Source organism: Paenibacillus sp. E194 (assembly GCF_000935845.1).
GTDB lineage: Bacteria > Bacillota > Bacilli > Paenibacillales > Paenibacillaceae > Paenibacillus_B > Paenibacillus_B alvei_B.
In genome coordinates this window covers 1-42,231 of the sequence record NZ_JMDX01000020.1, presented here as the reverse complement: position 1 = coordinate 42,231, position 42,231 = coordinate 1, and the positions used below count along the sequence as shown (strand labels likewise).

Annotated in this window: 32 protein-coding genes; 10 read left to right on the top strand and 22 right to left on the bottom strand. The window is 47.5% G+C overall.

Features of this window, described 5'->3' with window-relative positions:
• Nucleotides 1–42: 42 nt before the first annotated feature.
• The 12 genes from AZ66_RS04695 to AZ66_RS04640 all read right to left on the bottom strand — a co-directional run bounded on the left by AZ66_RS04695 (nt 43) and on the right by AZ66_RS04640 (nt 13,091).
• The gene (locus tag AZ66_RS04695; protein ID WP_044353794.1) at nt 43–1,215 is read right to left on the bottom strand and encodes an ADP-ribosylglycohydrolase family protein; all 1,173 of its coding nucleotides are present in this window, start codon (nt 1,213–1,215) and stop codon (nt 43–45) included.
• A gap of 91 nt (nt 1,216–1,306) precedes the next feature.
• Nucleotides 1,307–2,761, bottom strand: coding sequence for an extracellular solute-binding protein (locus AZ66_RS04690; RefSeq protein WP_044353799.1), 1,455 nt, complete (start codon nt 2,759–2,761; stop codon nt 1,307–1,309).
• 112 nt (nt 2,762–2,873) lie between these two features.
• Nucleotides 2,874–3,755: a carbohydrate ABC transporter permease gene (locus AZ66_RS04685; protein ID WP_021255373.1), complete on the bottom strand. Its 882-nt coding sequence runs from the start codon at nt 3,753–3,755 to the stop codon at nt 2,874–2,876.
• Between the two features lie 13 nt (nt 3,756–3,768).
• Nucleotides 3,769–4,671 (bottom strand): ABC transporter permease, encoded by a 903-nt coding sequence (locus tag AZ66_RS04680; RefSeq protein ID WP_044353793.1) that lies wholly within the window; start codon nt 4,669–4,671, stop codon nt 3,769–3,771.
• Nucleotides 4,672–4,695: 24 nt separating this feature from the next.
• Entirely contained in the window at nt 4,696–5,004 is a 309-nt protein-coding gene (locus AZ66_RS04675; protein ID WP_044353792.1) for a DUF4387 domain-containing protein, read from the bottom strand.
• A 2-nt stretch (nt 5,005–5,006) separates the two neighbouring features.
• Nucleotides 5,007–6,374, bottom strand: a complete 1,368-nt coding sequence (locus AZ66_RS04670) for an acyclic terpene utilization AtuA family protein (protein WP_044353791.1) — start codon at nt 6,372–6,374, stop codon at nt 5,007–5,009.
• 158 nt (nt 6,375–6,532) lie between these two features.
• The gene (locus AZ66_RS04665) at nt 6,533–7,246 is read right to left on the bottom strand and encodes a FadR/GntR family transcriptional regulator (RefSeq protein WP_021261030.1); all 714 of its coding nucleotides are present in this window, start codon (nt 7,244–7,246) and stop codon (nt 6,533–6,535) included.
• Between the two features lie 226 nt (nt 7,247–7,472).
• Nucleotides 7,473–8,147, bottom strand: coding sequence for a carbohydrate porin (locus tag AZ66_RS04660; protein WP_044353790.1), 675 nt, complete (start codon nt 8,145–8,147; stop codon nt 7,473–7,475).
• A 156-nt stretch (nt 8,148–8,303) separates the two neighbouring features.
• On the bottom strand, nt 8,304–9,932 hold the full coding sequence (locus tag AZ66_RS04655; RefSeq protein ID WP_044353789.1) for an extracellular solute-binding protein: 1,629 nt from the start codon (nt 9,930–9,932) through the stop codon (nt 8,304–8,306).
• A 56-nt stretch (nt 9,933–9,988) separates the two neighbouring features.
• A complete protein-coding gene (locus AZ66_RS04650) occupies nt 9,989–10,873 on the bottom strand; it encodes a carbohydrate ABC transporter permease (protein WP_021261033.1) in 885 nt (294 codons plus the stop codon).
• A gap of 14 nt (nt 10,874–10,887) precedes the next feature.
• Nucleotides 10,888–11,793: an ABC transporter permease gene (locus AZ66_RS04645; protein ID WP_231586733.1), complete on the bottom strand. Its 906-nt coding sequence runs from the start codon at nt 11,791–11,793 to the stop codon at nt 10,888–10,890.
• Nucleotides 11,794–11,912: 119 nt separating this feature from the next.
• Entirely contained in the window at nt 11,913–13,091 is a 1,179-nt protein-coding gene (locus AZ66_RS04640) for a Gfo/Idh/MocA family protein (protein ID WP_044353788.1), read from the bottom strand.
• 730 nt (nt 13,092–13,821) lie between these two features.
• Here AZ66_RS04640 and AZ66_RS04635 point away from each other — a divergent pair.
• Nucleotides 13,822–14,217: a hypothetical protein gene (locus tag AZ66_RS04635; RefSeq protein WP_021261036.1), complete on the top strand. Its 396-nt coding sequence runs from the start codon at nt 13,822–13,824 to the stop codon at nt 14,215–14,217.
• Between the two features lie 368 nt (nt 14,218–14,585).
• Nucleotides 14,586–15,491, top strand: a complete 906-nt coding sequence (locus AZ66_RS04630; RefSeq protein ID WP_044353787.1) for an NAD-dependent epimerase/dehydratase family protein — start codon at nt 14,586–14,588, stop codon at nt 15,489–15,491.
• 192 nt (nt 15,492–15,683) lie between these two features.
• Here the strand turns inward: AZ66_RS04630 and AZ66_RS04625 are convergent, their stop codons facing one another.
• Nucleotides 15,684–16,715: a LacI family DNA-binding transcriptional regulator gene (locus AZ66_RS04625; protein WP_044353786.1), complete on the bottom strand. Its 1,032-nt coding sequence runs from the start codon at nt 16,713–16,715 to the stop codon at nt 15,684–15,686.
• A gap of 273 nt (nt 16,716–16,988) precedes the next feature.
• Here AZ66_RS04625 and AZ66_RS04615 point away from each other — a divergent pair, with 273 nt between their 5' ends.
• Nucleotides 16,989–17,681 carry a glycosyltransferase family 2 protein gene (locus AZ66_RS04615; protein ID WP_044353784.1) on the top strand — a complete coding sequence of 231 codons (693 nt, stop codon included), beginning with the start codon at nt 16,989–16,991 and terminating at the stop codon, nt 17,679–17,681.
• Nucleotides 17,682–17,751: 70 nt separating this feature from the next.
• A complete protein-coding gene (locus AZ66_RS04610; protein WP_021261040.1) occupies nt 17,752–18,570 on the top strand; it encodes a WcbI family polysaccharide biosynthesis putative acetyltransferase in 819 nt (272 codons plus the stop codon).
• A gap of 100 nt (nt 18,571–18,670) precedes the next feature.
• Here the strand turns inward: AZ66_RS04610 and AZ66_RS04605 are convergent, their stop codons facing one another.
• Complete coding sequence (locus AZ66_RS04605; protein WP_156159896.1) at nt 18,671–19,702, bottom strand: hypothetical protein; 1,032 nt, start codon at nt 19,700–19,702, stop codon at nt 18,671–18,673.
• Nucleotides 19,703–20,186: 484 nt separating this feature from the next.
• Here AZ66_RS04605 and AZ66_RS04600 point away from each other — a divergent pair, with 484 nt between their 5' ends.
• Together AZ66_RS04600 and AZ66_RS04595 are read left to right on the top strand one after the other, a co-directional pair.
• The gene (locus AZ66_RS04600; protein WP_044353782.1) at nt 20,187–20,756 is read left to right on the top strand and encodes a TetR/AcrR family transcriptional regulator; all 570 of its coding nucleotides are present in this window, start codon (nt 20,187–20,189) and stop codon (nt 20,754–20,756) included.
• On the top strand, nt 20,753–21,838 hold the full coding sequence (locus tag AZ66_RS04595) for a serine hydrolase domain-containing protein (protein ID WP_044353781.1): 1,086 nt from the start codon (nt 20,753–20,755) through the stop codon (nt 21,836–21,838). Before AZ66_RS04600 ends, AZ66_RS04595 begins: the two co-directional genes overlap by 4 nt.
• A 91-nt stretch (nt 21,839–21,929) precedes the next feature.
• On the opposite strand, the gene htpG is transcribed toward AZ66_RS04595, so the two are convergent.
• A complete protein-coding gene (htpG, locus tag AZ66_RS04590) occupies nt 21,930–23,807 on the bottom strand; it encodes a molecular chaperone HtpG (RefSeq protein ID WP_044353780.1) in 1,878 nt (625 codons plus the stop codon).
• A 414-nt stretch (nt 23,808–24,221) separates the two neighbouring features.
• On the opposite strand from htpG, the gene AZ66_RS04585 reads away from it, so the two are divergent.
• From AZ66_RS04585 to AZ66_RS04575, 3 genes are all read left to right on the top strand, one after another.
• Nucleotides 24,222–25,679, top strand: a complete 1,458-nt coding sequence (locus AZ66_RS04585; protein WP_044353779.1) for an esterase-like activity of phytase family protein — start codon at nt 24,222–24,224, stop codon at nt 25,677–25,679.
• 176 nt (nt 25,680–25,855) lie between these two features.
• The gene (locus AZ66_RS04580) at nt 25,856–28,204 is read left to right on the top strand and encodes a S9 family peptidase (RefSeq protein ID WP_052648392.1); all 2,349 of its coding nucleotides are present in this window, start codon (nt 25,856–25,858) and stop codon (nt 28,202–28,204) included.
• A gap of 187 nt (nt 28,205–28,391) precedes the next feature.
• Nucleotides 28,392–30,722, top strand: coding sequence for a S9 family peptidase (locus AZ66_RS04575; protein ID WP_044353778.1), 2,331 nt, complete (start codon nt 28,392–28,394; stop codon nt 30,720–30,722).
• A 242-nt stretch (nt 30,723–30,964) separates the two neighbouring features.
• Here AZ66_RS04575 and AZ66_RS04570 read toward each other — a convergent pair whose 3' ends face one another.
• The 7 genes from AZ66_RS04570 to AZ66_RS04540 all read right to left on the bottom strand — a co-directional run bounded on the left by AZ66_RS04570 (nt 30,965) and on the right by AZ66_RS04540 (nt 38,860).
• Nucleotides 30,965–31,915, bottom strand: a complete 951-nt coding sequence (locus AZ66_RS04570) for an AraC family transcriptional regulator (RefSeq protein ID WP_044353777.1) — start codon at nt 31,913–31,915, stop codon at nt 30,965–30,967.
• Nucleotides 31,916–32,119: 204 nt separating this feature from the next.
• Complete coding sequence (locus tag AZ66_RS04565) at nt 32,120–33,526, bottom strand: erythromycin esterase family protein (protein ID WP_044353776.1); 1,407 nt, start codon at nt 33,524–33,526, stop codon at nt 32,120–32,122.
• Nucleotides 33,527–33,633: 107 nt separating this feature from the next.
• The gene (locus AZ66_RS04560) at nt 33,634–35,121 is read right to left on the bottom strand and encodes an ArnT family glycosyltransferase (protein ID WP_231586732.1); all 1,488 of its coding nucleotides are present in this window, start codon (nt 35,119–35,121) and stop codon (nt 33,634–33,636) included.
• Nucleotides 35,122–35,202: 81 nt separating this feature from the next.
• Nucleotides 35,203–35,883, bottom strand: coding sequence for a hypothetical protein (locus AZ66_RS04555; protein WP_044353775.1), 681 nt, complete (start codon nt 35,881–35,883; stop codon nt 35,203–35,205).
• Between the two features lie 119 nt (nt 35,884–36,002).
• The gene (locus AZ66_RS04550) at nt 36,003–36,707 is read right to left on the bottom strand and encodes a hypothetical protein (protein ID WP_044353774.1); all 705 of its coding nucleotides are present in this window, start codon (nt 36,705–36,707) and stop codon (nt 36,003–36,005) included.
• A 95-nt stretch (nt 36,708–36,802) separates the two neighbouring features.
• Complete coding sequence (locus AZ66_RS04545) at nt 36,803–37,549, bottom strand: APC family permease (protein ID WP_044353773.1); 747 nt, start codon at nt 37,547–37,549, stop codon at nt 36,803–36,805.
• Between the two features lie 12 nt (nt 37,550–37,561).
• Nucleotides 37,562–38,860 (bottom strand): SPFH domain-containing protein, encoded by a 1,299-nt coding sequence (locus tag AZ66_RS04540; protein WP_044353772.1) that lies wholly within the window; start codon nt 38,858–38,860, stop codon nt 37,562–37,564.
• A gap of 771 nt (nt 38,861–39,631) precedes the next feature.
• Between AZ66_RS04540 and AZ66_RS04535 the strand changes: the two genes are divergently transcribed.
• A complete protein-coding gene (locus tag AZ66_RS04535) occupies nt 39,632–41,989 on the top strand; it encodes a glycosyl hydrolase family 18 protein (RefSeq protein WP_082061453.1) in 2,358 nt (785 codons plus the stop codon).
• Nucleotides 41,990–42,231 lie beyond the last annotated feature (242 nt).

The following is a 42,231-nucleotide window of genomic DNA, read 5'->3' as shown; positions in this document are numbered from 1 at the left end:
GCATGCTATGAAGTAAGAACGATTACCATTTTCGTTGGCTGCTCATAAATGAGTTAACATGAGCTGATCTATCATTTGCTCTCTCTTCCTATGTAACTGTGCATCCGTGCCAATGATCGCGGTTGCCGCTTCAATGAATGCTTCGCAGTGCTGATCGATCCGCTGCTGATTGATGTCTTCGAGTGTAGCTATCTCTTCCGCAGGTATGGCCTGCACACCTTGCATCGCGCCGAGAATCGCGCCGATCATGACGCCGATGGAATCCGTATCGCGCCCCGAGCTGACCCCATCCTTGACCGCTTCCAGCAGATTGCCCTCGTGCAGCACGATATAGGCCAGTGCAAGTGGCAGTTCCTCGATGGCGAACAATCGGCTTGGCGTGTAGTGATTAGATGGGATGCCGATCTTGTGTATGCTCCGATGCACATCGTCCCCCATTGGAGAATAGCGCGCGATCACTTCGTGGAAGGAACGAACGATTACCTCCCGTTCCTCCTTGCGGGATTGAAGAAGAAGAGCCGTTTCGCAAATGTCATGTATCGCCCGCTTCGTGCCGTCCTTCGCATACTGCAGCGCCGTATCCGCTATATCATGTACGGTCGCTCCCGGCTCCATTGCCTTCGCAACACAGCATGCCATAACGCCTGCCGCCTCGAGGCCATAGCTGAGCTGATGCCCGGATGCGAACAGAATCGCCTCATCATAGGCTCCCTTCGGATTGCAGGCATTCACGATGCCGATCGGGGAGATATACATGGCTGCCCCGCAGTTGACCATATTGCCGTACCCGCCTTCGCGCGGCTCACAATTCGCCAGCACATGCCGATTGAAAATATGCTTCTCGGGATAGAACAATCGATCCATAATGAGCGCTTCCCGGCCGAACTCCGGGATATACCGTGGCCGAAACGCAATCTCCTTCACGAATTCATTTGCCATATCATAGGCATCCAGATGACGGCGTTCCGTAACATATACATTCATTAATGCAAGCGTCATTAACGTATCGTCGGTAATAATGCCTTGGCCTCTCATTCTCCCCTGCCTCGCTGCCTCCAGCCAATCCGCCTTCCACCATTTCGTTTGCGTTGTTTCCACGCGCCCATACTTCTCTTTAATTTCACTGTACGTCATTTTCTCTACGACAGCCCCCATTGCATCCCCATAGGCTGTTCCATAGATTGCTCCTTGTACTCGCTGCGCAAAAGAAACCATTCCGCTTCTCACCCTCCTGCTTGAAGAGCGAGGCAGTCGCCTCGCTCCCCTTCTCGATATCCAGTCTTTTACGCTCTAGCTTTTGAGCTTTCTATTTGATCGTTTGATTTGCGTACTCCGTAATTTCCTTGCCGCCGGCATCATTCCACGACTGCACGAACTTGTCGAAGTCAGCTGCTGATTTGCTGCCCATCACGATGTTCGCAGCGAATTCCTTGTACAGCTCATTGCAGGCATCCCATTTGCCAGCAAGCTCGGCTGGTATAATGAAGGCATTATCCTTGCTTGACATAGAGTCAATCATCTCCAGTGACTTCATTGCTGGCTCAGACAGGTATGGTGTCGAAGGATCGAATTCATGTTCCGGCTTGAAGTTAATCGTTGAGCCAACGAATAGCGGGTACCATTCCCCGAATTTGTCCTTCAGCTTGATTTTGTTGTCAACGATCTCATACTCTTCACCTTCAATGCCGAGCTTGTCGAGCATTTGCCCCTTCGGACTAGCCAAATATTCGAGTACAGCAAAGGCCAGATCTTTATGCTTGGACACTTTGCTTATCGCAAAACCGCGGCTTTCCTTGCTGACATCGATCGGCAGGTAGCCTTGTGCCTTGCCTTTCGCTGGCGGTAGAGGCATCACCTTGGCCGACGCTCCATTCTGAGATGCCATTTTGTTATTGTACAGGTCGATCACCTTGCCCTGTGTCCCTGCGATAATGGCAGCTTGGCCATCATAAAAAGCTTTTTCCTTCGTATCCCATTTCTTTGTTAGAAACTCTGGATCAAGCAAACCTTCCTTATACAGCTTTGCATAGAACTCCAGTTTGTCCTTTTCAAATGATGTAGTTTTGCTGAATGCGTATTTCCCGTCAGCGCCCTTAATCCATGTCGAGGTCAAACCGAATGCTTGTGCGAACATCACATCAAGCTCATCAAGATTGCCTACTGACGTGTAGGCAAATTTGGCACCATTCTTTTCTTTCATTTCTTTGAAAAAATTATAATAGTTATCTATGGAAGGATCCGTGAGCAATTCCTTGCCTGTTGCAGACTTATCGAACCAGTCTTGGCGCATGACCGGAATTTGGCTGCTTGTTGGCGACAGCCATACTAAATACGGATAGTTTTTCGTGCGTTCCCGATTGAACACGTTCATGGAAGCTTTTACATGGGTGGATTGTTCAATGTAAGGGGTGAGATCTTCAAGGATTTGCTGCGTAACGGCAAATGCGTAATCGCCGCCTTGGAAGTACATAATGTCCGGAATCGTACCGCTTTGCAGCAGTAAGCCCAGCTTCTCCGAGTAAGTCCCGCTCTGTACTGGAACGACCTCCAGCTTAATGTTCTTTCCTTCTGCCTTCATGCCTTCCTCAATCCCTTTAATCACCCTTGCATCAGGCGGCAGATCCTTGCCGACGATTGAGATTGTGACTGCCTCTTGTTCGGATGATGATTGTGCATCTCCCGCATCCTTCGTTCCGCTGGAACCACACGCTGTAGTAAGCATCATCAGGCTGGCAAGCATAAGGAAAATCATTTTTTTCATTGCATTTCCTCCCCCATATTTATGATCCTTCGTGTTCATAGGCTGGTGTTCAGCACCAAGAAGGCTGTGCTGCTTTTCTTTGAACAAAATACAATTCGTGGAACAAAACCTCTTATTCTTTCACTCCACCTTCCATCACTCCGCTTGTATAATGTCTCAGAATGACAGGATAGAGGATAAGAAACGGGATAATGGCAATGACGATCGTCGCTGCTTTCAGAGATGAGAAATCCAGCTGTGCAACATTACTGTTCTTCAGCAGATCGGCTGTGCCGATTAGGGCTGTGCTGTCCCGTTCCACAACGAACTGCCGCAGCAGCACTTGCAATACGGTATTGTCGCGGCTCGATAGAAAAATGCTCGATTTGAAAAATTCATTCCATTTGGCTACCGCATAGAACATCCCGATTGTTAGCAGCGGTATGCGAGCCAGCGGCAGGACGATTTTGACGAACATTCGAATATGTCCGGCACCGTCGATTCTCGCCGCCTCGATCAAGGAGTCCGGGATCTCTTCAAGGAAACGCATCATAATGATTAGGTAGTACACATTGATCATCCGGTAGAAAACCATAGCCCATAAGCTGTCGAGCAGATGCAGATCCTTGATGACCATGTATTCCTGCACGATCCCCGGTTCGAAGATCATAATAATTATGAGGAAAATCATAATCGGCGTCTTGCCTACTAAATGTTTGCGGGTCAGCACATAGGCCGCGAGTGTGGTAAAGATAACGCTGATGCATGTACCCGTGATTGAAATAAACAAAGAGTTCAACAGCGCCTTGCTGACCAGTGCATTGTTGAGCACAACTTGAAAGTTAATAAGGGAGAAGCCCTGCGGCCAAATTTCATAGCCCCGCAGCATATGAACCTTGTCTGGATTCGACAGCGCTCTGGCAATCAAGTTCATGATCGGGATGAACATCGTTAAGACAAGTGCTGAGAGGATAAGGCCGATCAGCATTTTGGATACGGTTATTTTATTTCGCAAGATGCATCCCTCCTTACCAGGCGCCTTTGTTCGTAATTTTTTTCGATATAAAATGAGTCGACAGCACAAGGATGACCCCGATTAAGCTCTTGAATAAATTCGCTGCCGTTGCAAACGAATATTGGCCATTAATGAGACCAACCCGATACACGTAAGTATCAATGATATCGATCTTGCTGTTGACCGAATCGTTCGTAAAGTTCAATACTTGATCCAGCCCGGCATTCATGATGAAGCCGACATTGAGAATGAAGATTGTGACCATCGGAATATACAAATGCGGAAGCACGATCCGCGTTACAATATGCCAGCGGCTCGCCCCATCTACATATGCCGCTTCGTACAGGCTAGGACTGATTCCCATGATGGCCGCAAGATAAATAATCGAATCCCATCCGATACTGCGCCACGCCTCACTCGCCAGCAGAACCCAGCGAATGCTGCCCTTGTCAGTCAGAAAGTCATGCGCGGGGAAGCCGAACACTTGAATGAGTTCATTAACGGCACCTGTCGATGGAGATAAAAATTCGAACCATATTCCTGTAATGACGACCCACGATAAAAAGTGAGGCAAATAGGAGATAACCTGAACCGCTTTGCGAAAGCGCCCATTGCGGAATTCATTAAGCATTAATGCGAACAAAATGGGCAGTGGGAACAGCAATACCAGCTTCATCGCACTAATGATGAGCGTATTCGCCAGAACATTCATAAAGATGGGCGTACTGAATAATTCGCGGAAATATTTCAAACCCACGAACACATGGTTACCCAAAATGCGATAGTCAAAGAAGGCCAGTTTCATTCCGATAATGGGCCATATATGAAAAATGAGAAAATAGGCAATACAAGGAAGCAGCAGGAGATAGAGCACTTTGTCCGCCCACACCCGCTTTAATTTCGAAGCCGCTTTCATTTCCACTCACCTCCGGGCGGTTGCTTAGCTGATTTCCAATTCCATGAGCGGCGCATGCTGCTGCGCTCCATATACATCCCGATCGAATACAGTGCCTGAGGACACCTGTCTGGCGAACGTAATTTTGAAGCCGAGCGCTTGGTCGAAAAACACAAGCTGCGTAATATGTTCAATCGGTATTTGGTATAACTTGGATACCGTCTCTTTATTAATTTGACCAGACTGCTTCATTTTGTAATAGAGTTCCGGTTCTTTGAACAAGACGTCTATCGTAATCTCGAAGGGGCCGCTATTTTTGCTTCGAAATACGGCCGCAGCGTCATATAGCTTCATGACTACACCTCTGTATATTCGTTCTTGAACATCTCCAGCCCATCCGCAACCTCTATCAAGTGGTATACGGAAAATTCATAGACGCCGCCGAACGGCACGTCGCTCGGTGCAAATGGGAATGCCAGATTGCCAGCCGTCGACTTTCTTCCCTCATACCCGTAATGAAGGAAGGTGGAACGGGCCGAGCTGCAAATCGCATTCGCCAGTTCCTGCGTCTTGGCAGTTACCTCGATGACGACACCGAGCTCATGAGCAGGTGCCCGATTCGGCTCCAGCTCTCCCAACACGCCATTCAAGCCATAATTAATGAAATGAATGTGGTAGTCTTCCCTTGAAATTTCATCGTAGTACTCATACACCTGCTGCTTGACCAGTTCCTCTACCTCTTCAATCCGTGCAATAAGGAGCGGATCGCGTACACCGGCAATGACGAAGGTGCGGCAGGCCACCTTCATAGCGCCTTCCAGCTTGATTTTGTACACCGGAGTCTCCGATATTCGGCTGCCGCTTACTTCTACGCTGCCATCACCAAGCTCCGTGAAGATGCAATGCTCCAAATCCAGAGTCAGCCCTGGACCATGCAAAATGTACGGATGATCCTTCTCGTAAAACGTATGGGCGGCAACCGATACAGCTGTGCATTTGCGCGCCTCGCTAAGCGGCTTCACGATAAAAGAATCCGGCTGCAATATGCCCAGCATGCAATCCTTGGTTGTACCCGGTTCAGCAGACAGCGCGGCGCACTCTAATATTTTCCCAAGATGATAGGCAAGCGCGGTATCGAACCCATGAATCATGGCAACTGCCGCAAATGGAGACGGATCATAGGCCCGTCCGCAAATCACAATATCCGCTCCTGCTTGAAGCGCCTTTACAATTGGCTCATGCCCCATCTGCGCCACGATGTTCGTCGTTGCCGCCAAGCGCTCCTGAGTCAGCGGTGCAACCGTCAGGCCCAATGGCTCACACTGCCCGGCATCCAGCTTCGCAGCAACCACCTCGTGAGGAATGTCTGCCCAGATCGTGGCGATTTTGATGCCTTGGAAGCGATGCTCTTCAAGGATCTCCATGATGATGGCCTGCGTCCATTCCACATGTACCTTGGCGCCGCTGCCCCCAGCCGATCCGATGATGATCGGAATCTTCGCCTGGATTCCCGCTGTGATCATAATCTCCAAGTCCTTCTTGCAAGCCTGCTTGCTGACGATTGCAGTTCCCGCACCCAGCTTATGGGGGCCAGCATCCGTAGACCCAGCGTCTACGACAATGGCATCCGGATGATGCGCCATGCCGTTCATGAACGAGGCTCTTGGAAAACCATAGCCCAGCATCCCGCACGGGGCCAGGATTTTGAATTGTTCTTTTGTCATAGGTACCCTCCACCATCACAGTACGCAATGCGTGTTGTAATTTTTTGTTTGCAGCTTGCTATCCGGTGTTCCTTAGGGTCTAGGTGTGAGTTCTAGGGAGTATTGGAAATGTGGGTAATTGGATGATCCAATTTAATGATCAAAAGGAAGCGATGCGCTCACCCTTTTGAGCTTCCATTGTGGAGCAGAATGTTCTGCTTAACTTGTTGTAAGTGATAGAGCAATGCTTCCTTTGCTTTTTGAGGATTTTTCTCCTTAATGGCTTGTAAAATGCCGTAATGCTCCTTATATACATCGTCCTTGCGCCCCGGAATATGTTCCGTCTTCGCAAGTGTCTTCTGGAGCAGATCGATATGCAGATCGATCAGGTTGACGAGTACAACATTGTGTGTCGCTTTGGCAATGGAGAGATGGAACGCCTGATCGGGATTCGCTTGATCATCCGCATCATCCGAGTCACGGTCGATCTTACCCCATTTCTCAAATGCCTGCTCAATCTCCCGAATATCCTGTTCGGTCGCTCGTTCTGCTGCAAGCTCGACGATGCCCGTCTCGAATATCTCTCTTGCTTCGAGCAGCTCAATGATCGTGGCTCGTTCGATATTCTCCAGTATGCGCTTCTTGTCTTCGGCTTCGTTCAACCTCTTGCTCAAGAAACGTCCGCCTCCCGGGCGCGTCTCAATGAGTCCTTCCCGTTCGAGAATACGGAAGGCCTCCCGCAAGGTTCCACGGCTAATGCCGAATGCTTGGGCGAGCTCTCTTTCTGTTGGCAATACATCTCCAGGAGCCAGGTTGCCTTCGAGAATCAGATTCTCTATTTGTTCAATGACATCTTCATAGACACGGTGGTACTTAATTTTTTTAATCGTCATTGCTCATTACCTTTCATGCGTGTCATTCAAAATTGGGTGACCCAATTATCCGCAATTTCATAGTATGCGCATTTAGTTTAAGTGTCAATATAATTTTGATAGCGTTTTCTTAGGGGTGATTTTCTACTAATATTACATATAAAATCACTGTTCGTGGATGGTCATTATATAGATTCACATAAAAAATAAGCCTAGTTGTAAAAAAACTAGGCTCATAGTAGATATTTTAGCGGTATTTGTAGGTATACTCTTCTCCGTTACAAGTAATCAACACTTTTATCGGCTTTTTATCTTTCGCTATTTCGGCTGGCACCTCACTAATAAAATGAAGTGTTCCCGTTTTTAATGGCTCAATCTTCGTAATCATCGTATATGTAAAGTCACCACCACCCTTTTCCTCTATCGCCGAGAATGGAACATATTCATATTTATCATCGTAAACGACTTTTACCGATACGAATTCATCAGATCCTTTTCCGATAGTCAGCAGGCTTTTCACTTTGACAACTACATCAAAGTACGTGTTTGCTTGATCTTTTACCTCATAGTAGGTGTAAAATCTGTCTGGTTTTGGGGGTACGATTTTAGTTCCGAATTTAGCGCCTGTGACGGTAAACTCAGCAAAATCTCCTACTTTTATAGCTTTATTGGCTTCAATCGTTTTGTCATCTTTTGCAGCAGCAGTTGTTGTATTTTCAGACTCAGCTTCCTTTTCTTTTTCCTTATTTGCAGGAGCATCTGCATTTTTACTATCCTTCGCTTTAAGCTCTGCATTTTCTTTTTCCAATGCCGCTATTTTTTGCTCTAGCGCTTGCACATCTGCATTGCTGCCCGTACAACCCGTTAATGACGCTGCTAATAGTCCTGAAGCTATTGTTAGTGCTAAGGTTTTCTTTGTCATCCTTATTCCTCCTTTTTTCTATCGTTTAAATATACCACCAAATCAGACTACTTGACTATGAACCCCCCCTTATTATGTGACAAATGACCTATAAGCACAAAAATACCCGCAGTAGGTTACACTATTAAGTGCCCTCACTGCGGGTCATTTGATAGATTATTTTCCACCCTTATAACGCTCATAAGCAGCTTCGTAGATTTCCAAGTAACGCTTCACGTTCATTTGCTCCAGCTGCTTCACATACGCATCCCACTGATCGAAGCCTGCCGCTCCAGAGGCGAACTTGTCGCGCATCTCGTCGATATACGTCTGAATGTCCGTCTGGATCGTCGTCAATTCTTCCTGCTCCTCTGGCGTGAAGTTGAACGATGGCCACACATCCTCCATTTTCACGGAGAATGGCTCTGCATCCTGCGCATTCTTCACAGAAGAAGGATAGCCCTCCGCACCCTTGAAGAACTTCTGCTTCACGATGCCCGGATAGTAGCCGCCCGGCCACGTTAGGTATTGGCTGATGGCCTGATCCAGATTCAAACCATCCTTGTTATTCTTAATTGCATCCAGATATTCATAGTCACCCTTGTCGTTCACTTGGTAAGTAACGCCTTCAAAGCCCATAAAGAACATCTTAGCGCCTTCATCGCCATAGAAATGATCAATCCAGCGTATCGCGGCTTCTGGATTCTTCGCTTTGTCCGTCAGGACGAACATACCGAGGTTGCCAAGCGGTGAGCCAATATTTGTCAGCTGTTTCTCTCCGTTCACCCCTTGAATGACTGGCATTCCCACATAGCCGTCTTGATTGTACACGGCCTTCGGATCAACACCGTCCAAGAACCCATATAAGCCGGCGCTCGCTTTCGACGTAATGTCCGTATCCTTCATCGTGAAGGTTTCCTTGTCCAGCAGCCCATCCTTGTATAGCTTAGCGACATATTGCAGCAATTGCTTATATTCATCAGTTGACTGAACAAAGCGAAGCTTGCCCGTCGCCGGATCGAGATCCACATTCGGGTTGGCTATCCCATTCTTGCTCAAGCCGAATGGTCCGCGCAAAAAGTTGATCATAATGCTGACGCCCCTGGATCCCCACGGAATCTCATCCTGCTTGCCGTTCTTGTTCGGATCCTTTTCTTTAAACGCTTTCAACACCTGAACCAATTCATCCAGATTCGTCGGCGCCTTCATTCCCACGTTGTCCAGCCATTCCTGCTTCATCCAAGGCGTGCCGTAGAACAGCGATTTGAACTCTGGATCGAATATGGTTGGGAAGCCGTAAATGCTGCCATCCGGCATCGTAATTCCCTTTTTTACAATCGGGTACTGCTCCATAATCTTCTTGAAGTTCGGCGCATATTGATCGATGAGGTCGTTCAGCCTGAGAAATGTTCCTTGGCTTCCGTATTTGATCAAGTCCGTCTTCGGCAGTGCAGAGGCAAAAAACATCTCCGGATAATCGCCGCCAGCCAGCTTAATGTTGCGCTTCTCCTTCAGACTATCGACCTGCACCGTCTCCCACTCGATATGGATGTTGCTCATTTTCTCGTATTCTTGCCAGAGCATCAGCTTGCTCCAATCGGAAGAAGCGAAGAACTTGCCAGCGAAGGCCGTCATCGTCATTTTGTCCTTCGCGATCGGCATGCCTTCCTTGTTCATCAGCGCCACACGCTCATCACGATTGCCCTCGTTCGCTGCACCACCGCCGCCTCCGCCGCACGCTGTTACGAGCAATGAGAAGCTCAGCACCACACTAAGTGTCAATGTGAACCATTTCCTTGAACGCATCACATGTCCCCCTTGATTATTCAATATTGGAATACCGATACCGATGGCCGTGCAATCTAGCCCTTCAATGCGCCAATCATGATGCCCTTTACGAAGTACCGCTGCAAGAACGGATACAAAATCAACATTGGCAAATTCGCTACGACGAGTACAGCGTACTTTAACCCTTCCACGCTCATCTTCATCCGTACCGCTGATTCAGAAGTCAGCTTCACGAACTCGCCGGAATCGCTTTGAATCAAGATTTCGCGCAGGATAAGCTGCAACGGGAATTTCTCCTTCGTCGTCAAGTAAATCAAGGCATTGAAGTACGAGTTCCAATGACCTACTGCATAGAAAAGCACCATAACTGCAATAATCGGCATGGATAGCGGCAGTACGATACGGAGCAGCGTTTGAATGTGCGTGCATCCATCGATCATCGCAGATTCTTGAAGCTCACCGGGAATCGATTGCTGGAAGAATGTGCGCATAATGATGATATTCCAGACGGATACAGCATTCGGGATGATCATGACCCACAGCGTATCGAGCATGTTCAAGTTTTTAATCAATAAATAGGTAGGAATCAATCCGCCCCCGAAGAACATCGTGAATACGATAAGTCCGGTTACTAGTCCCCGCCCTGCCAGGTCACGGCGAGATAATGGATAGGCGGCACATATGGTCATCACGACATTAAGCGCTGTTCCGATGACCGTATACAGAATGGTGTTGCCATAGCCGAGCAGAATGTCCTTGTTTTGAAAAATTTTCGTATAGGCATCAAGGTTGAACCCCTTCGGAATGAGCCACATTTCACCGCGCAGCACATGTTCCGGATTGCTGATAGAAGCGCTCAATACGAATACGAGCGGGTACAGAACGATGAGCGTGAGCAAAGTAAGCAGCGTGTAATTGATTAGGTTAAATATGCGGTCGCCAAACGAACGGTCGATCATCTTCTGTCCCCCCCTTACCATAGGCTCGTCTCGTTGACACGCCGCGCAATGTAGTTCACAACAATCAAGAGCGCAAAATTGACAACGGAATTGAACAATCCAACGGCAGCCGAGAAGCTGTACTGCGCGTCCAAAATACCGGTGCGATACACATAGGTGGAGATGATGTCTGAACTGCTCATGTTGAGTGAATTTTGCATGAGGAATACTTTCTCGAAACCGACCGACATGACGCTGCCTAGATTCAAAATGAGCAGAATGATTATCGTCGGCGCTATCGTAGGCAGGTTAATATGCCAGATGCGCTGCACACGCGTTGCACCATCAATGGTCGCTGCTTCATGCAGCTGGTGATCGACACCAGAAAGGGCCGCCAAGTAGATAATGGAGCTCCAGCCCATCGTCTGCCATACATCGGACAACACATACAGCGTTTTGAACCAGCCCGGTGAGGTCATGAAGGTGATTGGCTCGCCGCCCATCGCCACGATCAGATGATTGATAATGCCTGTACTCGGATTCAGAAAAATAAACAGCATCCCCACAACAACGACGACCGACAAGAAGTGCGGGGCGTACGTAATGGTCTGTACGACCTTCTTGAACCGCTCGGCCTTCACTTCGTTCAGCATCAGCGCAAGCAGGATCGGGATTGGGAAGCTTAGCGCCAAGGAATACAGACTGATGAGCACCGTGTTCGTCAGCAGGCGTTCGAAGTAGAAGCTGTTGAAGAAGCGTTCGAAATGCTTGAAGCCAACCCACGGACTGTCCCATATCCCCTTATTCGCCATGAAGTCCTTGAAGGCAATCTGAATGCCATACATCGGCAAATAGTGAAAGATGATATAGTACAGCACGACCGGAAGCAGGAGCAGATACAGCTGCCAATTCTTCACCAGTCCCTTGCGGATCCGCTCCATTCGACTGTTGCGCCCAGGTTCAAGCTCACTGGAACGCTGCATTGCAAGTTCAGTTGCCTTCATCGCCTCTTCCTCCCTGATGCATCGTCTACGTACATGCTATCCGGCTGCTTCATGGATTAGCCCTCCGATAGTATAGCGGCAGCATCCAAATTCGGGATTGGCGAGACAGGAACAACGCCGCCGCCTTGGCGTATCGACTCGGTTGCCGCACAACCTACAGCCACGCTCATACGACCCGCAAGTGGAGTTGCTATCGGCTCCTTCCCATGCAGAATCATATCGACGAAGTCCTTGCAAATGTTCGGATCCGCTCCGCCATGCGATCCCTTCGCCTCCTTAATCTGATACACGCGATCTGCCAGCTCACGCTCTGTATTGGATTTGCGTGTCCATACGTATACTTTGTCTTCCATTTCGTTATTTTCCATCCGGCCTTCCGTGCCGATAAAGGTATAGTTCCGCTGATAATCCGGTGTGAAGTGGCATTGTAGATAGGAGGCCTTAATCCCGCCTTCCAGCTCCATAATGACCATATTGTTGTCCTCCACATTCACCTCTTCACGGAATGCACATTCGATTAGTCTCCCTGGGCTCGCTTCCGTACACGTAGTCCGCTCCTCACAGGTTGGACAGGTTAAGTCATTCGGCTTATCCCCGCCATAAAAGTCCAAGCTGCCGAATGCACTCACCTTCGTCGCATAGCGCCCTGTGATCCAATGAATGATATCGATATCATGCGATCCCTTCTGGAGCAGCAATCCTGTACTGTTCTTGGAGTTCGCATGCCAATCGTGGAAATAGAAATACCCGCCCCAGCCCACAAAATGTCTTACCCATACAGCCTTGATCTCGCCAATTACACCGGAATCCACAATTTCCTTCATTGTGCGGTACATGTTCATGTAGCGCATATTGAAGCCAACCATCAGATGCTTGCCGGATTCCTTCCATGCGTTCAAAATGTTGTCGCAGCCTTCCACCGTAATCGCCAGCGGCTTCTCGCAAAATACATGCTTGCCTGCCTTCAGCGCAGCTACGGCATGCTCCTCATGGCAAAAATCAGGCGAGGTCACCGCTATCGCATCGATATCTTCACGTGCAAGGAGTTCCCGGTAGTCTGTCGTGATGAACGCATCCGGGTTAACATCATCCTTGAATTCCTGAAGGCGCTCCGGATAAATATCAGCTGCTCCCACTACAATGGATTGTCCCTCCGGCTGATGCCAATACTTCGCGATTGTCCCTCTTCCTCGTGCACCAATCATGCCAATTCGAACTTGCTTCTCTGTCTTCATTTCCTCATTCTCCTCTCGATTATGCTTGCAAGCTTGTGCAAAACGGCCGCTTGCAGCAGCACATCGCCCTCTATAATAAAGCGCTTTCAATACGCGATGCCGAAACTCTCTCTTACATCTAAGACGGACTTGTAAAAGAGAAACAAAATGCAAGCAAATAAAGCACGAACCTAATCGTTAAGCTTTCTGTCAGATTGATCATGGATGTGGTGAATTTGTAAGACGGTATTCATGTCATACAGCAATAGTTGATGGGTGGGTGCTCTCTTGCTTAACCTTTTTAACCTGTTGTGGATTCTTGGTCTTGCGGAATGAGTAATGTAGGTTTGTCCAAGTTGTATTGGAAATTTGGGTGGTTGGTCACTTGCGCAAATAACAAAGATGTTTGGGGTAAAATTTGAAGATTGGATAGGAATCAAAAACCATATTTCAATTGGTAATTATTACACTTATAGACTTGACGTCATTATATTATGCGCAACTTTATACCGTCAATATGATTTTGGATAAAATTTCGAACAACCAAATTTAAATAAAAGTTGGGGCAATTCAACGTTGCCCAATCATGTAAGTTGACGCTCAATTATTTGGGTTCTTTCTCACTGCTGTTTACATTATAAAGTAAAATTACCACCTGAAACGGTCATAACCCTCCCCTAACACAAAGGTGGAAAATATCATAAGATTTGTTGTGGGAATACGAAGCACAATTTCGAGGAGGGAAAATGATTTGAAGAAGACATTGCTGGCTTTCTCTGTCATTGCCATGCTGAGCACATCATTCGTACTTACTTTCAACACACCAACGGTTGGGGCCATCCCGGCAAAAGAATGCAAAGCATCTAACTTCGGAAAGGATACTGAACCTCGCCGACTATATGCGGGTGACTGGGGTTCAACTATCTTCTATTGCGGCAGTAGCCGCCATCCTGACGATCAGATCAATCTGGAACGGGAGGATGGAGAAATCGAACATGATGAATACGACACCTCCGTAGTTGATGAGGTAAGCATTGACGGCTCTGTACTGGAATACAAAGCCGTCGGACCAGGCACAACAAAAATTAAAGTATGGTTGCCTAAGGCAAAGAGATATGCAATTGTAGAGGTAACAGTACGGGACTAATACCTTCTCAGCCATTGCGAGTTTCCTTACTCGAAGCAAAATAGTAGCTTACCCAACTCGTTTTACAACATTGTACTACCTATGAAACGTTAAAAAAGGTGGAGTTAAGGGGTTAATTTGAACCCGAACTCCACCTTTTTGCTTACATGTGCTCCAAATTATCAGCTTCCAAGTCCATTGGCAGATAAAGTTAATCCATGTTATATTGAATTGTACAAAGAAACCGTTCCTTTCGTATTGGTGGGTCGCACTTCCATTTTACTAGAGGACGGTTTTTTCCATATGACAAAAAAGGAAGTACTCCAAGTCATTCTAGACTTTGGAGCACACCTGTCACCTTATGAAACAATAAGGGAGGAGTAAATGACATGAGTAAAGTGCTAGTACTCGGGGGAACCCGCTTCTTCGGCAAGAAGCTTGTGAACCTGCTTATTCAAGAAGGCTCGGATGTAACCGTTGCAACACGAGGACAAACGGAGGATTCTTTCGGTGATCAAGTGACGCGTATCCATCTTGACCGAACAGTGCCTGAACAATTGCGGCAGGCTGTCGGCGACACGGAATGGGATGTCGTGTACGATAATATTGGCTATCACCCACAGGATGCGTTCCATGCTTGTGAGATATTTGCTGGCAAGGTGAAGCGGTACATCTTCACTTCAACCTTGTCTGTCTATCCCTTCGGGCAGATTAACTATTCCGAGGAGGCATTCTCCCCATATACATACGCCATTCCAGCAGATCTTCCGCAGGAAATCGCATATGGCGAAGGCAAGCGGCTTGCTGAAGCCGTCCTGTTCCAGCATGCTTCCTTCCCCGTTTGTGCCGTTCGATTTCCAATCGTGCTTGGCATGGATGACTATACGAAGCGGCTTCACTTCCACATCGAGCATGTACAACAGGGGCTTCCTATCGGACTTCCGAATCCACAAGCCGAGATGAGTTATATCACTTCGGATGAAGCAGCCCGCTTCCTATTCTGGCTGAAAAACCAGCACTTCGAGGGGCCTGTCAATGCCTGCTCGGACGGGGTACTGTCTATCCGCCAGATCATTCAGCTTATCGAAGAGGGAGTAGGCAAATCTGCACTTATCGTAGACACTTCCGATCCACAGCAGGCAGCAGCATTCGATACCGCTCACCTGTCTCCGTTCGGCGTGCCGGAACAATGGGGCCTGGATACAAGCAAGGCAGCACAGCACGGATTCAAGTTCGACTCGATTCAGGACTGGTATCCTCAACTCATTACATCAATCATCAGTTCCCGTTCGTAATAGAACAGGCTCGAAGTGAAACACACAAGGATCCGCTTCAAAAGTCCGTCTTACATTTTGACCCCTACATGGGAGTGAATATGCATGACAAAAGACGCCTTTCCCCCACTAAACTGTGGCTTTAAAGGCGTCTTCGTTTATCTTATAGGACTGATCTCCTGTTTAACAGCTATTGAGAACAGCCTCTTCCGCTCATGTAGATTTGCGTACAATCAGAGAAAAGGGGAGCAGCATTCGAAAAGGCGCTGGATATGGATCCGTCAACCCATCCAATAAAGCCTTCGCAGCAGCATACCCCATCTCGTACTTCGGAATATGAATAGACGACAATGGCGGAGAGCTGTACTTGGCGAACTCAATATCATCAATGCCTACGAAGGCAAGATCCCCGGGAATGGACAGTCCCTCTTCCGCTGCTGCCTGCATCGCAGCAATCGCCATCATATCGCTGGCACAGAACATCGCGGTAGGCCGATCTACTTGTTGTACTAGCTGCTTCATCTGTTCATAACTGCGATCCGCATCCCATTCAGCGTCAATGACCCAATTCGGGTTCCATACACAGCCCGCTTCCTCAAGAGCGATTCGGTATCCCCGATACCTCTTCTCCCGCTCCAGTTGTCCAAGCAGCCCTTTCCCTCCAATGAATCCAACCTTGCGGTGCCCATTCGTGATGAGATGACCAACCGCCACCCTTGCCGCATTCATCCGATCATAAGAAATGACCGGAATTGACGGATCTGCTACGTCGATCCCAACAATGTTCGGCACTCTCTCCTTCAGCCACTTATATTGAGCAGGATCCATTCCTTCTACACAAATGACTCCGCTAAGCTGATACGACTTCAATAGGGATTCGAACAAAGTGGTGCTTCTCAGTTCAGCTTGGGTATGTAAAAAAGCAAGTGAAGCTCCTGCCTCAAGCAGCTTGGCTTCTATTCCTTGAATAATCGGAGAAAAGTAAGGATGATTGTACTTGTTGTCAGGAAGTGATAGGATGCAGCCAATCGCATGAGTGGACATAGGAGATGTGTGATGCCTCGTTCGGGTACGCGCTTTGGGATTGGCTATAGGTGTTACCTGATAATTGAGTGTTTTGGCGGCCTGCCATATTTTCTGCTTCGTCTCTTCACTTACTCGCCTGCTGTCATCATGATTTATAACGCGTGAGACAGTCGATATCGAGACTCCGACCTTCTCTGCTATATCTTTCAGTCTGACCATGATCTCCTCCCCTGGCAGTATGACTTATTCTTCGAAGTCGGTAAGCAGTCTAGTTGTAAATCACAGCATACCACAGCGATCATGCACTTAAAAGCATGAAGTACAAGGCGGTGCTCACTTCCCCTAACTGTTTCGGGAAATTTGGCTTCAGCTGCTTTTTTTTTTGCAAATAGGGACATTTTGTCCCTGACCATTAGCCAATGCCGTGCATTATATATTAACAAAAGGTCAGTTCTATCCGCTTTGTGCAGGAACCTGTGGAGGGTCGCTAGGATGAAATACATGCTCGGCATCTTTTATGTGAATCGCCTTGATCTATTGTATCGGGCCATTGCCAGTATCCAGTCCTACTGGCCGCATACGGTTATCATCGATAATTCAGACAGCCATGACCTCCGTCATGAAGCAGCCTTATCCTCTATCGTTTCGATTTACGAGCCTCCTGTTCCCTTCTCACATAGTCAATCGCAAAATATGCTGCATCGATGGGGCGCTGAGCGGCAATGTAACGCAGTTCTCTATATGCATTCCGACGCAGAAGCTCATGATGGCGTTCCAGATGCATTCCTCGCTACGTTAGCAGCATGGCAGCAGACAGGGCATCGATGGGGCGTCGCCTTCACTAACTTGGATACGCTCGCTGCATTTCACATGGACGCAATTAGGGCTGCTGGACCGTGGGATACCTTGCTTCCTATGTACTTCTCCGATCAAGACTGGTACCGAAGAGTCGTGCTGGCAGGATACCCGATCGTTCCAACCGGGCTGGGCGTGACCCATCATAATTCTGGGGCTTCGACGGTTAAATCCAATCCCCTGCTCACCCATCTCCATCACGTTACCTTCCCGTTGTACCACCAATATTATGAGACCAAGTGGGGCGGTACTCTAGGGAAAGAGACCTACCACCTTCCATTCAATCAATTCCCGCTCAATCCTGTAGACAATTATCTTACTGTCACGTAACCCCTGAACACGGAACGCGAGGCTCGATTATCTCTGTCTATCATAGATAGAATGAGGGAGTGTATATCGAATGAAAAAATGTATTGTATTCGGAAATTGTCACGTATTTCCCATACGCAGGTATTTGATGGCATCTCACACATTCCGCTACAGTTATAAGCTGGTAGATGTGCTCCCTATCCAAAACTGTAATCAAGAGATCGGTATCGGCGATCATGTGCTGAACGATTGTGATTTGTTCATTTACATGAAGACGAGCGATGCCTACGGCGAGCGCTTGTCTAGTGATTACTTGTTAAGCAAGCTGCCGCCCCATTGCAAGAAAATTAGCATCGGCAACGCCTACTTCAAATCCTACTACCCTCAATTTACTTACAATAACAAGAATACGCTGTATGGATACGAGGATCAGAACGTTCTCCGGTTATTGAAGCGAGGAGAGAGCAAGGAACGAATTGTCGCCATACTGTCTGACGAGCAATTCTATTCCGCCAAAGAACTGCAAATGATCCACAACGAATTCATGTATAATCTCCGCCAACGAGAATTCGACATTGATATTCCACTTGCGAATTTCATCGAGCAGCATTATCAGAAGGAGCATCTATTCTGCACGGTGTGCCATCCCCGCTACCATATTATCCGCTACTTAGCGATGAACATTTTACAGCGAATCGGAATTTCTACGATGGAAATTGCGCAAGCCTTTTACGATTCAGACTTCATCGATTTGATTCACCCTATTTATCCAAGCGTCATCAAGCATTTGGACCTGAGATTTCTGCAGCCAGGTGCGCGTATCTATTCGTTGGGAGATGAGAAATTCTCCTTCCAAGAATATATCGCACGGTACGTGGATATTCACAGTCAAGAACTGCAAACGGTGTAGGGCTTGCAAAATCTCATCGAAGAACCCTGAATCATATGAAAAAAAATCAGAGAGCACCCTGCTCTCTGATTTGTTCTGTCTTCGAAACATTCTCGGTCTTTTATTGTGATTTCGCAACAAGTTCTCTGGTTAATGCGTAGACCTTTCCTTTTTCATTTATAGCCACTGAAATGCTTGGACTGCCCTCTTTCAAAAATGTATAGTTGTTATCCTCTACCTTCACTTGGTATCCTGTCACGTCGATTCCGAATATTTTCTTAATCATCGGATTCATTGTTTTTATTGCTTGCGCGGCGGTATACTTTGGCTTAGCGAACTTCTTCTTCAACTCTTCCTTAGAACGGGAAACCGGGCCTTCTTTGCTCCAAACTATGGCTGCTACTTTATTCGTAGCCCTTTCCACCCATACAATTATCGATTGCTCGTACTCAGAGAATGAATAAGTGTCAGTCCCTTCCACTACTAAGCGTTGGATGGAGTCGAATGACAATTTTTTTCCACTAGTTAATGTATCCAGCGCCTGCTGGACAGCGTGAACGGACTCATGATTAAGCTGAGACATCGGCACATCATAAATTGCAGTTCGCACTTTTCCGCTCTTTGAGTCGAAGACAAGAAGATAAGAACCTATGGCGGTGATTTCTCCACTTGTTCCACTTATGCTCAACGTATCAATATCGTCATATGAAAGGTTCTGGTCTGTTTCCTTAATGGCTGATTTTAGTTTCGTCCGGATGCCCTCGTCCAAGGATAAAAGCTGAGGATCAAGCGCGATCTCGTAGACTTCACCCGTTTGTTCTTTTATCGCAACTGCTGCTGCCCTTATCTTCTGAGCACCTTTTAGGGGATGCGTTACGGTTCGGAATGCTTTCGAATAGAGAACAGGCACTTTCTTCCCATCAATCTCATGGGAATACTGAACGCCCTCGAATTCAATTTCCTCATTTACAAACGGCTTCAAAGCCTCCTGCGCCTCCTTCACCAGCTCCTTGTCCAAATCCTTAACGTTCTTCGTGAATCCCGGCTCACCCTGCTTCGAATTGGCCGCTGCTGCATCGGATGTAGGTGCCGGAATGGATGCCATAAGAAGCGCTGCAATTGCAGATAAAAGAAATACTTTGTATCGTTTCATGAATAGATCCCCCATCTTCATATATACCAGCTTCCTATTTTATCCTCGCTCAGAACTTTAATCCATAACTTTAATCAAGCTTTACCTAGAGCTTCGCCCATTAGTTCCTCTTTCCATTCTCAGGCAACAGACTGATACCGAAGCAATTCCCTTTCAAGTCCACTCTGGCTTCTATCGTAGGACTGCCTTTTTTCGTAAAAACAATTTTATTCCCATACTTCGACTTTTACTTCACCTCATATCCGCTCAAGCTTAGTTGGTTCCATCCAATCAACATTTCATTTTGGCAGGACAAAAAGCCGTTCATCACCTTCTCAACTAAGTAGGGTCGAACAGATGTATAAACGAATTTTATCTCCACATTTTCCTTAATGGGTTATTGAAAATCTACCTGTCACATATATACTGATTATATAAATATCATTTGATATGTATCAGATGATATTTAATTGGATTTGGATGCCTACTAGGGAGGAAACCCGCTATGCCGCCTAAGACGAAGTTTTCGCGGGATACGATCATTGATGCCGCCTTCAACATTGCCATGCGAGAAGGAATCTACAGCATTACGATTCGCAAGGTCGCAGAACATCTGGGGAGCTCAATTGCGCCTATTTATGTCAACTTCACAGATGTTGCGGAGCTCATTCAAGTGGTCGTACAGCGTATTTTTGCTTTCAGCGACGAATATCTCCTCAGTCAGGATACGGGCCAGCCATTTCATGATATTGGCGTTGCCACACTCCGCTTCGCACGGGAATACCCGCTCCTGTTTCGCGACATGGTCATGAGACCGAACCCCTATTTGCAGCATGAGCCCAGCGAAATGAACAGCCTTATCGACAGAATGAGGATCGATCCGGAGCTTGCCGATTTCACAGACGAAGAGCTGATGCCTATTCTGCTTAAGATGAGAATATTTACACTAGGTCTGTCCGTTATGACGGCTAATGGCCTACTGCCAGAAGGCTTCAATGACATCGAGGTTATGGACAGTACGTCCGCCGATATTATCGCTGCCGCCCGCATGCGGCAGAAAGGGGAGCAATTATGAACCGTCAGGAGGCTATGAGTCGAATCGAGCGGCAGTTTAGAAGCGTTATTCTGCGTAATCGCAAGCTTCACAATGCCTATTTCCTCGTACATTGCGAGCCCTTGGGCATTCATCTGAACATTGCGGAAGGCACGACGCGGGGCCAGCCATCTCTTCCGCAGCAGCGCTATTATATTGCCAGCATAAGCAAGCTGTTCACCTCGGTACTTACAGCAATGCTCGCAGAAGGGGGCAAGCTCACTTACGAAGATCCTATCCATCGTTACCTTCCTTCGAAGCTGATGCACAAGCTTCATGTATACAAGGGCACCGATTACTCTAATCAAATTCAAATCAAGCATCTGCTCGGCCATACGTCCGGATTGAACGATTACTTCGAGGATCGGCCCAAGCAAGGCCCGCGGATGCTCGACCTATTCACCTCGGAGCCTTCACGCGAATGGACACCACAGGAGGTTATCCAATGGTCCAAGGAGCATCTAACGTCCCATTTTCCTCCCGGACAGGGAATCCATTACTCGGACACCGGATACCACTTATTAGGCCTACTCATCGAAAACATCACATCCATCCCACTCCATGAAGCATTTCGTCGGTACTTATTCGAACCGCTGCAGCTCCATCATACACATATGGCGTGTTATTCTACGCCGGCAGTAGAGGACGCTTATCCCATGGCCGACTTATATGCTGGCCAGACTGCAATTACCGATTACAAAAGCATCAGCATGGAATACGCTGGCGGCGCCTTAATATCGACCTCAGAGAACTTGCTGACATTCATGAAGGCTCTTACGAGCGGCAAGTTGATATCTAGAGACAGCTTCCAGCGCATGCAAGTATGGACGAAGTTCAGGCCGGGCATCGATTATGGGTACGGCATTGTTCGCTTTCGAACCGTTCCAATCTTATTCCCTGCAAGATATAATGCGTGGGGCGCATGGGGGTATTCCGGAACCATTATGTTCTATCATCCCGCCCTCGATGCCTATCTGATCGGCAGCTTGAATCAACTTCGATCCACCGCTAAGGCAGTTCGCATAATGCTCAAGGCCATTGACGTCCTCCTGAAGTGCAGATAGCCAAACGCAAAAACCCGCTGCCAGCGCTTGGGCCGACAGCGGGTTATCTTCCATCATGATTTCTTTCATTGTATCGAAGAAGACCTCTTCGTTACACCATAATTTTGCACATATCGTTCGTGAACTCTACTGGATCCTGGAGCGGCAAGCCTTCAATCAAGAGCGCTTGGCTGTACAGCAGGTTCGTATACAGGCTCAGCTTCTCTTCATCGGATGCATGAGCGTTCTTTAGGGATTGGAACACCTCGTGGTTCATGTTGATTTCGAGCACTTTATCGGCTTTCACCGCTTGGTTGTTCGGCATCGCGTTCAGCACTTTTTCCATCTCGATGGATACTTCGCCTTCTGCTGACAAGCATACTGGATGGGACTTCAAGCGCTTCGAAGCTTTGACGCTCTTCACCTTATCCTTCAAGATGTCCTTCATCGCCTCGAACAGTTCCTTGTTCTCATCTTGTTCGTCAGCAGACTTGTTATCTTCATCGGACTCGATGCCGAGATCGCCGCTCGATACATTCTTGAATTCTTTCTCCTTGTACTTCATGAGCATCTTAATCGCGAACTCGTCAATATCATCTGTGAAGTACAGAATCTCATAGCCCTTATCCAACACAAGCTCAGTTTGCGGCAGCTTCTCGATGCGTTCGATCGATTCGCCAACTGCGTAGTAAATATATTTCTGATCTTCTGGCATTCTTTCTACGTACTCATCCAGCGATACCAGCTTCTTCTCCTTGGAGGAGTAGAACATGATCAGGTCTTGCAGCACATCCTTGTTCATGCCATAGTCGCTGTACACACCATACTTCAACTGTCTGCCGAACGATTGGAAGAACTGCTCGTACTTCTCTCTTTCGTCCTTCATCAAGGATTGCAGCTGGCTCTTAATCTTGTTCTTGATATTCTTCGCAATCAAGCTCAACTGGCGGTCATGCTGCAGCATTTCGCGTGAGATGTTCAAGGACAGATCTTCGGAATCGACCATTCCTTTCACGAAGCTGAAATAGTCTGGGAGCAATTCGGCGCATTTGTTCATGATCAACACGCCGTTTGAGTAAAGCTCTAGACCCTTCTCATATTCCTTCGTGTAATAGTCGAATGGCGTATTTTCTGGAATGTACAAGATCGCATTGTATACAACAGCGCCGTCAGCGCTGATATGAATATGCTTCAGCGGCTTGTCGAAGCCATAACGCTTCTCACTGTAGAAGTTCTCATAGTCTTCTGTCGTCAGCTCATTCTTATTTTTGCGCCAGATCGGAACCATGCTGTTAACTGTTTCTTCTTCTTGATACTCTTCGAGTTCCTTATCGTCGTCTTCCTTCGGACGATGCTTCGTCACATCCATCTTAATCGGGTAACGGATGAAGTCCGAATATTTCTTCACGATCGACTTCAGACGGTATTCATCCAGATACTCGTCGTATTGATCGTCTTCCGTGTTCGGCTTGATCTTCAATGTGATAACCGTACCCGGCACATCCTTCTCGCTAGGCTCAATCGTGTACCCGTCTACACCCTTCGATTCCCATTTGAACGCTTCGTCACTGCCGAACGCCTTACTAATTACCGTCACGACATCAGCAACCATGAATGCAGAATAGAAGCCTACACCGAATTGGCCGATAATGTTATGGCCATCCTTCGCTTCATTCTCCGTCTTGAAGGCAAGGGAGCCACTCTTCGCGATAACGCCGAGGTTGTTCTCCAGTTCTTCCTTCGTCATCCCGATCCCTGTATCGGCTATTGTCAACGTACGGTTCTCTTTGTCTACCGATACTTTAATGAAGTAATCTTCTTTATTGAACACCACATTGTCATCAGACAAGGCTTTATAGTACATTTTGTCGATCGCGTCGCTCGCATTGGAGATGAGCTCTCTAAGGAAGATTTCCCGCTGCGTGTAGATCGAGTTGATCATCATTTCTAACAAACGCTTGGATTCTGCTTTGAATTGCTTCTTAGCCATGAATAAAAATCCCCTCTCATATCTTTTCATGTCATTACTTACACGTAGTCATTATCATTATAGTAAGTAATGGATTAGCACTCCACTACACAGAGTGCTAACAATATATTAATAGTGTACCTAGTCTATTTTTTACTGTCAACTATATTACGTTCAAAAATGGGATTTCCTGATATATTTTTTTGCTCTTATATCGAGCAGATAATGATGCTAGAAGCAGACAGCCTATCGCTAGACTTCACCTCCCGATGTCCGTTTTTATTTGTATGCTTCTCTATGTTTACAAACTCTCAAGTTTTCCATTACATCTCCTTAACCCTTCCATTACATAACCTTAACAAGCGGTTGCTATAATCCAGGTGAACAGACAAGAATGCACATTTTACAGATTCGTCTTATGGAGGGACATGACAAATGAAAAAGAAAGCTATGATCGCGCTAGCAACCGCATTGACACTGACAGCTGGAATAGGAATTACTTCGGTCCAAGCTGCCGCTGCCGATAGCGTACCTGCATCTCACGTTACGTACACGAGCAACGGGCAAACGGTTACACCTGCTTCGCCGGCTGTAGAAATCGACTCCCGTCTGTACATGCCTCTTCGCGCACTTAGTGAAGTAACAGGCAAATATGTAGAGTGGGATGAATTCAGAGGCAGTGTTGCGTTGACGGACAAGCCTGAGTTGACTGGCAAGTATAAGCTCAACGCAGCGAACTTAGCTGAAGGAATTAAGATGGGCGTCGGTTCATCCTTGACTCATGTCCCAGGCGATCCTGACAATGTGTTCTACTCCACTGCTGACCGTGGCCCGAACGGCCAAGTTGAAGTTGGCGGCAAAACTCGCCGGACGTTCCCGTTAGCAAGCTATACGCCAAGTTTATACAAGATTCAAATCGATAAAGATGAAATTAAAATATTGGAACAAATTCCGCTCAAGCTAAATGGCAAAAATCCGACGACTGGAAATGCTCATATTACCGGACTTCCGAATATTAAAGGTCGTGACGAAGCCCCATTCGATGCCAAAGGGGAAAATGGCCTTGCCTACGATCCATACGGACTCGATATCGAGGGTCTTGCTTATAACGCGAAGGATGACACGTTCTGGATCTCGGATGAATACGGCCCTTCCATCGTTCATGTGAAGCGCGACGGTACGATTATTGAGCGCATTGTTCCAAAAGGATGGGCCGCACAAGTCTCTACACCGCTTGTACCAGCCAGAGAAGTGCTTCCATCCGAGTACAATAAGCTTCGTCAAAATCGCGGTGCTGAAGGCGTCGGTATTACGCCAGACGGCAAGTACATGTTCATGTCCATGCAAAGCCCGCTGCGCAATCCAGACAAGTCTACTGACAACTCGCGTCAACTGCGCATCATCAAGTTCGATCTCTCGACATTGCAGCCAGTGGCTGAATATGTATATGTGACAGAGGATGCCAAGCAGTTCACCGGTCTGGATCAAGCAGACATTGTCATCTCGGACGTAGTAGCCATCAACGAGAATACGCTGTTGATTGACGAACGTGACAAAAATGCAGGCGATAAAGCTCAATTGAAGCGTATTTATGCGGTTGATCTCACGACAGCTACGAATATTCTTGGCAAGTACAACGACGAGAAGGCTGGCAAGACACTGGAGCAAATGTCTCTTGCTGATCTGAAATCCAACAGCATTCTGCCGCTTGCGAAGCGCACAGTTCTGGATGCGGTTGAATTCAAATATCCATATGAGAAAATTGAAGGTGTATCCCTCGTAGACGGCAACAAACTCGTAATCGTCAACGATAATGACTTCGGTGTGGACAGCACTTCATCCGATAACGGCACTGAACTGTGGACATTCAAGCTTCCTTACTCCATCAAATAACTTCATGCCTCCCTTCAGCACCCCGGAACGGACGTCAGCGTCTATCCGGGGTGTTCGTGTATATTTCACAAAAATCCATGTAACCTACCTCTTATATACAAATGATCCAAATAAAAAACAAAAAGCTTCTTCATATACATATATGAGTCTGTACATATAAGGAGGTTATTCAATTCATGAGAAAGAAAGTCATATCCGCCTCACTCGCTGCTGTGCTCGCTGCATCGCTTCCGCTGACTGTCATGGCGCAGCAGAAGTCTACTTCTACTGCCGCCTCATCATGGTATACAGAAGGGATTCAGGCGCTCGTCTCCAGAGGAACTCTTCCCGAGCAGACAAAGCCAACGTCCACAATCCCGATAAAGGACTTCATCCGCTATGCCGCACTATCGCTCACCTACCAGCATGGAATCGATCCACTGAAGGCAGCTGCGAATGAAGGCTGGGTCGAAGCTGAGGAGTTCTCCTCTCTCGACGCACCAATTACGCGCGGAGAGCTTGCCCGTATCCTCGTTCGCGCCTATGAACTTGGCACAGAGGAACCCAGCGAGAAGACATTGATCGAATATACGCTGCGTGCTAAATCTCTTGGCTTACTTACAGGCTATCCAGACGGCAGCCTTCATGAAAATAAAGACGCGACTATCGGGGAAGCCGCCTCTGCACTTCGCAACCTGCGCAAGCTCCGTCTAGCTCAAATCGACAACAAGGGTGTACCGCTCATTTCCGTTGAGGATTTCATGCGCAACCCTGGCAACTTCTCGTATCAATTGTCCGCCGACGGCAACTACATTTCTTATGCGGCTCCTTGGGAGAGTCGGATGAATGTATTCGTCAAGAAGATGGATGGCTCGAGCGAACCTGAACGCGTCACTAGCTCTAAGGATCGCGATATTGCGGGGTTCTTCTGGAAGGGCGATCACATCCTGTACTTGAAGGACAAGGGCGGAGATGAAAACTACCACTTATATTCAGCTGCATTCAACGGCAATGCGGAGAAAGATCTCACTCCATTCGATAAGGTGCGCGTTGGGCTAGTCAGCACACTGTCCAGTGTGAAGGATGAAATTCTCATTACGATGAACAAGGATAATGCAAGAGCATTCGATGTCTATAAACTGAACGTGAAGACCGGCGCGACCAAGCTCGTCGCGAAGAACCCTGGCAATATTCAAGCTTGGATTGCCGATCACAATGGCTCCATCCGCATGGCCGTTGTTACGGATGGCATTGAAGGATCTGTGCTCTATCGCGATACAGGGGACGCAGAATTTAAGCCTTTCATCACAACGGATACAGGAGAAACCGTCTCCCCGCTTGGCTTCACGAAGGACAACAAGAACATTTATGCGATATCGAACAAAGGCCGCGATAAAACTGCGCTGGTCAAATACGACCTGCAGGGCAAGGAACAGCTACTCTACTCCCATCCTGAGGTCGACTTGGATCGTGCAGTATACGACGACAAGCAAGATAAATTGCTCATGGCTTCCTATATCACAGACAAGAAGCATAATTATTACTTCGATGCGGACTTCGAAGCTCTGAACAAAAAGCTGCAACAAAAATTGCAGGCAACGGAAAGCGAAATCCAAATCAATGACTACAACGACGCAAGAACGAAATTCATCGTCAATCTGTCGAATGACAAGATGCAGGGAAAATACTACTACTATGATTCAACGACGGATAAGCTGACGATCCTTACTACCTTAAGCGACTGGTTAACAACGGATCATCTTGCCGATATGCATCCAATCTCCTATAAGAGCAGAGATGGCTTAACGATCTACGGCTATTTGACACTGCCCAAAAATAAGCAACCCGAACAGCTCCCGCTTATCGTGAATCCTCACGGCGGGCCTTGGGCTCGCGATGAGTGGGGCTTCAATCCCGAGGTTCAGCTGCTCGCTAATCGCGGATATGCCGTGCTGCAGGTTAACTTCCGATCCTCAACAGGTTATGGCAAAGCATTCATCGATGCTGGCGACAAACAGTGGGGACGCGATATTCAAAATGACATTACGGACGGCGTGAAATGGGCAATCAAGCAAGGCATTGCAGATCCAAGCCGCATCGGCATTTACGGCGCATCATTCGGAGGATACGCAACGCTTGCCGGCATAACCATCACGCCGGATCTGTATGCAGCAGCCGTCGATTATGTAGGCGTGTCCAACATCTTCACCCTGCTGAATACACTGCCGCCGTATTGGGAAGCGAACCGTAATATGTTCTATGCGCGTATCGGCCATCCAGAGAAGGATAAGGAGCTGCTTAAGGAAGTATCCCCTGTGTTCCATGCAGATAAGATCATTACACCGCTCTTCGTCGCACAAGGGGCCAATGATCCGCGTGTCAATAAGGCTGAATCTGATCAAATGGTTGAAGCACTCAAGAAGAGAGGCATTAATGTGGAGTATATGGTGAAGGACAACGAGGGCCATGGCTTCTACAACGAGGAAAATCGAATTAAATTCTACAATGTCATGGTGAAGTTCTTGGATACCCATTTAACAAAATAGCTTCCAATCCAATCCATAATTGGGCTCTTTCCCATGAGAAAGGGCCCTTTTTTCTGTAAGAATGGCGATGTGTAAGAACAATATATTCCTTGAACTGTTATATTTTACATGAATCCTGTAATCCCAATATTTACGTATATACTTGAAGTAATTAAAATTATGAGCATATACAAAGGGGTTCATGTCATTGAAAAAGAAATGGATTGCTGCATCACTCGCGGCTGTGCTTGCCGCATCGCTGCCGACGTCCGTCATGGCGCAGAAGCCAACCGAAGCTGCAACTTGGTACCAGAATGGGATTCAGGCGCTTACGTCCAAAGGAATTTTGGATGAACATGCGAAGCTGACGTCTACGGTTTCCGTTGACGAATTCGTCCGCCTTGCCGTATTGACATTCACGTACCAGCACGGAATCGAGCCAATGAAGGCTTCTAAGAATGAAGGATTGGTAGCTGACGGGGATTTCACCTCTCTTGATGCGCCGATTAAGCGCGGAGAGATTGCCCGCATCCTCGTTCGTGCGCTTGGCAAGGAGCAAGACGAGAAGAGCTTGACCGATTATGCGGAACGCGCTAAGACGCTGGGTTTGCTCAAGGGATTTCCAGATGGAAAACTGCATGAGAATAACGCAGCAACGCTGCGCGAAGCTGCATCCGCGCTTGAGAATGTTGTGAAGCTGAGCCGATCCGGCATCGACAATAAGGGCGTGCCGCAAATTTCCGTCGAGGATTTCATGCGCAACCCTGGAAGCTTCTCCTATCAGCTGTCTCCGGACGGCAATTATATTTCCTATGCATCATCGTGGGAAAATCGCTCGAATGTCTTCGTACAGAAGATGGACGGTTCCAGCGAACCGGTGCGCGTAACGAGCTCCAAGGATCGCGATATTTCCGGCTTCTTCTGGAAAGGCGATCATATCCTCTACTTGAAGGACAAGGGCGGAGACGAGAACTTCCACCTGTACTCCGCAGCGTTCAACGGCAATGAAGAGAAGGAATTAACACCATTCGATAAGGTTCGAGTCGGCGTAGTCAGTGCACTGTCCGGCGTTAAGGACGAGATTCTCGTCTCCATGAACAAGGAAGACGCCAAGGCATTTGACGTGTACAAGCTGAACATTAAGACAGGCGAAACGAAGCTGGTCGCGAAAAATCCTGGCGACATTCAAGAATGGATTGCCGACCATGACGGCAAAATTCGCCTTGCCGTTGCTTCAGACGGCATCGAGGGCGTCGTATTGTACCGGGCGACAGAGGAAGACGAATTCAAGCCATTCATTACGACATCAGGCGGCAACAATGTTAGCCCGCTTGGCTTTTCCAAGGACAATAAGACGATCTATGCTGTATCGAATAAAGGACGCGACAAGTCCGCGCTCGTCAAGTACGACCTTCAGGGCAATGAGCAGCTGATCTACTCCCATCCGGACGTCGATCTGGCAGGAGCGGTGTATGACCATAAGCAAGATAAACTGCTCATGACTGCTTATATAACGGATAAAGTACATGTGAAGTTCTTTGATGAATCATTCGAGGCTTTGCACAAAAAGCTGCGGCACAAGCTGCAGGCGACAGAAAGCGAAATCGGCATCAACGACTACAATGAAGACAAGACCAAGCTTATCGTCAGCCTATCCAATGACAAGGTACAGGGCAAGTACTATTACTATGATTCCACAACGGATCAATTGACGCTGCTTGCCAACCTGAGTGACTGGCTCAATCCAGAACAGATGGCTGACATGCACCCGATCTCCTATAAGAGCAGAGACGGCATGACGATTCATGGCTACTTAACGCTGCCGAAGAATAAGACGCCAGAGAATCTCCCTCTGATCGTCAATCCGCATGGCGGCCCATGGACTCGCGACATGTGGGGCTTCAATACGGAGGCTCAGCTGCTGGCTAATCGCGGATATGCCGTTCTGCAGGTTAATTTCCGCTCCTCTACGGGTTACGGGAAAGCATTCATCGACGCCGGCAACAAGCAGTGGGGCCGCAACATTCAAAATGACATCACGGATGGCGTACAATGGGCAATCAAGCAAGGCATCGCCGATCCGAAGCGCGTCGGTATTTACGGTGCATCCTTCGGCGGATATGCAACACTAGCCGGCATTGCGTTTACACCGGACATGTATGCAGCAGCCGTTGATTATGTCGGGGTATCCAACATCTTCACCCTGCTTGATACATTGCCGCCTTATTGGGAAGCGAACCGCAACATGTTCTATGAACGCATCGGTCATCCGGAGAAGGACAAAGACATGCTGAAGGCCGTATCTCCTGTATTCCATGCGGACAAAATCGTAACGCCGCTCTTGGTCGCGCAGGGCGCCAACGATCCGCGCGTGAACAAAGCCGAGTCCGATCAAATCGTCGAGGCCCTCAAGAAGAGAGGCGTAGATGTCGAATATTTGGTGAAAGACAACGAAGGCCACGGCTTCAACAATGAAGAGAACCGCATCGAATTCTATAATGCCATGGTGAAGTTTTTGGATACACACCTGAAACATTGATTCGATACATCAGGCCATATTCGCCAACAACAATGTAAAAAAGATCGGGTTTCAGCAGTCAGATGTCTCTGATGCGCTGGACCCGATCTTTTTTATTTTCGCTATCAATATCTCTGCATACGATGCGGCAATAACTGCTCATTACTCACTTGGAGCTATTTCTCTCCTTACATGCTGGTCCCTCATCTACGGAAGGCAAGAGGTTACAGTTTGAGCCCGCCATAGACATCTCCTGAGTTCATCTAGCTATGCTGCCACACGGACAAGGCATTCTTTTTGAAATGACTTGGCGTAACCCCCGTCTTGCGCTTAAAAACTCGGGAAAAGTACGGAACATCATTAAAGCCCACTTGGAAGCATATATCCGTTACCGACATATCGGTATCGAGCAGCATCGCGGCCGCCTTGTGAATCCGAATATCGACCAAGTAGTCATTATACGTCTTACCGGTAAATCGTTTAAATAAATCGCAGAAATATGTCTTCGAAATATTAAACTTGCGGCAGATCATCTCTAGGCGCAGCTCTTCATTATAATGCTCATGAATGTAATGAATCGCGGCCGTCATCAATTCCTTGAATTTGCCCAATCGTTCATCCACGTCATCGGAATTGCGCTGTCGATCCATCTCTCGCACAAGCATCGTCATCAGCTTCAGCAGATCCGCCTTAAGTACCAGTTCGTAATAACGATTGGCCTGCTGATATTCATCCAGCATATCATTCAGAATCTTCGATACCTCAAGATCAGTCGCTCCCGACAACGCCACCTTCGGAGTCACATGTTCTTCATCCAGCATGAACTGTTCCAGATAGGAGTAGTCGAACCTCCCTCTGCTTCCATTGTGTGGCTGATACTGCTCGTCAATAAAATGCGGGAGAAACTCAAGTCCAATAATATCAATTCCTTGATCAGCCACTAATGTCACTCGATGAACTGCATAAGGTGGGATTACAAAAATATTGCCCTTCACCATCCGATACGTGTGATTATTGATCGTATGCATGAACTCGCCCTTCACGACATACCAGATTTGAAAATAGTCATGCGTATGATCACGTATGCTGCCACCCGCATGGTTCCAACGATATATTTTAAAAGGCAGCGGTGTTCCGATCTCGCTCTCAGCGCGATAAAATTGGACATCCTGTGGCATGGGCCTCTGCTGCAACTCTCGACGCTCGAGCATCATCGGTTTCCCCTCCTCTTCCACTCTGATCCCGTGTCTAATCCAATCTGGGTTAGCTTGGAAACCATTCTCTTCTATCATATCATGATTGACCAAACAGGCGATACCGAATGTGCAATTGTAAAGGCGAAATCAGCAGGCGGGAATCCTCCTCCAGCATACACAAAAAAAGAGCCGCATCCCGTATGCAGCTCTATTCAACCTATATTATTGTGCCATCCGTCGTGATGGATGGATCGTGTCCACGAACAATAGACCATCATACTGATCCCGAACGACCATCGTCTCCTCAAGTACGCCCCACGCTTTAGCAATACGAGGAGTGAACATCCATGATGTACCCGGTTCAAGCTTCGCCTGAGTGAGATCCAAGAACTGATTAGGGTGGCCTCCTGCTCTAAGCAGCGCTTCTATGCTTCCTTCATTATGCGGCAGCGTGATGCGCTCGGTATCCTTGCTATTCTTGCTGGAGCTTCCTTGATAGGCATACAATCCGATCACATAATTGTCCTTCCGAAGCGAGAATGGCAGCATTTCCCCCATTGTCGGAAAAGGGTGATTGTCGAAGCCAAAGCCATTATGCTCGGTTACCATCGTCGAATTATGCTTTCGAACATGGTAATTATGCCCCCATACGATGATCTTCTTATCGGGATACAACCGCTCGGCAAGCCATGCCGCATTGCTCGCCATTTGCTCATCCCGAATATAGCTGGCTTCCTTCATCTGTCGCTCAGGCTCAATCCCAGCGAATAGCTTCACCATTCGTTCACAGTACGTCTCCAGCATATCGATGCGATTCTGCAGCACTCGCTCCATAATGGGAATGAGCTCTGGTTGCTCAGGATGAACAGCCTGCAGCTTCATCTTGTTCTCCTTCACGAACGTCTGGAATACTTGATACTTCGCAATCAGCAGCGATTGTTCCCGCTTGAATTGCTCCATATCCTTGTAGGCATGCACCTTCAAATACCATCGTTCCGTTTGCGCGAACGATACCGCCTTGCTCTTGTCAACTTGGGCGAACCATTTCTCCACGAATGCAATGAACGGTTCCGTAGTACCCTGTACATCAATCCCTGTCAAAATAAGCGGCCGTTCCGTCTTGCTCTGCTGCGCGATATACTCGAATAATGGCAAGTTCTCCTCCACCTGCCATACGCCAAAGATCGAGCTCTTCATCATATCTGTAGGTGTACGCTTGCCTATCTCCGCAAACGCGGCTGATGTCTCGCCCAGATTCGATTCAAACGCGAGTACATCGTACCCGAGCTGTTCGTGCAAAAATTGAACCAGCCGAATCTTCGCTGAATTATATTCCGATGCGCCATGTGACGCTTCTCCTAGACTGACCATTCGCTTATGCTGCAATAACGGCTTCAGAAACTGGAGATCCTGGAATCGTTCCTTCGTTTCCTGTTCCTTTCCATGGATCTCATTATGTATGGCAACCGGCTTCGCATGCTCCTTGACCCACTGCTTCCACGCTTGGCTGCTTACCATGTCCGCCTCAACTGAGTCAATGCTGCTTGCTGCTGCGCTGTTGGCGATTGAGGTACAGGCAATCATGCAGACTGCCGCTCCCATAATCAGTGTTCGCTTCCATCCTATCATTGTTTCACCTTCTGGTTATGTCTTTGTTGTCTTACATAAACAGCATAAATCGAGAAGGTTAAGGTCAAGGATGGCTCACGTTTAAGTTTGGTTTAAAAAAAGCAAGGTCACGCTTCCTCGGCCACTTCTTGTCGTGCATCCTTCGCACGCAGTTGCAGCAGCCGGCGGAATGGGATGCGTTCCTTCCACTTGGACATGACGACAACGAGCGCATAAGCGCCATACCCTTCAATGATAATCATCGATGGCATAATGAAGTATCGGTACCGCTGCTGCACTTCAATGAGCAGATGCACACCCATATAGCCAAGAATTAATAGAATGAGGAACAGATACTTATGTTCGGTATCCCTGCGCAGAATAAGAAGATCGACGGCCAAGAACAGCAGTAAGATAATGACGAAGTAACTGACATACGAATACGTATGAATCAAACCGAATAGACTGCTCACGCTGTTCGTATTCAGGCTCCAAAATAACGCATCAACCTCGCCCCACATAAGCCGAATTTTACTCAGGAAGAGATTCGACAGCTCTCCAACATTGGACAACCGCTCCCACACCATTTCCTTCTCAATACGTGTTCGCTCTTCTCCTAACGGATATTGCGACACTGTTTTAAAGTCCTTATCCGAATAGGCCCCCTCAGTCTCGCGATTGAAGCCCAATACAAATTTCCACATCGGATCATGGTTCTCTAATGGCGTATTCGAGATTCCCGTTCCTACCGCAATGAAGCTAACCAGGTAGAAGACAGCAAAATAGGTCGTCATGAAAATAACAAGGAAGCCGATCACCTTCTTGATAGACTCCTTCTTCAGCACGATTAAATAAATCACGGCATAAAACAGGATACTTAATAGGATTACAATGCCCAATGGACGTATGAGATTGCCAAGTGACAGCAGCACCGCTATTACCATGCTTACTCTCCAGTTGGGCGTTCGTTTTTGGAGCAAAAAGTAAAACCCGAGATAGAACAGAAACGTCGCCAAATGCTGATTCGTCAATACCGAGCTCATTACAATGCTGGGAATGAAGAAGCAGTAAGTGATGCCAGCGAACTTCGCCGCAAATTCATGGAATAGATTTCGTCCGATTTTATATACCAACACCGTGATGCCTGCGCAACAGAGTGCATTAATGATTTTCAAGGGTAGCAAACTTGTGCCAAAGATCTTAATCATTAGCGCCTGATACATCGTGAAGCCTAATTGATAGGTCCATGCCTGGAAATAATCGCTGTACTTATACGAGAAATCCCCCACCGACATTTTCACAGCTGCATCGTACATAATGTGAAAGTCAGACACCGGCTTCGTATCAATGACAAGCACCCACATAAACCGGATACAGAAGGCTAAGCATGCGATAAAAAGGATAAATGCCCGTTCCTCTTGCAAATGCCGATAAGCTAAATAGGCCAAAATAAATACAAAAGCCGTATAACCTGCCATAATGAATGGGACTTGAATAAGCATATCTGGGCTGTACCCCATGAAGACGCCACACATATAAAAGAGAATTACACACAGAAATGAAAGCAAAATAAAAAGCAGCGGTGTCTTGCATATCCGCGCTTTGCGTAACGACATCTCCAAGGATATCCCACCTGTATAAATAAAATTAGCCCATTCATTGTACCATCATTTCTGAATCATAGTAGCTCCATAATATTACACTGCATCGTATGCCATCATGGAGCCACAATACTCACAAGCTGCTACAGAATCAGGCTGCACCTTTATCTGGGCACCACAACCCGTGCAGTTGACAATTTTTGAGAGCGGAGGCTTGCTGACAGCAGCTGACTTCGCGGCTGCACGTCCGTAAGGTTCCCATTCATCGTGATCGGTCATCTCATTCCCCAATTGTACCCGATACTGTTCTACCATAGCTTTTTCATCCGCACTGCGATCTATCTTCGTGCTTGCCCATACGAGAAGAGCACCCGGAACACCCAGTAATAATACAAAAACAAACAGCATCTCTACTTCTTCCTGCATATCCGACCAGATCATCATATTTCCCAGCAACACAAGCTCTACGAATATCAGCATCATCCAGCCCAAGCCTCGCATGAAATTGCTGGCTCTCCATAGCTTCTTGGCAGGCAGTAATATGCCCCGCTGACGAAGCTGCATCTCGATTTCGGCTTTTGTCCTTCGCTGCTTGCCCTTGCGGAACAGACAAATTCCTGGAATGCCGAATACAAATACAGAATACAACAATTTCCCGAACCAATCCTCGATCTCGTGAAGCTGTGACAAGTTAAGAAGGAACGAGAGGATAAAGCTGATTTGGAAAAATAAAAAGATTCCGCCTACTGCTTTGAACAAGGAGCCTTTCTTCATCATATGCCTCCCATACCTCCTGAATTCTACTGAAATCATCCATAGCTCTGTATTGAGCCCTATTTCGGTTAACAATCTCGAATTTCTCTACTGCTCAGCAACAATTATCGCTTAGTAATGTGCTACGCTTGATCGTATGCAACCGCAGATCCGCAATAGTCGCAAGAAGCCGGTGAACGAGGAGACACCTTGGTCTGTGCACCGCATCCCGGACAGCTAACCATTTTCGGAAGCAATGGCGCACTTGCAGCGGCTGACTCTGCAGCTGCAAGGCCACGAGCCTGCTGCGGCTCATCATCGTCCCAATCCTCATTCTCTTCTTCATCGTCTTCGATATCTTCGTCCGAGAGGTTCATGTTCTCTGCTTGCTGCTGCATGTACAACGCATCTGCCTTCGCATCGATTCGAGAAGCCCGCCAGAGCATGAAGATACCGAGGACGAAGAAGAATAGCCCCACGCCATATACTGTCGTTAGTTGAGACTTAGGCACAGGCCACTCCGCCAGTACAGTGAGAAACTTCCACTCGATGCCAAACAATATGATATAGCCGATGAATCGAAGTAAGTCACTCACTCTTAACGAATCGCGCGCCGGAATCAGATTCTGCTCCCGCATCCTCTTCCGTGTTTCCTTACGTTTCTTCAAATACTTGCCGCCGATGAACGACATGAGCCCTGGAATCCCGAATACAAATATAGAGAATCCCAGCTTACCAACTGGATCATCAGCAGGAGTAACACGAGACAAACTTAAGAAAAAGCCAATAATAAAAGCAACTTGCAAAAAGAGCAGTACTCTTCCTACTGTGCGTAATAAACCACCCATGGAGTTCAGTTCACCTTTCTATCTATTTAACTATTGAGCATACATTCATGTTATATCTATCGTTGTCTACCCATCGCATCTATTCATTGCCACTGCTATTTCAGCGCTGCTAACTGCTCATTGCGCAGCTTCATCCCGTTAGACAACTGCCGGATCATGTCTCGCAGTTCATCAGCGCTGTATACCGTGTTGCGATCACGCACCACGGATCGTACACCTTCCTCTAGGCGAGTAGCCTGATCCATAATCTGTCCTTCCTCCAGCACCATAGCTGGTACTGATATCGGATCGCTATATTTCACCTGTTCCTCCAGCTTGTTCATCTGGTCCAACAGCATATCGCGCTCCGAGTGCTCCCAACCTTCCAACTCCAATCGTGCTCCATGCAGACTAAGCTGAAGTCGCTTCTTAAACTGCATCCGATTGCTCTCATCCTTCTGCAAGCGGCCAACAGATATTCGCGTGAGACCAATGAGGAGCGCCAGAATGAACGCTACTGCAAAGGTAATGATGTGAATCCACATGTACAGCTTCTCTGATACATCCAGCACGAGCCAAAACAGCACGATATGTACAAGAACTGCAATATTGTAAATGAAGGCGATGGCTCCCATTGATAAATTCATAGGAACCTCATCCTTGTGCTTGGACAGATGGACGAGCATACTCATGCAAAATAGATAACTGATCAGTCCTGCCATCATGAGCGAGCCGAAGGACAGCCCCCATGAGAAGCCGCGGGATTCGACATCGCTCAGGCCAAAGAATAAACCAACCGTTACCGCTCCTAGAATGAGAAATATCGCTGACGTAATCCACTTGAACCGTGATGCCCACTTCATGATATTCTCCCCTTATACCAGCTTATTGCCGCATTCCACGCAGAATTTTTGCCCCGGCTTAACCTCGCTGTTGCACCCGCTGCAAGTAAGCGTCGTCTCCTCGCCGCAGTGTGCACAGAACTTGACCTTGCTGGACACCGGTTCACCGCAATGACGGCATGGAACCGGCAGCGCTTGTCCGCATTCGATACAAGCTCCTTGTTCTGGTGGATTGTCAGCGCCGCATTCCGGGCATGGATTATACGGGTCCCCGCAGTGTGGACAGAACTTGGTCGTACGCGGCATCTGCTCCCCACATGCCTGGCATTTCACGTCAACTGGTTTCTCCGTGCCGCCACTTACAGCCAGCGATGTACCGCAACCTGTGCAGAAGGAAGCATCTCGCTGATTGCCACGATTGCACTTCGGACATACCTTGTCATGCGCATCAACTCGAAGCTCGCCTGCCATCTGCGTCATGACGCCGCCTACAGCACCGCCAACCCCGTACCCCATGCCAAGCCCAATACCTGCACCCATCAGATCTGACTTCACTCCACTATCATTCCTAGCGACTTCTCCAAGCGTATCGAATGTACGCTCTTGCTGATAGGTGAATCCGATAATATTCATTTCAGCCCGCTTCGCCAGCGCTTCCCGCAAACGCTGTGTGGCTGGATCATCCTCAGGCGTATTGACCGAGTCTACATAGAAATTAAGCAGACGAATGCCATACTCCTCGAACACCGGTGCAACCAGCTCTTGAATATGCTTGGAAATATCCGATATGTAGGCATTGATCTCTAATATACTAATCTTGCGATGCACGAAGTAGGAAGAAATCAGCTGGTGAATATTCATCATGAGCACACCGCGGAAATATTCAGTCAGCGTATCTTGATTGAACACAGGCAGCGTGCCAACAAGCTTGCCCAAGAACTTGCGTGCATCTTCGATCTGAATGCCGAACTGCCCGAAGGAACGCACCTTCACGAACAACTGATACTTTGGATCCTGCAATTGAAGTGGTGTCCGCGTGCCCCATTTTACATTCAGAGAATGAACCTTATTGACATACCATACCTCCGCAGTGAAGGGAGAATCTCCTCCGAACGGCAAGTTAACAATATGATTCAATATCGGAATATTCGCCGTGCTAAGCGTATGCCTCCCCGCAGTGAAGCTATCGAGCGCTTGCCCGCCCTTGAACAAAATCGCTTCCTGCGACTCATTTACGATAAGCTGTGACCACGTTGCCAGCTCATGATTGGGAAACTTCCATGCAAATACATCAGGTGAACCATCATATTTGATTACATCAATAATCGCCATATTCTGCAGTACCTCCGACAATGATAGTATGGAGCCATATACATCGAAAGGGATCGTTTCTACTTCCCTATATCAACTGTTTGTAATAATATGAAGATATACACTACATTCGCTACTTTACTACTACGAGGAAGCTTGCAAAACGTATCCATAATTAAGCCCGCATTCCTAATCTTTCTTCTATCTGCTCTCATTTCTATTATATAAGGCAGCTGCTTCAGACACCATCCTCATAATGGAAATCAAAAAAAATAGGCCTTCCCTAGCCCGTGCTTCATTCGGTATCATAACGTTCATACTCGCTTCGCCTCGTGCATATATTTATTTTCGTGTTAAAACGTTTATCTGGAATATCTATAAATGTGATCTCCTCAATTTGACCCAGTATTTATGAACTACCACATTTCATGCAACACGTAAAACGATAACCGCAAATTCGTTAAAGCGATTCGCTTTATTCCGCCTCTTCCTCCTCTTTATAACACATGAATACTTAGGATGAATAACGCCTTCTTCACACTTCACTAACTTCATCACATACAAGACTATGCCTTTTCTATTGTTTGTGTTTGTCTTAGATACGGCCTTATTCGAGTATCACCCCCGCCTTGGCTTGTAATTTCGCATTCTGATCCACCTAGCATCCATCTATCGTTCTCAGAAGTTTGGAATGCGATTACGATTACATAGATTTGTTAGTGAAAGGAGATGTTTTCCGTATTCCTCAGGTCTGGCGAACCTAACCCAATATGAAACGGAGTGTGATTAAGATTGAGAAAGGTCAAAAAAGTTAGTGCGATTTTGTTTTTTGTCTTCATCTTGGTATTCACAGCTGTACCATTGACTGCCTTCGCCGCTTCACCATGGGCACCGAATACAGCCTATAAAACAGGAGACCTCGTCACCTATGGAACCGATACCTACCAATGTGTACAAGGACATACCTCTCTTGTCGGATGGGAACCGCCAAACGTTCCTGCACTGTGGAGCAAACAATTAGCTCCTGCCGACACGGAGCTGCCGACTGCTCCAACAAATGTTGCAGCCAGCAATATCACAACCGTATCCATCACCCTTGGGTGGACGGCATCTACCGACAATGTCGGTGTTACGGGCTATGACGTCTATAATGGAACGACACTTGCAGGCTCGACTGCGGCAACTTCCTTCACCGCTTCAGGCTTAACGCCAAATACCACTTATACCTTCACCATTAAAGCTAAAGACGCTGCCGGCAACATTTCCCCTGCCAGCTCGCCTGTGAGCGCAACGACATTAGCTATTATTCCGGATACCCAACCTCCGACAGTACCTGCTAATGTAACCGCCTCCAACGTGACCAGCAGCTCGGTTACATTGAACTGGACGGCTGCAACGGATAATGTTGGGGTCACAGGTTATGATGTGTACAACGGCTCCATACTCGCCGGTTCTTCGGCAACTACTTCCTATACCGTTACAGGTTTGAATGCCAGCACTGCCTATACGTTCACGGTCACTGCGAAAGATGCCGCCGGCAACGTATCCGCTGCCAGTTCACCGGTCAATGTCACGACAAGCGCTGTTATTATAGACACAGAGCCACCAACAGCGCCTGCCAACTTAACAGCACCTACCGTAACGACAAACTCCGTATCCTTAAGCTGGATCGCTTCGACAGACAACATCGGCGTCACCGGATACGATATTTATAATGGCACGACGCTGACAGGTTCTTCGACAACTACTTCCTACACTGTTACAGGCTTAACTGCCAACACTGCTTACACCTTTACTGTGAAAGCAAAAGATGCTGCGGGTAATGTGTCCGCCGCCAGTAATGTACTCACCGTTACAACTCGTTCCCAACCATCAAGCCAATATGAGATTATCGGCTACTTCCCAAGCTGGGCTGCTTACGATACTCCGTCCTTCACGCCTGCCAAAATTGACCCGACAAAAGTAACCGTTATCAACTATGCATTCCTTGATATTTGCTGGAACGGCAAGCATGGCAATCCCTCCAAGAGCTCCGATAATCCAAATCCAAACACATGGACCTGCCAAAACGGCGATGGCACACCAAATAATGCACCGAACGGTTCTATCGTAATTGGAGATTCATTTACAGACGGTACTGCTGGTGGCGGATACAACCAATTGGTTACGATCAGACAACTGAAAAATACCAACCCGAATCTGAAATTATTCGCCTCCGTCGGCGGATGGACGTGGTCCAACCAATTCTCCAACACCGCGAATGACCCTGTCACAAGAGGCAACTTCGCGACCTCTGCCGTCAATTTCTTACGTCAATATCAATTCGATGGCATCGACATCGACTGGGAATATCCGAACAGCATTGGCGTACCTTGCGCGTCGGGTCAGACTTGCCAGCGTACAGCCGACAAAGCCAACTACATCCTGCTGCTGCAAACCCTTCGCCAAGCTCTTGATAAAGCCGGGCAACAAGATGGCAAGCACTACTACATTACGATCGCTTCCAGCGCGAACTCCAGCTTCCTTGCCGATGCAGGCGGCACCAACAACTGGTTGTCCAACGCTGCACAGTACTTGGACTGGATCAACATCATGACCTACGACTACTACGGCCCATGGGATGCTACAAGCGGCATCGGATCGCCATTGTATAACGACCCAGCCAACACAAACGGCAGCAGCCAATTCAACATCAATTCCACTGTAACCAACTATTTGAATAAAGGCATTCCTGCCAATAAAATAACCGTAGGCGAACCATTCTATGGCTATGGCTGGAAAGGATGCAACGCAGGTCCAAATAACAACGGATTGTACCAAAGCTGCAGCGGTGAAGCCACTGGCGGTTCCAGCGGCTCGACGTATGACTTCGCCCACATGCAGAATACCGGCCTGCTGTCTGCTGATTCCACAGGTAAATATACGGTTGCCGGTCAAGGCTATACCCGCTACTGGAACAATGCGACGCAGACCCCATTCCTCTACAATCCATCTACGAAAGTCTTTATTTCGTATGATGACGAGCAGTCCATTCATTTGAAAAATGAGTTCATCAAAACCAAAGGATTACGCGGCGCAATGTTCTGGGAGCTGAATGCAGACAGAAACCGCACCCTGCAATCCGTCGTATCCAGCGACTTGCCTCATTAATGCGATCAACATGATAATTTAGCCATAAGAATAGAATAAGCAGCACACGCAAAAAAAGGGCTTTCCCGAAAGTAGAATCTTCTACTTTCTTAGGAAAGCCCTCTTTATGTATTCCTCGAGAAATGGATATGCCTGAACTGCTGCTGCACAAACGTAGGAGCCGATTTCTTTACAGCAGATTTAAGAGGTTGAATAGATATTCCTTCAACTAAGGATTGCAGCTGCTTTGTTTTTTGTATATG

Excerpts from the sequence above, each read along its gene's own strand:
- AZ66_RS04695 (WP_044353794.1), bottom strand. The coding sequence starts at position 1,215 with ATGGTTTCTTTTGCGCAGCGAGTACAAGGAGCAATCTATGGAACAGCC.
- AZ66_RS04670 (WP_044353791.1), bottom strand. The coding sequence starts at position 6,374 with ATGACAAAAGAACAATTCAAAATCCTGGCCCCGTGCGGGATGCTGGGC.
- AZ66_RS04555 (WP_044353775.1), bottom strand. The coding sequence starts at position 35,883 with ATGATGAAGAAAGGCTCCTTGTTCAAAGCAGTAGGCGGAATCTTTTTA.
- AZ66_RS04650 (WP_021261033.1), bottom strand. The coding sequence starts at position 10,873 with ATGATCGACCGTTCGTTTGGCGACCGCATATTTAACCTAATCAATTAC.
- AZ66_RS04600 (WP_044353782.1), top strand. The coding sequence starts at position 20,187 with ATGCCGCCTAAGACGAAGTTTTCGCGGGATACGATCATTGATGCCGCC.
- AZ66_RS04615 (WP_044353784.1), top strand. The coding sequence starts at position 16,989 with ATGAAATACATGCTCGGCATCTTTTATGTGAATCGCCTTGATCTATTG.
- AZ66_RS04675 (WP_044353792.1), bottom strand. The coding sequence starts at position 5,004 with ATGAAGCTATATGACGCTGCGGCCGTATTTCGAAGCAAAAATAGCGGC.
- AZ66_RS04680 (WP_044353793.1), bottom strand. The coding sequence starts at position 4,671 with ATGAAAGCGGCTTCGAAATTAAAGCGGGTGTGGGCGGACAAAGTGCTC.
- AZ66_RS04585 (WP_044353779.1), top strand. The coding sequence starts at position 24,222 with ATGAAAAAGAAAGCTATGATCGCGCTAGCAACCGCATTGACACTGACA.
- AZ66_RS04550 (WP_044353774.1), bottom strand. The coding sequence starts at position 36,707 with ATGGGTGGTTTATTACGCACAGTAGGAAGAGTACTGCTCTTTTTGCAA.
- AZ66_RS04605 (WP_156159896.1), bottom strand. The coding sequence starts at position 19,702 with ATGAAACGATACAAAGTATTTCTTTTATCTGCAATTGCAGCGCTTCTT.
- AZ66_RS04580 (WP_052648392.1), top strand. The coding sequence starts at position 25,856 with ATGAGAAAGAAAGTCATATCCGCCTCACTCGCTGCTGTGCTCGCTGCA.
- AZ66_RS04595 (WP_044353781.1), top strand. The coding sequence starts at position 20,753 with ATGAACCGTCAGGAGGCTATGAGTCGAATCGAGCGGCAGTTTAGAAGC.
- AZ66_RS04570 (WP_044353777.1), bottom strand. The coding sequence starts at position 31,915 with ATGATGCTCGAGCGTCGAGAGTTGCAGCAGAGGCCCATGCCACAGGAT.
- AZ66_RS04660 (WP_044353790.1), bottom strand. The coding sequence starts at position 8,147 with ATGACAAAGAAAACCTTAGCACTAACAATAGCTTCAGGACTATTAGCA.
- AZ66_RS04545 (WP_044353773.1), bottom strand. The coding sequence starts at position 37,549 with ATGAAGTGGGCATCACGGTTCAAGTGGATTACGTCAGCGATATTTCTC.
- AZ66_RS04560 (WP_231586732.1), bottom strand. The coding sequence starts at position 35,121 with ATGTCGTTACGCAAAGCGCGGATATGCAAGACACCGCTGCTTTTTATT.
- AZ66_RS04690 (WP_044353799.1), bottom strand. The coding sequence starts at position 2,761 with ATGAAAAAAATGATTTTCCTTATGCTTGCCAGCCTGATGATGCTTACT.
- AZ66_RS04565 (WP_044353776.1), bottom strand. The coding sequence starts at position 33,526 with ATGATAGGATGGAAGCGAACACTGATTATGGGAGCGGCAGTCTGCATG.
- AZ66_RS04665 (WP_021261030.1), bottom strand. The coding sequence starts at position 7,246 with ATGACGATTAAAAAAATTAAGTACCACCGTGTCTATGAAGATGTCATT.
- AZ66_RS04655 (WP_044353789.1), bottom strand. The coding sequence starts at position 9,932 with ATGCGTTCAAGGAAATGGTTCACATTGACACTTAGTGTGGTGCTGAGC.
- AZ66_RS04610 (WP_021261040.1), top strand. The coding sequence starts at position 17,752 with ATGAAAAAATGTATTGTATTCGGAAATTGTCACGTATTTCCCATACGC.
- AZ66_RS04630 (WP_044353787.1), top strand. The coding sequence starts at position 14,586 with ATGAGTAAAGTGCTAGTACTCGGGGGAACCCGCTTCTTCGGCAAGAAG.
- AZ66_RS04625 (WP_044353786.1), bottom strand. The coding sequence starts at position 16,715 with ATGGTCAGACTGAAAGATATAGCAGAGAAGGTCGGAGTCTCGATATCG.
- AZ66_RS04540 (WP_044353772.1), bottom strand. The coding sequence starts at position 38,860 with ATGGCGATTATTGATGTAATCAAATATGATGGTTCACCTGATGTATTT.
- AZ66_RS04645 (WP_231586733.1), bottom strand. The coding sequence starts at position 11,793 with ATGGAGCGGATCCGCAAGGGACTGGTGAAGAATTGGCAGCTGTATCTG.
- htpG (WP_044353780.1), bottom strand. The coding sequence starts at position 23,807 with ATGGCTAAGAAGCAATTCAAAGCAGAATCCAAGCGTTTGTTAGAAATG.
- AZ66_RS04640 (WP_044353788.1), bottom strand. The coding sequence starts at position 13,091 with ATGAAGACAGAGAAGCAAGTTCGAATTGGCATGATTGGTGCACGAGGA.